The organism is Roseomonas populi (assembly GCF_024594815.1).
Classification (GTDB): domain Bacteria; phylum Pseudomonadota; class Alphaproteobacteria; order Acetobacterales; family Acetobacteraceae; genus Roseomonas; species Roseomonas populi.
Genome location: NZ_JANJOU010000022.1, coordinates 1 through 56740 on the forward strand (window position 1 = coordinate 1; position 56740 = coordinate 56740).

Here is a 56740-nt window from a genome sequence, read left to right on the forward strand (position 1 = left end):
TCGTGCCAGGCGCGGGCGAGGTGGTCCGAGCCCGCCTTGCTGGCGGAGTAGGGGGAGCGCGGGTCGTAGGGCGTCTCCTCCGTGAAGGCGCCGGTAGGGCCGAGGGAGCCGAAGACCTCGTCGGTCGAGACGTGGAGGAAGCGGAATGCCTCGCGCCGGGCGGCGTCGTAGCCGGCCACGAGGGCGCGGGCGGCCTCCAGCAGGGCGAAGGTGCCCATCACGTTGGTCTGGATGAAGGGGGCGGCGGAGGCGATGGAGCGGTCCACGTGGCTCTCGGCCGCCAGGTGCATCACCGCGTCCGGCGCGTACTCGGCGAAGGTCGCGCGCATCTGCCCGGCGTCGCAGATGTCGGCCTGGAGGAAGGCGAGGCCGGGCCGCCCCTCGCAGGGGGCCAGCGTCCGGCGGTCTCCGGCATAGGTGAGCTTGTCGATCACCAGCACCTCGTGCCCGAGGTCGAGGATCAGGTGCCGGACGAGGGCGGAGCCGATGAAGCCGGCGCCGCCGGTGACGATCACGCGCATGGTCGGGGTGTTGGTCCTCGTCGGGCGGTGCTGCGGCCTGGGGTGGGGGATATTAGGCGATTGCGGCCCTGCCAGGGCAGGGGGCGGGGCGCCGTGGGTGCTTCGTTGCGGCTATAGGGCGGGAACGGGCCGTGTGGGAACCTCCGGGGGCCGGGCAGGCGGGCGGGTTTTCGCGCGTCACGGCGCCCGGATGTGCCGTTCCGTCCTTCCCGGGGCCGCGTCGGTCCTCATGCCCGCCGGTATGAAGGCGGCATCGGCGCCGGGTGAAAACAAGGATGCGTGGGCGCGGCCTTCGCCCGCGTGCGGCGCTGCGCTATGGGAGGGCCGCGCCGGCCCCGCCTCTCGGGCTCCCCTCTGGGGCCGGGCGGGCAGGAGGCGCGGCGCGATGGATCAGGTGCACCCCAGGCTGACGCTCCTCACCCACCCGCTGGTGCAGCACAAGCTGACGATCATGCGGCGGCGGGAGACCTCCACGGGCGAGTTCCGGGCGCTGGCGCGCGAGATCAGCCTGCTGATGGCCTATGAGCTGACGCGGGACCTGCCGGTGCGGGACGTGCCGATCGACACGCCGCTGGAGCCGATGATGGCGCCGGCCATCGCGGGCAAGAAGCTCTGCATCGTCTCCATCCTGCGGGCGGGGGACGGGATCGCATCGGGGATGCTGGATCTCGTTCCCTCAGCCCGGGTGGGGCATATCGGGATGTACCGCGACCCCATCTCGAAGCGCCCGGTGGAATACCTGCTGAAGCTGCCGGAGGACGTGGCGGAGCGGCTGGTCATCGTGGTTGATCCCATGCTGGCCACCGGCTACTCGGCCGCGGCCGCGCTGGAGCGGCTGAAGGCGGCGGGCTGCGCCAACCTGCGCTTCGCCTGCCTGCTGGCGGCGCCGGAAGGGGTTTCCGTGCTGGCGCAGGCGCACCCGGACGTGCCGGTCTATGCCTGCGCGGTGGACCGGGCGCTGGACGACCACGCCTATATCCGCCCCGGGCTGGGCGATGCGGGGGACCGGCTTTTCGGGACGAAGTAGCGCCGGGCCACGATCGGCCCGAACGATTGTTCCGATCAGATTCATCTGTTTGTTGAGTGACTTCCGCCGGCGCACACCCCGCCGCGGAGGTTGCCATTCCATGACACTGCCCGACCGCGTGGCCCGGCTTCTGCCGGGCGTCACCCTCTGCTCCACCGTCTCGCTCGCCGCGCTGGGGTTGGCGCGGATAGAGGAGGCCGCGTTCGGGCGGGCTTGGCTGGAGACGCTGGTGCTCGCCATCCTGCTCGGCGTTGCCATCCGCACCGCGTGGCGGCCGGGGGCGCGCTGGAAGCCGGGGATCGACTTCTCGGCCAAGATGCTGCTGGAGGTGGCGGTGGTGCTGCTCGGCGCCTCGCTGAGCGCGGCGACGATCCTGGCGGTGGGCTGGGAGTTGCTGCTGGGTATCGCGGTGGTGGTGGTGGTGGCGATCCTGGCGAGCTACGCGTTGGGGCGCGCCTTCGGGCTGTCGCCGCGCCTGGCGGTGCTGGTGGCCTGCGGCAACTCCATCTGCGGCAATTCCGCCATCGCTGCGGTGGCGCCGGTGGTGGGGGCGGAGGGCGAGGACGTGGCGGCCTCCATCGCCTTCACCGCCGTGCTGGGGGTGGGGGTGGTGCTGGCCCTGCCGCTGCTGGCGCCGCTGCTGGGGCTGAGCGCCGGGCAGTACGGGGTCCTGGCCGGGCTGACCGTCTATGCCGTGCCGCAGGTGCTGGCGGCCACGGCGCCGATCGGGGTGCTGAGCGTGCAGGTGGGCACGCTGGTGAAGCTGGTGCGGGTGCTGATGCTGGGGCCGGTCGTCCTGGCGCTCTCCCTGGTCGCGCCGCGGCAGGGCGGGGCGCGGCCGCCGCTCTCCCGGTTGGTGCCCTGGTTCATCCTCGGCTTTCTCGGGCTCGCGGCGCTGCGGTCGCTGGGCTTGGTGCCGGCGGCATTGCTGGGGCCGATGGCGGCAGCGGCCACGGCGCTTACCGTGCTCGCCATGGCGGCGCTCGGGCTGGGTGTGGACGTGCGGATGGTCGCGCGCTCGGGCGGGCGGGTGGTGGGGGCGGCGGTGGCGTCGCTGCTGCTGCTGGGGGCGGTGAGCCTGGGGCTGATCCGGGCGCTGGGGGTGGCCTGAGGGTTTGTCGGCCCGCTGTGCGGCGGATTAGCCGCGTTCCGGCGGATCGGTTCCCTGGCCCAGCGATACGGCTTGCCGCACCAGCCCTCGCAGCCAGCGGTGCCCGGCGTCGCGGTCGTCCCGCCGGTGCCACACCTGCAGGAAGCGAAGCGGCGGCAGCGGCACCGGGATGGGAGGCGGGAAGAGGAGCAGCCTCTCGTGGCTGGCGTGGATGGAGACCAGCCGCTGCCGGATGTGCCCCACCAGGTCCGTGCCCACGACCACCGCGGGCACGGCGACGTAGTGCGGCAGCACGGCCACCACGCGGCGCCGCATCCCGAGCTTGGCGAGGATGTCGTCCAGCTCGATGCCGAGGTGCCGCTGGCTTGCCACGGTGACGTGCGAAGCGGCGAGGTAGTCCTCCAGGGTCAGCCGCCCGTCGCGGAGCAGCGGGTGCTGCCGGTCCACGACGCAGGCGAGGGTGTCGGCGTAGAGCTCCTCCGTCAGCAGGCCTTCCGGCAGGTCGGGTAGCACGCCCATGCCGAGCTCCGCACCGCCCGCGGCGACGACGTCCGCCGCCTCCCCCGCGCCGCTGCCCACGACGATGAGGTCCACGCCCGGCGCCTCGCGCCGCAGGAGGGGGATGAGGCGCGGCAGGAGCTCCACCGTCATCACCTCCGTCATCGCCAGGCGGAAGCCCCGCCGCGCCGTCGCGGGGTCGAAAGCCTCCTGCCCGCCGAGGGCGGAGAGGACATGGCCGATTGCGGCGCGGATCGGCACGTGCAGGTCCAGCGCCCGGGCAGTGGGCTGCATCCCACCCGCGCCGCGGATGAAGAGCTCGTCCCCGAAGAGCAGGCGCAGGCGGCGCAGCGCGTGGCTGACGGCGGGCTGGGTCAACCGGACGCGCGCGGCAGCAGCCGTGACCTTCCGCTCGGTCATTAGCGCGTCGAAGATCACGAGCAGGTTCAGGTCCACGCGGGACAGGTCGATCATGGGCGCGCCTCCCTGGCCCGATTATGCGCCAAATTCATGTTTTCATGAAAAGCTAATCGTTGATTAATGGCGGGGCTGGCGCCCATGCTTTCCCTCAAGACGGCCCATCCGCGGGCCGCAACGGGAGGACGGGATGACCACCATCGGACACCGGCGCTATGTCGCGCTGCTGCTGCCCTTCGACGAGCGCATGAAGGTCGATGAGGGGGCCTTCCGCCGCTACGTCCGCTACTACGCGGACGACCCGCGCTTCGCCGCCGAGGGCGGGCTCTGCGTGAACCCGGAGGCGGGCGAGATCTTCTACCTGACGCGGGAGGAGAAGCGCCGCGTGCTGGAGATCGCCATGGAGGAGGCCCATGGCAAGCTTCCGGTCATCGCCGGCACCTGGGCCCTGACCACGGATGAGATGGTGGAGACGGCGCGCGACGCGAAGGCGCTGGGGGCGGACGGCATCTTCGTGACGCCCCCCGGCGGGGCGCAGGACGTCACCTCCTGCTGGGACGCCGACGCCTATCCCGAGATCTGGCTGGACACGATCATCGCGCAGGACCGCGCGGTGGATCTGCCGATCATCACGCATCCCGTCAGCGGCAGCGACTTCCCCTTCTACCCCGGCCTGCCGGTCAAGGCGACGCTGGCGATCTGCCGCGCCGTGCCGAACATCGTCGGGTGGAAGATGACCTACACCTATGACGGGTTCCGCATGGTGGCGAAGGGACTGCGCTCCCTCGACCGGCCCGTGGCGGTGATGGGCGCGCTCGCCTCGCGCTTCCACGAGTACCGGCTGACCGACATGTTCGACGGCACGCTCAGCGGCTTCTGGACCTTCGCCAAGGAGCCGATGCTGGACCACCTGGAGGCCTGGGACCGGCGCGACCTGGAGGGCGCCTGCAAGGTCTGGAACAGCGGCCTGGTGGACCTGCACGAGTACATCGCCGACATGGGCCGGCTGCACATCCGCTACAAGACGGCGGCCTGGCTGCGCGGGCTGATCCCCAGCCCCTTCATGCGCGCGCCCATGCCGAAGCCGAAGCAGGAGGAGATCGACACGATCTACCGCCTGCTGACGAACCTCAATCTTTCCGTCATCGACCGCAGCGACCTGAAGCGCGCGGCCTGAGGCGGCGCGCAGCCCCGGCGTGCCGGGGAGGGATGGCGCCGGGCGGCCCCTGCCGGCCGGCGCCGATGAAGGGTGAACGAGAAAAGCATTGGGAGGATCGGTCCGATGGATCGAGGGATGCGCCGCGCTTGGCCCGCGCTGCTGCTGGCCGGGCTGCTCTCCTGCCACGGCACGCCGCCGGCGCGCGCGGCGGACACCTACCCGGACCACCCGATCCAGATGATCATGCCGCTGCCGCCGGGCTCGGGCACGGATCTCATGGCCCGTGTCTTCGCGACGGAGATGGGGCGCGTCCTCGGGCAGCGCGTGGTGGTGATGAACCGCACCGGCGCCTCGCTCACCATCGGCATGGGCGTTGTCGCCACCACCCCGGCGGACGGCTACACCCTGGCCTTCTCGCCCGTCACGCCGATCGTCGTGCAGACGCACCGGGTGCGGAACCTGCCCTACGGCGCGGAGAGCTTCGTCCCGGTCTGCCAGACCTTCGACAACGTCTTCCACGTCGCCGTGCCACAATCCTCGCGCTTCCACTCGCTGCGCGAGGTGCTGGAGGAGGCGAAGGCGCGGCCGGGATCGCTGCGCTATGGCCATACCGGCCCGGCCTCCGGCCCGCACTTGGCAGGCGCCGAGCTGTGGCGCCAGGCCGGCGTGCAGCTGGTGGACGTGCCCTATCGCGGGGAGGCGGACTTCACGACGAACCTCCTTTCGGGCTCCCTGGACATGGGGATGAGCACCACCTTCCTCGTGCAGTCGCAGAACCTGCGCTCCCTGGCCGTGATCGCGCGGGAGCGGCTGCCCTCCATGCCCGAGGTGCCGACGGTGCACGAGCTGGGGCTGGACGTGGTCTCCGTGACCTATGGCGGGCTGTTCCTGCGCGCCGGCACGCCGGGGGCGGTGGTGGAGCGGCTGGAGGCCGCGTGCCGCGAGGTGCTGGGCACGCCCGCCTACCGGGAGGTGGCGCGCCAGCAGGCGGTGGCCGCGACCTATCTTGATACACGTGCCTTCAGGGCCCGGATGGCGGCGGATGATCCGCGCGTGGCGGCGCTGATCCAGGCGCTCGACCTGGGAGAGTAGCGCCTTCGCTCGCCGGCCGCCCCGGGATCGGGCGCCGCGCTCACTTCCCTGGCAGGAGGGCGAGCAGGGCTTCCGCCGCGCGGCTGGGCGGCCTGTCGCGGTGGTGCAGGACCTGGAAGGCGCGCTGGAGCGCCGGGGCGGGCAGGTCCAGCGCAACGCGGTGGAGCAGCCCGGCCTCGATGGAGGGGGCGGCGACGGAGGCGGAGAGGGCGGTGGCGCCGAGGCCCGCTTCCACGGCGCCGCGGACGGATTCGTTGGAGGGGAGGTCGAGCGCGACCCGCAGGGCCCGGGGATCGAGGCCGGCGGCGCGGAGGGCCTCCTCGAAGGCGGAGCGGGTGCCGGAGCCGGCTTCGCGCAGCACCCATTCGCTCTCCGCCAGTTCGGGCAGCCCGGCGGGAGGGTGCCGGGCCCAGGGGTGGGTGGGCGCGACGACAATGACGAGCTGGTCCGTGGCGACAGTGCGGGCGAGCAGGAGAGGATCATCCACCGCGCCCTCCACGAAGCCCAGTTCGGCGGTGCCGGCGCGGATGGCGGCCGCGACCTGCGCGGTGTTGCCGACGGCGAGGGGCACGGCGATGCCGGGATGGGCGCGGCGGAAGGCGACGAGGTGGCGGGGCAGCCAGTAGCTCGCGATGGTCTGGCTGGCGTGGACGGGGAGGGTGCCGCGGCCGAGGCCGGCGAGGTCGGCCAGCGCCGTCTCGGCCGCCTCCGCCCGGGCCAGCACGGCGCGGGCCTCGGGCAGGAACTCGCGGCCGGCGGCGGTGAGGGCGATGCCGCGGCCAATGCGGTCGAAGAGGCGGAGGCCGTTGCGGGATTCCAGGGCCGCGATCGCGGCGCTGGTGGCGGATTGGGTGAGGTGCAGCGCCTCCGCCGCGCGGGTGACGTGCTGGCGCTCCGCGACCGCGACGAAGACGCGGAGCTGTTCCAGCGTGAGGCGCATCAGGGGAAGTTGGGGCGGATCATCTCGAACATCTCGCCGATCTCGGCGTAGTCGCCGCGGTAGCCGCAGCGGCCGATGGGGCGTGCGGCCTTGGTGTCGAAGAGGCCGTCCTTCAGGTAGGCGCGGTTGATGTGCACGCCGACGACCTGGCCGAGGACGATGTGCGTGCCGATCTCGTTCCCGTCCAGATCCTTCGGGGAGACCACCTGCAGCACGCGGCACTCCAGCGCGGCGGGGGAGGCGGCGACGCGCGGGGGGCGCACGAGGCGGCAGGGCGCGGCTTCCAGCCCGGCGTGCTCGAACTCCGACATGCCGTGGGGAAGGGGGGCGCAGCTCTGGTTCATCGCCTCCGCCAGCTCGCGGGTGACGAAGTTGCAGACGAACTCGCCGGTCGCCTCGATGTTCCGCACGCTGTCCTTGCGGCCCTCGCTGCCGAAGGCGACGACGGGGGGCGCGGAGCCGAAGCCGTTGAAGTAGCTGTAGGGGGCGAGGTTCACGCGGCCGTCCGGGTCCACGCTGCTGATCCAGCCGATGGGGCGGGGCGCGATGATGGCCTTGAAGGGATCGTGCGGCAGGCCATGGCCGAGCCGGGGTTCGTAGAAGTGCTGGTCCATGGAGTGTCCCTGGGTGTGTGCAGGAAATGGTCACCTGTCCTGCAGCGTGCATGCAAGATAGGCGGATTGGGCTTGTGGGCACGCGGGATGTTGCGCCGCAAGGCGGAATTCCGCTTCCACGCGCTTCGGACATAACTGTACGCTCAGTTAGTTTCAGCGGGAAGGCAGAGCCGATGGCGATCAGCGATGCGGACATGGTCGAGGCCTGGAAGAAGGTCCTCACGCTGTCGAAGCTGAAGCAGGGGGAGGTGGTGACAGTGCTGACGGGGGCGGCGACGCACCCGCAGACGCTCTCCACCGCCATGATCGCGGCGCGCGGCATGGGCGCGATCGTCAACCGGCTGGACCTGCCGCCGATGAACGGCGAGGCCTCCCTCTCGCGCGATGCGCTGGCCTTCGTGGGCGACACGCCGCTGACGGGCAACCCGGCGGGGATGGCCGCGCTGAAGGCGAGCGATCTGGTGCTGGACCTGATGCTGCTGCTCTTCTCTCCCGAGCAGGGGGAGATCCTGGAGAGCGGGACGCGGATGCTGCTGGCGGTGGAGCCGCCGGAGGTGCTGGCGCGGCTGGTGCCGACGATGGAGGACAAGCTGCGGGTGAAGGCGGCGGCGGAGAAGCTGAAGGCCGCGAAGGAGATGCACGTCACCTCCGCCGCCGGCACCGATATCCGCTTCGCCATCGGCGAGTACCCGCTGCTGGAGGAGTACGGCTTCGTGGACGCGCCGGGGCGGTGGGACCACTGGCCCTCCGGCTTCCTGGCGACCTGGCCGAACGAGGGGAAGTCGAACGGGACGATCGTGATTGACCGGGGCGACATCCTGCTGCCGCAGAAGTCCTACACGCAGGACAAGATCGTCCTGACGGTGAAGGACGGCTACGCCGTGAAGGTCGAGGGCGGGCTCGATGCCGAGCTGCTGCGCGACTACATGGACAGCTTCAACGATCCCGAGGCCTACGCCATTTCCCATATCGGCTGGGGGTTGCAGGACCGGGCGCGGTGGTCCGTGCTGTCGCTCTACGACCGCGAGCAGACGATCGGGATGGATGCGCGGGCCTTCGCGGGCAACTTCCTCTTCTCGCTGGGGCCGAACACCGAGGCGGGCGGGACGCGCAACACGCCCTGCCACATCGACATCCCGCTGCGGCGCTGCTCGGTGGAACTCGACGGCGTGCCGGTGACGAGGGACGGCAAGGTTCTTGATGAGGCCCCGCTGGCGGCCGAATAACCGGCCCCGTCCCGCTTCCCAATTCGACCAGGAGTAGCACCATGCTCGTTTCGCGGCGCCTGATCCTCGGCGCGTCCGGTACGCTCGCCCTGCCCGGCATCCTGCGCGCCCAGGGGACCGCGCCGATCCGCATCGGCGAGATCAACTCCTACACCTCCAACCCCGCCTTCACCCTGCCCTACCGCAACGCCATGCAACTGGCGGTGGAGCAGATCAACGCCAAGGGCGGCGTGCTGGGGCGGCAGCTGGAGCTGATCACGCGCGACGATGCGGGGCGGCCGCAGGACGCGGTGCGGCTGGCGGGCGAGCTGGTGAACGACCAGAAGGTGGACGTGCTGGCCGGCGCCTATCTCTCCAACGTCGGGCTGGCGCTGGGCGAGTACGCCGCGCAGAACAAGAAGCTCTATGTCGGCGGGGAGCCGCTGACCGACTCCATGGTTTGGGAGAAGGGCAACCGCTACACCTTCCGCCTGCGCCCCAGCACCTACATGCAGGCCGCGATCCTGGCGGAGGAGGCGGCGAAGCTGCCGGCGAAGCGCTGGGCGACAGTTTCCCCGAACTACGAGTTCGGCCAGTCCGGCGTGCGGTGGTTCAAGCAGCTTCTGAGCGCCAAGCGCCCCGACGTGACCTATGTGGGCGAGCAGTGGCCGGCGCTGGGCCGCGTGGATGCGGGCGCCACGGTGCAGGCGCTGGAGGCGATGAAGCCGGACGGCATCTTCAACGTGCTGTTCGGGCCGGACCTGACGAACTTCGTGCGCCAGGGCAACACGCGCGGGCTGTTCGAGCGCCGCTCTGTCGTCTCCCTGCTGACGGGCGAGCCGGAATACCTGGACCCGCTGGGCGACGAGGCGCCGGAGGGCTGGATCGTGACGGGCTATCCCGGCGAGCAGATCGATACCGCCGCGCACAAGGCCTATGCGGCCGACTACCGACGGCGTTTCAACGCGAAGCCGATGTGCGGTTCGCTGGTGGGCTACGCGCTGATCCAGTCCATCGCGGCCGGTGTGGCGAAGGCCGGTTCCACCGATGTGGAGAAGCTGGTGGAGGGCTTCCGCGGCGCCCGCTTCGACACGCCGGTGGGCAATTGCGAGTACCGCGCCGTGGATCACCAGGGCACGCTGGGCGTCTTCGTCGGCAAGACCGCGCTGAAGGGCAATGCGGGCGTGATGACGGACTGGCGCTACATCGACGGCAAGGACCTGCTGCCGGGCGACGACTTCGTGCGCGGGCTGCGGCCGGCCAGCGCGAACTGACGGGAACCCTCGGCGAGTCCATGGACAGCATCCTTCCGCAACTGCTGACCGGGCTCGCCGGGGCCTCGTCGCTGTTCCTTGTCGCGTCCGGGCTGACGATCATCTTCGGCGTCACCCGGATCGTGAACTTCTCCCACGGCTCCCTGATGATGCTCGGCGCCTATATCGGCTGGAGCATCCTGACGCGTCTGCCGCGCGAGCCGGAGTGGTTTGTGCTGGGGGTCCTGGCTACCGTTCTCGCCACCGCGCTGATCGGCGTGGTGCTGGAGGTGGTGGTGCTCAGGCGCGTGTACCGGGCGCCGGAGCTGTTCCAGCTGCTGGCAACCTTCGGCGTGGTGCTGGTGCTGCAGGACGTGACGCTGTGGCTGTGGGGGCCGGTGGAGCTGCCGCTGCCGCGCGGGCGCTGGCTGCGGCAGTTCGTGGAGATCGGGGGGAGCCGCTTCCCGATGTACGACCTGATCCTGATCCTCGTCGGGCCGGTGGTGCTGGGGCTGCTCTGGCTGCTGATGAACCGGACGCGCTGGGGCACGCTGGTGCGGGCCGCCACGCTGGACCGGGAGATGGTGGCGGCGCTGGGGGTGAACCAGCGGACGCTGTTCACCGCGGTGTTCGCGCTGGGCGCGGGGCTGGCGGGGCTGGGCGGGGCGCTCTCGCTACCGAACTCCTCGGCCAATCTGAACATCGATCTTGCGATCATCACCGATGCCTTCGTGGTGGTGGTGGTGGGCGGGCTGGGGAGCCTGACGGGGGCCTTCGTGGCGAGCCTTCTCATCGGCATCCTCCAGGCCTTCGGGATCGTGCTGGTGCCGAAGATCACGCTGGTGCTGGTGTTCCTGGTGATGGCCGTGGTGCTGGTGTTCCGGCCGAACGGGCTGCTGGGGCGGCCGCAGGCGGAGGCGCGGGAGGCGACGGTGGCCGCACCCGTGATCCGTGCGGCCCCGCCGGAGCTGCGGGCGCTGGGGGTTGCGGCGCTGCTGCTGGCGATCGCGGCGCCCTTCATCGTGGGCGAGTACTACCTGACCGTGCTGACGGATGCCTGCGTGGCGATCCTGTTCGCCGTGTCCCTGCACTTCATGATGGGGCCGGGCGGGATGGCGAGCTTCGGGCACGCGGCCTGGTTCGGGATCGGCGCCTATGCGGCGGGGCTGCTGATGCAGTGGATCGGCGCGCCGATGCCGGTGGGGCTGCTGGCGGCGCCGGTGGCGGCGGGGATCGTGGCGGCGCTGTTCGGCTGGTTCGTGGTGCGGCTCTCCGGCGTGTACCTTTCCATGCTGACGCTCGCCTTCGCGCAGATCGTCTGGGCCATCTGCTTCCAGTGGGTGGATGTGACGGGCGGTGACAACGGGCTGCTGGGGCTGGTGCGGCCGGCATGGGCGCATGATGCGCGGGTGTTCTACTGGCTGGCGCTGGCGCTTTCCGTCGGCGGGGCGCTGCTGCTGCGGCGGATGCTCTACGCGCCCTATGGCTACGCGCTGCGGGCGGCGCGGGATTCGGCGGCGCGGGCGCGGGCCATCGGGCTGGACGTGCAGTCCCTGCGGATCGTGGCGATCGTGATCGCGGGGGCGGCCTGCGGGCTCTCCGGCGCGATCTTCTCCTACGGCAAGGGCAGCATCTTCCCGACCTACATCACCATCTCCCACTCGGTGGAGGCGCTGCTGATGGTGCTGCTGGGCGGGCTGCAGACGGTGGCCGGGCCGATCATCGGGGCGCTGGTCTATACGGGGCTGGCGGATATCCTCGTGCGCTCCACCGACCTGTGGCGGCTGGTGCTGGGCGCGGTGATCGTGCTGCTGGTGGTGGCCTTTCCCGAGGGCATCGCGGGCGCCGCGCGGCGCCTGTGGCTGCGGGGGCGCGAGGCATGAGCGTTCTGGTGGTGCAGGGGCTTAGCAAGTCCTTCGGCGGCGTGCAGGCGGTGGGGGATGTCTCCTTCGCCGTGTCGCCCGGGGAGATGCTGGCGCTGATCGGGCCGAACGGGGCGGGCAAGTCCACTTGCTTCAACATGGTGGGCGGGCAGTTGAACCCGGATAAGGGCTCGGTGCTGCTGGAGGGGAAGGCGATCACGGGGCTTTCGCCGCGCGCCATTTCCCGCGCGGGGGTGGGGCGGACCTTCCAGATCACCGCCACCTTCGGGTCCATGACGGTGCGGGAGAACGTGCAGATGGCGCTGCTCTCCCACCACCGGGAGATCTGGCAGTTCTGGCGGCCGGTGGCGGGGCGGCACTTGACGGAAGCGGATGCGCTGCTGGCCCAGGTGGGGCTGGAGGCGCAGGCGGAGCGGGCGACGGGCGTGCTGGCCTATGGCGACCTGAAGCGGCTGGAGCTGGCCATCGCGCTGGCGAACCGGCCCCGGCTGCTGCTGATGGACGAGCCGACGGCGGGCATGGCGCCAGTGGAGCGCGTGGGGTTGATGAAGCTGACGCGGCGGCTGGCGACGGAGCGGGGCGTGGCGGTGCTGTTCACCGAGCACGACATGGACGTGGTGTTCGACGTGTCGGACCGCATCCTCGTGCTGAACCGCGGGGTGCTGATCGCGGAGGGGGATGGGGATTCCATCCGGGCCAACCCGGCGGTGCGGGAGATCTATCTCGGCACCGGCGCGACGAGCGGGGGGCACTGACGATGCTGCTCTCGGTGCAAGGGCTGAACACGCATTACGGGCGGGCGCACATTCTGCAGGACATGGCGTTGACCATCGCCGCCGGCGAGGTGCGCGTGCTGCTGGGGCGCAACGGTGCGGGCAAGAGCACGACGATGAAGTCGGTGATCGGGCTGGTGCGGCCGAGCGCGGGGCGGATCGCCTTTGACGGGGTGGAGATCGCGGGAGAGGAGCCGCACCGGATCGCGCGGCGCGGGCTGGGCTACGTGCCGGAGGACCGGCGGGTGTTTGCCGATCTGACCGTGATGGAGAACCTGGAGGTCGGGCGCCAGGGGGCGCGGGGCGGGATGCGGGCCTGGACGCCGGAGCGGCTGTTCGAGCTGTTCCCCAATCTCGGGCGGATGCGGGACCGGCCGGGTGGGCGGATGAGCGGAGGGGAGCAGCAGATGCTGACCATCGCGCGGACGCTGATGGGCAATCCTCGGCTGGTGCTGCTGGATGAGCCAAGCGAGGGGTTGGCGCCTGTCATCGTCGAGCAGATGGCGAATGCCATCCTGGCGCTAAAGGGCGAGGGGCTGACGATTCTTCTCGCGGAGCAGAACCTGCACTTCGCCGGCGGCGTGGCCGACAGCGCGACGGTGGTGGAGAAGGGCCGTGTGGTGTGGTCCGGCACCATGGAGGCGCTGCGGGCGGATGAAGCGGCCCGCACCAAGTACCTCGCCGTCTGAGGTGGCGGTGTGATGGCAGCGCCCCGGGACGTCTCGCTGGAGGTGAACGGGCGGCCGGTGGTGCTGCACCTGGACCCGGACGCGCCCCTGCTGATGGTGCTGCGGAACGACCTGGAGCTGAACGGGCCGAAATACGGTTGCGGGCTGGGGGAGTGCGGGGCCTGCACGGTGCTGCTGGACGGGCGGGCGGTGCGGTCCTGCGTTCTGCCGCTCTCCCGTGCCGAGGGGCGGCGGGTGGTGACGCTGGAGGGGCTAGGCACGGTGGAGGCGCCGCATCCCGTGCAGGCGGCCTTCATCGCGGAGCAGGGCGCGCAGTGCGGCTACTGCCTGAACGGGATGATCATGACGACGGTGGCGCTGCTGGCGCGCAGGCCCGATCCGAGCGAGGCGGAGATCCGGGACGCGCTGGCGCATAACCTGTGCCGCTGCGGGACGCATGTGGAAATCCTGGCCTCGGTGCGCCGTGCGGTGGCGGAGGGCGCGGCGTGACGCGAGCGCGGCAGGACCTTCCCCGGCAGGAGGTGCTGGAGCAGGAAGGGGTGCTGGCCATCACTCGCCGCCGCGCGCCGACGCCGGGGACTGAGCCGGGGGCGAATGCGCGGGACGAGGAGGATGTCTTCGTCGCCGTCTTCGACGATGGCAGCGTGGCGGCCTTCAACGGGCATGTGGACCTGGGCACGGGCATTCGCACGGCGCTGGCGCAGATCGTGGCGGAGGAGCTGGACGTTCCTCTGGACGCCGTGACGATGGTTCTCGGGCATACCGCGCGGGCGCCGGACCAGGGGCCGACCATCGCGAGCGAGACGATCCAGATCTCCGCCGTGCCGCTGCGGCAGGCGGCGGCGGAGGCGCGGCGGGCGCTGCTGGCCGTGGCTGCGGCGCGGTTGGGGACGGAGGCGCTTTCCGTGCGGGACGGGGTGGTCCTCGCGCCGGATGGGCGGGAGCTTTCCTATGCGGAGCTGCTGCGGGGCGCGCGGGAGGTGGTGCCGCTGAGCGGGACGGCGCCGCTGAAGGCGGTGGAGGATTATCGGATCGTCGGGAAGCCGGTGCCGCGGGTGGACATCCCCGTTAAGGCGACGGGCGGGCTGACCTTCGTGCACGACGTGCGGGTGCCGGGGATGCTGCACGGGCGCGTGGTGCGGCCGCCATATTCGGGGCTGGATGTGGGGGCCTTCGTCGGGTCCAGCCTGCTCTCGGTGGATCGGGATTCGGTGGCGCACATCCCCGGGCTGGTGGATGTGGTGGCAATCGGCGACTTCGTCGGCGTGGTGGCGGAGCGGGAGGAGGAGGCGGCGCGGGCGGCGCGCGACCTGCGGGTGGCGTGGAAGGCGTTCTCCGCGCCGGCGGGGCTGGAGGATGTGGAGCGGGCGCTGCGGGAGAATCCCTCCACGAAGCGCGTTCTGAAGGACACGGGGGAGGTAGACGCGGCGCTGGAGGGTGCTGCGAAGCGGATGCCGCGGACCTATTCCTGGCCCTATCACATGCACGGCTCCATCGGGCCGTCCTGCGCGGTGGCCGACCTCGCGGAAGGTGTGCTGCGGGTTTGGTCGGGGTCGCAGAACCCGCACATGCTGCGGGCGGCGCTGGCGCGGCTGATGGCGCTGCCAGAGACGCGGGTGGAGATCACGCGGCTGGAGGCGGCGGGGTGCTACGGGCGCAACTGCGCGGATGATGTGTGCGGCGACGCGGCGCTGCTCTCCCGCGCCGTGGGGCGGCCGGTGCGGGTGCAGCTGACGCGGGAGCAGGAGCATCTTTGGGAGCCGAAGGGCGCGGCGCAGCTCATCGACGTGGATGGCGGGCTGGATGGCGCCGGAGGCGTGGCGGCGTATGACTTCGTCTCGCGTTACCCGTCCAATGATGCGCCGCTGCTGGGGCTGCTGCTGACGGGGGTGGTGAAGCCGGAGCCGGCGGTGCTGCAGATGGGGGATCGCACGGCGATCCCGCCCTACGACTATCCCTCCATGCGGATCGCGGTGGAGGACATGCCGCCGATCGTGCGGGCTTCCTGGATGCGGGGTGTTTCCTCCCTGCCCAGCACCTTCGCGCATGAGTCCTGGATCGACGAGTGCGCGGCGGAGGCGGGCGTCGATCCGGTGGAGTACCGGCTGCGCTACCTGCGCGATCCGCGCGCCGTCGATCTGGTAAAGGCGGTGGCGGAGCGGGCGGGGTGGGAGAAGCGGACCGGGCCGCGGATGAAAGCGGAGGGCGACGTGCTGCGCGGGCAGGGCTTCGCCTACGCGCTCTATGTCCACAGCGCCTTCCCGGGCTACGGCGCGGCCTGGGCCGCCTGGGTGGCGGAGGTGGAGGTGAACCGCCGCACGGGCGTGGTGACGGCGACGCGGATCGTCACGGGGCATGATGCCGGGCTGATGATCAACCCGGCGGGGGTGAAGCATCAGGTCCACGGCAACGTCATCCAGGCCACCAGCCGCGCGCTGAAGGAGCGGGTGCCGTTCGAGAATGGGCTGGTGGCCGCACAGGAATGGGGCGGGTACCCCATCCTCGATTTCCGGGAGGTGCCGGAGATCGAGGTGGTGATGATGGACCGGCCGGACCAGCCTCCGCTGGGTTCGGGGGAGTCCGCATCGGTTCCCAGTGCGGCGGCCATCGCGAACGCGATCTTCGACGCGACGGGCGTGCGCTTCCGGAAGGTGCCCTTCACCCCGGAGGTAATCCGCGAAGGGCTGCAGCCCGTGGTACAGGCGGAGGCGAAGCGGAAGCGCCGCCGCTGGTTCGCGGGGCTGGGCGGGCTGGCGGGCGGTTTGCTGGTGGCGGCGGGCGCGGCGGTGGGCTGGGCATCCGCCATGGCGCCGGTGAGGCCGCCGGGGGCGGATGTGTTCTCGGCGGCGCAGATCGAGCGCGGGCGGCTGCTGGCGGCGGTGGGGAACTGCACGGGCTGCCACACGGTGCCGGGCGGGGCGGCAAATGCGGGCGGACTGGGGCTGGAGACGGGCTTCGGGACGATCTACGCGACCAACATCACGCCAGATGTGGAGACGGGGATCGGCGCCTACTCCTTCGCGGCCTTCGAGCGCGCCATGCGGCAGGGGATCGCGCGGGATGGGCGGCATCTCTATCCGGCCTTTCCCTACACGGCCTATTCCGGGATGACGGATGAGGATCTGCTGGCGCTCTACGCCTATCTAATGGCGCAGGCGCCGGTGCGGCAGGCGGCGCCAGAGACGAGGCTGGCCTTTCCCTACAACATCCGGCCGCTGATGGCGGGCTGGAACCTGCTGTTCCACCGGCCGGGGGTGATGCAGGCGGATCCGGCGCGCTCGGCGGAGTGGAACCGGGGGAACTACCTCGTCAACGCGCTCGGGCATTGCGGGGCGTGCCATACGCCGCGCAACGCGCTGGGGGCGGAGAAGCGGAGTGCGACCTTCGCGGGCGCGGTGGTGGAGGGGTGGGAGGCGCCGGCGCTGAACGCGCTCTCCCGCTCGCCCGTGCCGTGGAGCGAGGCGGAATTCTTTGACTATCTGCGGACCGGGCATTCGGCGAACCACGGCGTGGCGGCGGGGTCCATGGCGCCTGTCGTGGCGGAGCTTCAGGCGCTGCCGGACGCGGATATCCGGGCCATGGCGCATTACCTTGCCTCGCTGAACCCGGCGCCGGCCGCGGTCGATCCCGTGGCGCTGGTGGCGGCGGCTTCGGTGGCGCCCCGGCATGGGCTGAGCGAGGGCGCGCGGCTGTTCCAGGGGGCCTGCGCGGCCTGCCACGGCGGCGGGGTGCAGGAAGGGCCGGAGGTGGCGTTGGCGCTGAACAGCAACGTCCATTCCGACCGGCCGGACAACCTGGTCCGCACCATCCTGGACGGCATCCGCCCGGCCATCCCCGGCCATGGCGAGATGCCGGGGTTCCGGGACAGCCTGAGCGACCGGCAGGTGGCGGAGCTGGCTGGCTTCATCCGCGGGAACTTCGCGCCGGGGCGGCCGGGCTGGGGGGACCTCTCCGGCACCGTGGCGCGGCTGCGGAATGCGGCGGGGCACTGAAGATAGCGCTTTCTTCTAACTGAACGTGCAGTTAAATAATCCGAGCTGGCGAGGAGACCGGGATATGAGCAAGCCGCGCATCGCGATTGTCGGGGCAGGCCTGGGCGGGATCGCCGCCGCCCTGCTGCTTCGGAAGGAGGGCTTCGAGGCCACCCTCTACGAACAGGCGCCGGCCTTCTCGCGCCTGGGCGCGGGCATCCATGTCGGGCCGAACGTGATGAAGATCATGCGCCGCATCGGGCTGGAGGGTGCGATGGAGGCGATGGGGTCGCACCCCGACTTCTGGTACAGCCGCAACGGGGCGGATGCCGCGATCCTGTCCCAGATCCCGCTGGGCGACTTCGCCCGCAAGCACTACGGCGCCTCCTACCTCACCGTGCATCGCGGCGATTTCCACCAGCTGATGGTGGATGCCGTGCCGTCCGGCTCCCTGCACTACGACAAGCGCCTGACGGGGATCGAGGATCGCGGGCGGGACGTGGTGCTGCGCTTCGAGGATGGTTCTGTGGCGGAAGCGGACATCGTGATCGGCGCGGACGGGGTGAACTCCGTGATCCGCGAGCACATGCTGGGGGCGGAGGCGCCGCGCTACACGGGCTGGGTGGCGCACCGCGCCGTGTTCTCCGCCGACCGGCTGGCAAAGTACGGGTTCAAGTTCGACCAGTGCGTGAAGTGGTGGTCCGAGGACCGGCACATGATGGTCTATTACGTGACCGAGAAGCAGGACGAGTACTACTACGTCACCGGCGTGCCGCAGGCCGAGTGGGACATGAGCAAGGCCTGGGTGCAGAGCAGTCAGGAGGAGATGCGCGAGGCCTTCGCCGGCTACCACCCGATGGTGCAGGCGCTGATCGATGCCTGCGACGACATCACCAAGTGGCCGCTGCTGGAGCGCGACCCGCTGCCGCTGTGGAGCCGCGGGCGGCTGGTGATGCTGGGCGATGCCTGCCACCCGATGAAGCCGCACATGGCCCAGGGCGCGGCCATGGCGATCGAGGACGCGGCCATGCTGGCGCGCTGCTTCAGCCAGGTGGGCGTGGAGGATTACGAGACGGCCTTCGCGCTGTACCGCGCCAACCGGATCGAGCGGGCGTCCCGCGTGCAGAAGGTGAGCCATGACAACACCTGGCTGCGGACGAACGAGGATCCGGCCTGGGTCTTCGGCTACGACGTGTTCGAGGTGCCGCTGGTCGAGCCCGCCCGCGTGGCGGCCTGAGGGTGCCGGCATCGGCCACGCCGAAGCGGAGGATCGGCCGCCGCCCGGCCGATCCCGAGGGCGTTTCCACCCCGGACAACATCCTGGCCGTGGCCGAGCAGGTGTTCGCCGATCACGGCTACGTCGCTGCATCCCTGCGCGAGATCGCGGAGCGGGCGGATGTGACGCAGGCGCTGATCATCTACTACTTCGGCAGCAAGCAGGGTCTGTTCGAGACGCTGTTCAAGCGGCGCGGCCTGGAGGTCTCGAACGAGCGGCAGGCCTTGCTGGACGCGCTGCTGGCCCGGCCGGAGCCGCCGACGGTGCGGGAACTGATCACCGCCTATCTCACCCCGCAGTTCAAGCTGCGGGGGCAGGGTTCGGATGCGGTGGCCTTCGTGCGGATGCAGGCCCGGCTGCACCATGAGCCGGACGAGCTGGCGCTGCGGCTGCGGCGGGAGGTCTATGATGCCTCCACCCGCAACTACATCGCGGCGCTGGAGCGCGCGGCGCCGGGGATCGATGCGGCGGACGCGCACTGGCGCATGATGTTCGCGGTGGGCACCTACCTCTACATGCTCTCGGGCTTCGACCGCCTCGCGGAGGTGTCGCAGGGGCGGTACAGCACGGAGGACACGGAGGAGGTGGTGCGGCGGCTGACGGACTTCCTCGTCGGCGGGTTCACGGCGCCGTCCGGTCCGTAGGGATGCCCGGGGCCGTGGGGTCGGCCAGGTGTCCTCCCGTCCTCCAGCGCAGCCCTTCCCGCCCCAGCTCGCCGATGGATGCGCAGCCCATCAGGCGCATGCCGCGCACCACCTCGTGCCGCATCAGCTCCAGCGCCTGCTCCACCCCCGCCTGCCCGGCGGCAGCCAGGGGGAACAGATAGGCCCGGCCCATCCCCACGGCCTTGGCGCCCATGGCCAGGGCCTTCAGCACGTGGGTGCCCCGCTGCACGCCCCCATCCATCAGCACGTCCAGACGATCACCCGCCGCGTCCAGCACCTCGGCCAGCCCGTCGAAGCCGGCCCGGGAGCCGTCCAGCTGCCGGCCGCCGTGGTTGGAGACCACCACCCCGGCGCAGCCGATCTCCGCCGCCCGCTTGGCATCGGCCCCGGTCATCACGCCCTTGAGGCAGAACGGGCCGCCCCACTCCGCGACCATGGCGGCCACGTCGTCCCAGTTCATCGCGGGGTCGAGCATCTCCGTGAAGTAGTGGCTGATCGACATGGCGCCCCGGCCCATGTCCACATGGGTCTCCAGCTGCGGCAGGCGGAACGCCCCGGCGCGAAGGTAGTCCAGCCCCCAGCGGGGCCGCAGGGCGAATCCCGCGGCCCCCGCCGCGTTCAGGCGGAAGGGGATGGTGAAGCCCGTCCGCTTGTCGCGCTCCCGGTTGCCGCCGGTGATGCTGTCCACGGTCAGCATCATCACCTGCACGCCCGCCGCCTTGGCCCGCGCCATCATCTCGCGGTTCAGGCCGCGATCCTTGTGGAAGTAGAACTGATAGACCTGCGGCGCATCGCCCCCGATCCGCCGCGCCTCCTCCAGGCTCGTCGTGCCGAGGGAGGAGACGCCGAACATGGTGCCGAAGCGCGCGGCAGCGGCGGCCACCGCGCGCTCCCCCTCATGGTGGAACAGGCGCTGCAGGGCGGTGGGGGAACAGTAGAAGGGCAGGGCGAGCCGCTGACCGAGCACCGTCACGGAGAGGTCCACCTCGGACACGCCGCGCAGCACGCTCGGCACGAGGTCGCACTCCTCGAAGGCGGCCGTGTTCCGGCGGTAGGTGACCTCGTCATCCGCCGCGCCGTCGATGTAGTTGAAGATCGGCGCGGGCAGGCGCGCCCGCGCCATGCGCCGGAAATCGTGGAAGTTGTGGCAGTCCTTCAGCCGCACGGCGCTTCTCCGCTGCTCTCGTTGCTTTGGTGGTGGCGTTCCCGGCCTACTCTACCCCAGCCATTCGTCCACGCAGCGGCGCAGGAAGGCGGTGTCCTCCGCGTTACCCTGGGGGTTGCCGGCGCGGTGGCCCCAGATGCTGGGGATGGGGCGCAGCTCGGCATGGCGCAGGTGGGGCAGCTCCGCCTCGTTGTCGGCCACGCGGAAGTAGAGGTCGGTGGCGCCGGGGATGAGCAGGACGCGGGCCTGGACCGCCTGAAGGGCGGCTTGCAGGTCGCCGTTGTAGGTGGGGTTGTCGCTGATGTCGCCGGCGTTCCAGCAGCGCATCTGCGCCAGCAGGTTGGCGGCGTGCTTGTGATCGTAACGGGTTTCCCAGCCCTTCAGGTAGGTCTCCAGATCCGGCGCGGCGGGGGAGAGGTGAAGGCCGGCGCGGTAGAAATCCTGGCTCATCGCGTAGCCCGCGTAGTTGCGGCCGAAGGCGCGCAGGGCGGCCTTCGGCTGGGCGGAGAAGAGGGCGCAGCCGTCATACTCCGGCGCGGCCTCCAGGATCGCCATCTGGGCGCGGGTGAAGACCTGGTTGTGCACGGCGGTGCGGGCGCTGCCGCAGTTGATGAACACCGCCTCCACCGCCTCGGGGAAGAGGGCGGCCCAGTGGTAGGCCTGCTGCGCGCCCATGGACCAGCCATAGACGGCTCGCAGGCGATCAATCCCCAGCACCTCGCGCAAAAGGCGGCGCTGGGCGTGGACGTTGTCGTAGGCGGTGACGAGGAGGGGGTAGTCCGGCGTGTCCTGGGGGGAGGAGGAGACGCCGTTGCCGAACATGTCGATCTGCACGACGAACCAGCGCCCGGGGTCCAGCACGCCGTCGGGGCCGATCAGCCATTCCAGCTCCGCCGCGGTGGCGCCATAGCTGGTCGGGTAGAGGACCGCGTTGTCCCGCGCGGGGGAGAGCGTGCCGTGGGTCTTCCAGTTCAGGGTGGCGCCACGGATGGTGCCGCCCTTCAGCACGGGCAGGTCGCCGAGCGCGAAGCGCCCCGTCTCGGTGGCCCAGTCGGTCATACGATCCCCTCCGGCGGCGGTGCGCCCATCCTGCCGATGGGGCGCGCCGCCGCAAGGGCGGGGGCTATTCGAGCTTCAGCCCGATCCGCTGGACGATGTTCTTGTAGAGCGCGAACTCGCGGTCTAGGAAGGCGCGGGTGGAGGCCGGGGTGCTGTCCAGCACCGGGGTGGTGCCCGTGCTCTCCAGCCGCTCGCGCACGCGGGGCTCGGCGAGGGCGGTGTTGGCGGCCTTGCTGAGGGCCGCGGCCACCTCGTCCGGCAGGTCCTTGGGGCCGGCCATCACGGTCCAGGTGGTCAGCTCGTAGTCGGGCAGCACGGCCTCTGCCACCGTGGGCACGTCCGGGAAGTTCGTGTCACGCGTGCGGGTGGTGACGGCCAGCAGGCGCAGGGCGCCGTCCCGCACCTGGCCGACGACGGAGCCGAGCTGGTCCACGGCGTAGAGGGTCTCGCCCTTGATGAGGGATTCCGCGGTCTGGGAGCCGCCGCGGTAGGGGACGTGCTGCGCGGTGGTGCCGGCCAGGACGGCCAGGTAGTCCGCGCCGAGATGCGAGACGCCGCCGACGCCGGAGCTGGCATAGCCCACGCGCCCAGGCTCCGCCCGCAGCCTGTCCACCAGTTGCTTGACCGTGGTGATGCCGGAGTTGGTGGGCACCACCACGCCGAGCGGGCTGGTGCCGACGATCGTGATCGGCGTGAAGTCCTGCGTGGGATGGTAGCGCGCCGCGCTGGCGCCGGAGGCGGGGGCGACGGCGAGGGTGGAGGCGGAGCCGACGAGAAGGGTGTAGCCGTCCGGCCGGGATCGGCGGACGAACTCGGCGCCGATGGCGCTGCCGCCGCCGGGGCGGTTCTCGACCAGGGCGCGGCCCTCGGGCGAGAGGATGGGGCCGATGCGGTCCGCGAGCAGGCGCCCGGCGAGATCGTTCGCGCCGCCGGGGGCGAAGGGGACGATGACGGTGATCGGCCGGTCCGGGAAGGCGGCCAGGGCAGGGCGGGCCAGGACGGCACCGGACAGCGCCAGGGCGCCGAGTTGGCGTCGGGTGGGCATGGACGTTCTCCTTGCCGGCCTCGTTCCGGGCCGGTGCAGTGTCCATGATGGCGCGGCGGGCGGGTGGCGTCACCCGCCGGAGGGGATCAGGCGTCGCCGACCGTGACGGTGACGGTGCCCGTGCCCTCGCAGCCCGGGCAGGGCTTGCCCTGGAGGGTGCCGGTGCCGCCGCATTCCGGGCAGGTGTTCTCCGCGGTCTGGGTGGCGTCCGGGGTGGTCTCGTCGCCGGGCGCCGGCATTCCCTCGGCGGCGGGAACGCTGACGCCGGACTTTCCGGATGATTGGGACATCGGGACTCCTCCGCGGGCTGACGGAGGGGGGAACGCCGCCGGGGGAGGCGGCGTTGCCGATCAGGCGCCGAAGCCTTCCAGCACCACCTTGCCGCGGGCGGTGCCGCTCTCGATCAGCGCGTGGGCGCGGCGGAGGTTAGCGGCGTTGATGGTGCCGAAGGTTTCCGTGAGGGTGGTGCGAAGGGTTCCGGCATCCACCAGGCGGGAGACCTCGTCCAGCAGCGCGCCCTGCTCGCCCATGTCGGGGGTGCCGAACATGGAGCGGGTGTACATCAGCTCCCAGTGCAGGGAGATGCTCTTCCGCTTCAGAACGCTCACGTCCAGCGTCGCCGGGTCGTCGATGAGGGCGAAGCGGCCCTGGGGGGCGATCAGCTCGGCGATCTCGGCCAAGTGCTTGTCGGTCTGGGTGGTGGAGAAGACGAAACCGGGGGCGCCGAGGCCGAGGGCGGCGACCTCCGCGGCCAGGGGCTTGGAGTGGTCGACCACGTGGTGCGCGCCGAGCTCCAGCGCCCAGTCCCGCGTCTCCGGGCGGGAGGCGGTGGCGATGACGGTGAGGTCCGTCAGCTTGCGGGCGAGCTGGATGGCGATGGAGCCGACGCCGCCCGCGCCGCCGACGATCAGCAGGGCGCGCGCGGCGCCGGGAACGGTGTGGGCCTTTACCTGAAGCCGGTCGAACAGGGCTTCCCAGGCGGTGATGGCGGTCAGCGGCATGGCGGCGGCTTCCGCGAAGCCGAGGGAGGCGGGCTTGGTGCCGACGATCCGCTCATCCACCAGGTGCAGCTCGGCATTCGTGCCGGGGCGGGTGATGTCGCCGGCGTAGAACACGGCATCGCCGGGGCGGAAGCGGGTGGCGCCGGGGCCGACCGCCTTCACGATGCCGGCGGCGTCCCAGCCCAGCACCTTGTAGCCGCCGGGCTCGGCGGCGGCGCGCATCCGTACCTTCGTGTCCACGGGGTTCACCGAGACGGCGCGGACCTCCACCAGCAGGTCGCGGCCGCGCGGCTCGGGGGCGGGGAGGTCGATGTCGAGGAGGGAATCCTCGCGCTCGATGGGCAGGGAGGCCTGGTAGCCGATGGCACGCATGGTGCTTCTCCGGGGCAATGTTGACCCGGAGATGCGCGATACCATGTGCCGCCGCAAGAACGCACATGAACCGCCCATAGTGTCGAAAAGGATACCGTGATGGCCCGGACCCGCCACGCCTCCCTGGATTGCAGCCCCGGCTGCGCGGTGGAGGCGACGCTCGCCCTGATCGACGGCAAGTGGAAGGGGGTGATCCTGCATCACCTCGGAGAGGGGACGATGCGGTTCAATGAGATCCGCCGCCGCCTGCCGAGCGTGACGCAGCGGATGCTGACGAACCAGTTGCGGGAGCTGGAAGCAGATGGGTTGATCACGCGCCGCGTCTATGCGGAGGTGCCGCCCCGCGTGGAGTACAGCCTTTCCGAGCGCGGGCGGAGTCTGGCACCGGTGATCCGGGCGCTGAAGGAGTGGGGAGACGAGCACGTGATGGCGGCGTTGCAGAAGGCGGCGTGACGGCAGGTTCCCCGCAACACCAGAGGGCGGATGGCGGCGCCGAGATCGTCTTCGGCCTATCCGGCGGGCGCACGGCGCTGCGCCACCTCTACCAGTCCTCGCCGATGCGCGTGTTGTTCCCGGATGCGGAGCCGGGCACGGCAATCATGGGCGCGCTGGTGAACACGGCGGGCGGGCTCGCCGGCGGCGACGTGGTGCGCGTGCAGGCGCGGGTGGAGGAGGGGGCCACGGCCACCCTTTGCACGCCGGCGGCGGAGAAGCTGTACCGCTCCCTCGGGCCGGAGACGCGGGTCGGGACGGCGCTGCATGTCGGGCCGGGCGCCGTGCTGGAATGGTTGCCGCAGGAGACGATCCTGTTCGACCGCGCGCGGCTGCGGCGCCGGCTGGAAGTGGACCTGGCCCCCGGCGCGCGGCTGCTGGCGACGGAGATGCTGGTCTTCGGCCGCGCGGCGCGGGGGGAGCGGTTCCGCGAGGGGTTCCTGCACGATTCCTGGCGCCTGCGGATGGATGGGCGGCTGCGCTGGGCCGATGCGCTGCGGATCGAGGCGCCGGAGGAGGCGCTGGAGGACCGCTTCGGCTTCGCGGGGGCGGGGGGCTTCGCCACGCTGCTCTACGCGGGGGCGGATGCGGCATCGCATTTGCCGGTGATGCGCGATCTGGCCGGGCCGCTCGGTGCCGCCACGATCCCGCGCGAGGGGGTGGTGCTGATGCGCTGGCTGGGCCCGGCCATGCCGGTGCGGGCGGCGCTGGCTTCCGCCATTCCCGCCCTGCGCGCGGCGCTGTTCGGGCTGCCGCCGGTGCTGCCGCGGCTCTGGACCACCTGAGCCACCCGCCGCCATACTTCGCCATCCCTTCGGAGCCCGCCCATGCACCTGACCCCGCGCGAGAAGGACAAGCTGCTGATCGCCATGGCCGCCAACGTGGCGCGGCGGCGGCTGGAACGGGGCGTGCGGCTGAACCACCCGGAGGCGGTGGCGCTGGTGACGGATTTCGTGGTGGAGGGCGCGCGGGACGGGCGCAGCGTGGCGGAGCTGATGCGCGATGGCGCCACGGTGATCACGCGGGACCAGGTGATGGAGGGCGTGGCCGAGATGATCCACGAGATCCAGGTGGAGGCGACCTTCCCGGATGGGACGAAGCTCGTCACCGTCCATCAGCCGATCCGCTAGCATGCGATCGCGCAGGCCGCCGCGAAGCGAGGATCGAAGCGTGAATCACATGCCCAGGAGTGACGCGCGATGATCCCTGGAGAGGTTTTCCCGGCCGAGGGCGAGATCGAGCTGAACGCGGGGCGCCCTGCCATCGAGATGGAGGTGGCCAATACGGGCGACCGCCCCGTGCAGGTGGGCAGCCACTACCACTTCGCCGAGACGAACCCGGAGCTGGCCTTCGACCGCGCGGCGGCGCGCGGGATGCGGCTGGACATCGCGGCGGGCACCGCGGTGCGGTTTGAGCCCGGGCAGACGCGGGTGGTGCGGCTGATCCCCTTCGCCGGGGCGCGAATCGTGCATGGGTTCCGCGGCGACGTGGAAGGGAAGCTGTAGCCGATGCCCGCGAGGATATCCCGCTCGGCCTATGCCGGCATGTACGGGCCGACCACGGGCGACCGCGTGCGGCTGGCCGATACCGATCTTATCATCGAGGTGGAGCGCGACCTTACCACCTATGGCGAGGAGGTGAAGTTCGGCGGCGGCAAGGTGATCCGCGACGGGATGGGGCAATCCCAGCTGGGGCGCGACGAGGGCGCCATGGACACCGTGATCACCAACGCGCTGATCCTCGACCATACCGGCATCTACAAGGCGGATGTGGGGCTGCGGGACGGGCGGATCGCGGCCATCGGCAAGGCGGGGAACCCCGACACCCAGCCGGGCGTGGACATCATCATCGGCCCGACGACGGAGATCATCGCCTGCGAGGGGCGGATCCTGACCTCCGGCGGGATCGATGTGCACATCCACTTCATCTGCCCGCAGCAGATCGAGGAGGCCCTGGCCTCCGGCGTGACGACGATGTTCGGCGGTGGCACCGGGCCGGCGCACGGGACGCTGGCGACGACGGCGACGCCGGGCGCCTTCCATCTGGCGCGCATGCTGCAGGCGGCGGAAGGGTTCCCGATGAACCTGGGCTTTCTCGGCAAGGGCAACGCCGCCCTGCCGAAGGGGCTGGAGGAGCAGATCCTGGCCGGCGCGGCGGGGATGAAGCTGCACGAGGACTGGGGCACGACGCCGAAGGCGATCGACACCTGCCTGGCGGTGGCGGACGCGCTGGACGTGCAGGTGGCCATCCATACGGACACGCTGAACGAGAGCGGCTTCGTCGAGAGCACCATCAAGGCGATTGGTGGCCGCACCATCCAGGCCTTCCACACGGAGGGCGCGGGCGGCGGCCACGCGCCGGACATCCTGCGGCTGGTGGGGGAGGCGAACGTGCTGCCTTCCTCCACCAACCCCACCATGCCCTATACGGTGAACACGCTGGACGAGCATCTGGACATGCTCATGGTGTGCCATCACCTCGATCCGCGCATTCCTGAGGACGTGGCCTTCGCCGAGAGCCGCATCCGGCGCGAGACCATCGCGGCGGAGGACATCCTGCACGACCTCGGCGCCATCTCCATGATGTCGTCCGACAGCCAGGCGATGGGGCGGGTGGGCGAGGTGATCATCCGTACCTGGCAGACCGCGCACAAGATGAAGCAACAGCGCGGGCGCCTGCCGGGCGAGGTGGGCGACAACGACAACCTGCGCGCGCGGCGCTACATCGCGAAGTACACGATCAACCCCGCCATCTCCCAGGGCATCGCCGATCATGTCGGCAGCGTGGAGGTGGGGAAGCTGGCGGATCTGGTGATGTGGAGCCCGGCCTTCTTCGGCGTGAAGCCGGAGATGGTGCTGAAATGCGGCACCATCGCCATGGCGCCGATGGGCGACCCCAATGCCTCCATCCCCACGCCGCAGCCCGTGCATTACCGGCCGATGTTCGGCGCCTTTGGGCGGGCCCTGCCGGCGGTGGGGGTGACGTTCACGTCTCAGGCTGCGATGGAGGCGGGGATCGGGGAGCGGTTGCGGCTGGAGCGGCCCCTGGTGGCCGTGCGGAACACGCGCGGGGGGATCTCCAAGCGCGACATGGTGCTGAACGACCTCTGCCCGCGCATCGAGGTGGATGCCGAGACCTATGAGGTGCGCGCGGACGGCGAATTGCTGGTCTGCGAGCCCGCGAAGGTGCTGCCGATGGCGCAGCGCTATTTCCTGTTCTGAGAGCCGCGATGACCGAAGACAGCCTGCCCCGCGCCACGAAGGTCCTGCCCGCCGGGGAATGGAACGCCGCCGAGGCGCGCGACACGATCACGCTGGACTTCGACGACCGGCACCGGCGGCGGCGGCGCTACACGGGGGAGGGTGGCTTCGCCTTCCTGCTCGACTTGCCGGAGGCGGTGGTGCTGTACGACGGCGACGGGCTGGCGCTGGAGGGTGGCGGCGCGGTGGCCGTGCGCGCGGCGCCGGAGCCGCTGGTGGAGATCACGGCGGGGGACCGGGCGCATTTCGCGCGGCTGGCCTGGCACCTCGGCAACCGGCACCTGCCGGCGGAGATCGGGGCGGACCGCATCCTGATCCGGGACGACCACGTGATCACCGCCATGCTGCGCGGGCTGGGCGCCACGCTTCGGACGGTGCAGGCGCCGTTCAATCCGGAAGGCGGCGCCTATGGCGAGCACAACCGGCAGACCGGGCACCACCACGGGCCGCAGCACGGGCACCATCACCACGACCATGGGCATGATCACGATCATTCCCATGAGCACGGCCACGATCACGGGCATGGCCACCATCACCACTGAGGGCGACGCCGCCCTCTACCGCCTTCTGGCCTGGACATCGCCTGCCTATCCGGTCGGCGCCTACACCTACAGCCATGGGCTGGAGGCAGCGGTGGAGGAAGGGGCGGTGAAGGATCGGGCCGGGCTGGTCGCCTATGTGCAGGCGGCGCTGGGGCGCGGGGCGGGGGCGGTGGACGGGCCGCTTCTGGCCGCCGCATGGCGCGCGGCCGAGGCGGATGACGAGGCCGCGCTGGACGAAGTGGCGGAGCTGGCCTCCGCCTGGCGCGGCACGGCGGAGACGGCGTTGGAGAGCGGCGCGCAGGGCGCGGCCTTCGCCTCCGTCACCGCCGCGGCCTGGCCGGAGCCGCGCTTCGCCGCGCTGGTCGCACGCCATCCCCGGCGGCTGGTGCATCCCGTGGCCTTCGGGGCGGCGGCGGCCTGGAATGGCATCCCCCTGCGTTCCGCGCTGTTCAGCTGGTTGGGCGCCTTCGCGGCCAATCTGGTTTCCGCGGGCGTCAGGCTGGTGCCGCTGGGGCAGACGGATGGGCAGGTGGCCACCGCCACGCTCATGCCCGCGGTGCAGGCGGCAACGGAGGCGGCATTGGCCGCTGACCTTGATGAGATCGGCACCTCCGCGCCGATGCTCGACCTTTTCTCCATGCGCCACGAGACGCAGTACACGAGGCTCTTCAGATCATGAGCAATGCAGTTCGTGCCGCGTCCGGCAACGGACCCTTCCGCGTCGGCATCGGCGGACCCGTCGGTTCCGGCAAGACGGCACTGACCGACCGGCTGTGCAAATACCTCCGCGACACGCACGACATCGCGGTGATCACCAACGACATCTACACGCGCGAGGATGCCGAGTTCCTGACCCGCAGCGGCGCGCTGGTGCCGGAGCGGATCACAGGGGTAGAGACGGGCGGCTGCCCGCACACGGCGATCCGCGAGGACGCCTCCATCAACCTCGCCGCCGTGCAGGACATGAACGAGCGCTTCCCGGGGCTGGAGATCCTGTTTATCGAGAGCGGGGGCGACAACCTGGCCGCCACCTTCTCCCCGGAGCTGGCGGACCTGACGATCTACGTCATCGACGTCTCTGCGGGGGACAAGATCCCGCGCAAGGGCGGGCCGGGCATCACGCGCTCGGACCTGCTGGTGATCAACAAGATCGACCTCGCGCCCCTGGTGGGCGCCGACCTTGGCGTGATGGACCGGGACTCAAAGAAGATGCGGGGGCAACGCCCCTTTCTCTTCACCAACCTGAAGGAGAACCTCGGCGTCGCCGAGATCGCCGAGTTCATCCTGCAATCCGGCGGCATCGATCGCCGCACCCTGCCCCCCGTCCAGCCCCGGAGTGCCGCGTGATGCGCCGCCTTCTGCCTGTTGCTCTCGCCCTGCTGCCGCTGCCTGCCCTGGCCCATACGGGGCTGGGCCATGTGGCGGGCTTCACCGCCGGCTTCGCGCACCCGCTGGGCGGGGCGGACCACCTGATGGCGATGGTGGCGGTCGGGCTCTGGGCGGGGCTGATCGGCGGGCGCGCCACCTGGGCGCTGCCTCTGGCCTTCCTGGCGGCGATGACGGCGGGCGGCGCGCTCGGCATGGCCGGGATCGGGTTGCCGATGGTGGAGGCGGGGATCGCCGGCTCCGTCATCGTGCTCGGCGCGCTGGTGGCGCTGGCGGTGCGGCCGCCGCTTGCCGTCGCGCTGGGGCTGGCGGCGCTGTTCGGGCTGTTCCACGGCCATGCCCACGGGGCGGAGATGGCGCCGGGCGCCGGGGCCGCGGGTTACGCGGCCGGGTTCCTGCTGGCCACGGCGGCGCTGCACGCGCTGGGGCTGGCCGTGGGGGCGGCGGGGCGGCCGGGCTTCCGCGCGGCGGCCCGGGTGGCCGGTGCGGGGAGCGTGGCGGCGATGGTGGCCTTGCTCGTTCTGGGCTGAGGCTGGGTACTGAGGCTGGCGGGGCGGGCGGGAAGGGCCTAGCCTTCCCGCCCGCGACGCGGGGGAACGGGCGGGATGGCGCGAGCTCTGTTCTGGGGCTGTCTGCTCCTCGGTCTGGCCCTGCAGGTGCCGGGCCTGGTGCGGGCGGAATCGCCTCCGGGCACGATCACCATCGCGGTGGAGAGCCCCTTCGGGATTGACCCGCACTTCCTCTTCGTCGGCCCCAACATGGCGGCGGCGCGCCAGATCTACGACAGCATCATCAACCGGGATTCCGAGAGCCGCTTCATCCCGGGCATCGTCCAGTCCTGGGAGGCGCCGGATGACAGGACCTGGCTGCTGCACGTGCGGCCGGGCGTCACCTTCCAGGATGGCAGCCCGCTGACGGCGGAGGACATCGCCTTCTCCATCGCCCGCGTGCCGGCGGTGCCGAACAATCCGGGGCCCTACACCTCCAACCTGCGGACCATCGAGGGCGTGGAGGTGGTGAACGCGCTGACGCTGCGGATCCGCACGGACCGGCCGAACCCGACGCTGATGGGGCAGCTGACGAACATCTTCGTCGTCTCCCGCAACGCCGCGCGCGGGGACGGCACGGCGGCCGGTGCCAGCACGGCGGAGTTCAACAGTGGCCGCGCGGCGATCGGTACAGGGCCCTACCGGCTGGCTGCGATGCACGGCTCCGAGGGCATGTCGCTGGCGCGCAACCCGACCTATTGGGGGCCCGCGCCAGCCTACGAGAAAGCCGAGATCCGCGTCATCGGCAACGACGCCTCCCGCCTGGCGGCGCTGGTGGCGGGCGACGTGGACCTGATCGAGAGCGTGCCGCCCGGCGACGTGGCGCGGTTGGAGCGGGAGCCGCGCGTGACGCTGTTCCGCCGCAACTCCGACCGCATCATGTACCTGATCCCGAATGTGGGGGCGGAGCGGCTGGGGCTGCTGGTGGACGCGGACGGCAAGCCGCTGGATCGCAACCCGCTGCGCGACGTGCGGGTGCGCCGCGCCCTTTCCATGGCGCTGGACCGGGCGGCGCTGGCCTCCCGCGCGCTGGACGGGCAGGCGGTGCCCACCGGGCAGATGGTGCCGCAGCAGTTCGGCGCCTACGACCCCTCCTACCCCGTGCCCCGCCCCGATCCGGAGGGGGCGCGCAGGCTGCTGGCGGAGGCGGGCTATCCCCGCGGCTTCGGGCTCTCCATCGGCTGCTCCAACAACCGCTTCGTCAACGATGCGCGGGTCTGCCAGGCCGTGGGGCAGATGTTCACCCGAGCCGGGTTCCAGACGAAGGTGGAGACGATGCCGGGCAGCGTCTTCTTCCCGCGTACGGTGGAGGGGAAGAACGAGTTTCCCGTGATCCTCTACGGCCTCTCGCTCTCCTCCTCGCGCGATGCCAGCTACATCCTCTCCACCGCCGTGCACACGCGGAACGTCGGGCAGGCCTATGGCCAGGGCAATCGCGGCAGCTTCTCGGAGCCGGAGATGGACGCGGCGGTCCAGGCCGCGATCACCCGCAGCGATCCCGGGCGGGAGGAGGCGCTGCGCGCCGTGATGCGCGCCGCCATCGACCGCGTGCCGATCATCCCGATGTACAACCAGGTGACCCTCGTCGCCGCGCGGAAGGGCGTGCTCTACGAGCCGCGCATGGACGAGCAGTTGCTGGCCCAGCAGGCGAGGCCCGCGCCATGACATCAAGCCCGCGCGCCTCCGGCGCGACGACGACACGTCCCCTCGTTTCCGGCCCGCGCCACGCGATCAGCGCCGGGCACTACCTTGCCAGCGCGGCGGGTCTCGCCATCCTGGAGGCGGGCGGCAACGCGATCGACGCCGGCGTGGCGGCCGGCCTCGTGCTCGGCGTGGTGCAGCCGGACATCGTGAACTTCGGCGGCGTCGCGCCCATCCTGATCCGCCGCGCCGATGGGCGGGTGGAGAGCATCGCGGGGCTGGGGCACTGGCCCATGTCCCTGCCGCCCGACATCTTCATGCGCGAGCACGGCGGCAAGATGCCGCGCGGCGTGCTGCGGACCGTGGTGCCCGCCGCGCCCGATGCCTGGATCACCGCGCTGGAGCGGCACGGCACCATGGGCTTCGCCGATGTGGCCGGGGCCGCCATCCGCTTCGCGGAGGAGGGCTTTCCCGTCTATCCGATGTTCGCGGAGAGCATCGCCCTTCACGCGAAGGACTATGCGGGGTTCCCGACCAACGCGGCGATCTTCCTGCCCGGCGGGAAGCCGCACGCGGTGGGGGAGCTGTTCATCCAGAAGGACTTGGCCGCGACCATCCGCTTCATGGCAGATGAGGACCGGCGTGCCGCCGGGAAGGGCGGGCGGGAGGCCGGGCTGCGGGCGGCGCATGACGCCTTCTACCGCGGCGACATCGCGCGGCAGGTCGTTGCCTTCATGAAGGCGGAAGGCGGGTATCTCTCCGCCGAGGATCTGGCCAGTTTTCGCTCCCGCATCGAGCCGGCCGTCACGCGCGACTGGCGCGGGCACCAGGTGACGACCTCCGGCCCCTGGTGCCAGGGCCCGGCATTGCTGGAGGCGCTGCTGCTGATGGAGCGCGCCGGCTTCAGCGGCATGGCGCACAACAGCCCGGACTACCTGCACCTGCTGGCGGAATGCCTGAAGGTGGCGATGGCCGACCGCGAGTACCATTTCGGCGATCCCGCTTTCCGCGAGGTGCCGCTGGAGGCCCTGCTGGGCGAGGCGCACCTGTCCGCGCGCGCCGCGGCGATCGACCCGGCGCGCGCCCATCCCGGGATGCCATCCCCGCGGCTGAATGACGGCACGGGCAAGCACGAGCGGAGCGAGCGTCTGGTTGCGGCGATCGAGCCGGACACCTCCTATGTCGCAGTGGTGGACCGGGAGGGGAACGCCTTCTCCGCCACGCCTTCCGACGGGACGTGGAACGTGCCGGTTATTCCCGGCCTCGGTTTCGTCGCCTCGCCGCGCGGCACGCAGTCCCGACCCGACCCGGCGCATCCCTGCGGCGTGCGGCCCGGGGCGCGGCCGCGGCTGACGCCGAACCCCGCGCTCTGCGTGACGCGGGAGGGGGCGGTGATCCCCTTCGGCACGCCGGGCGGGGACGTGCAGATCCAGGCCATGCTGCAGGTGCTGCTGAACCACCTGCATTTCGGCATGGACCTGCAGGAGGCGATCGAGGCGCCGCGCGTGGCGACCTATTCCTTCCCCTCCTCCTTCGCGCCCTATGACTATTTCCCGGGGCGCCTGGCGGTGGAGGCGCGCATCCCCGGCGCCACGCGGGATGCGCTGCGGGCGCGCGGGCACGATATCCAGGACTGGCCGGACTGGACCTGGCTGGCGGGCAGCGTGGAGGCGGTGCGCTACGATCCCGTCACGGGCGTGAAGGCGGGCGCGGCCGATCCGCGGCGCCCGGCCTACGCGCTGGCGATGTAGGTCAGGCCGGAGCCATCTCGGCCGCCAGCAGGGCGGCGATCTCCGGGCGGCAGGAGCCGCAACTCGTGCCAGCGCGCGTCACCTCGCCCACGGCGGCCACGCTGCCATGGCCCGCGCGAATGGCGCGGCACACGCTCTCCTTCGTCACGCTGTTGCAGACGCAGAGCGTGGGCGAGGGCGGCGGGCCATCCGCCGGGCGGCCGGCGAGGAGGGCGGCGGCGCCCGCCACGCCTTCCCCGGCCAACAGGCCGGCCAGCCAGTCGCGCGGGGGCAGGCGGTGGTCAGGGCCGATGAAGAGGACGGCCTCGGGACGGCCCTGCCGCATCAGGGCGCCGCGGTGCAGCCCGGCGGCGGGGTCGTCCAGCCGGACCCATTCGGTGCCCGGCTCCTCCAGCAGGGCGGCGAGGCGGGTGAAGGCCTCTTCCGGAGGTTCGGCGCCTGCGAGTTCGTGCCGGAACACGCCGGGGCCGGCGAGGGCCAGCGCCACCCAGTCCGCAACTCTCGGGCCGAGGCTGCGGCGGGCGATGAGGAAGCCGTGCCAGGCCGGGGTGAAGGCGGAGAGCGCGACGCGGGCGGATTTCAATGCGGGCTGGGCGGAGACGGGATCGACGGCGGGCGGGATGGTGCCGTTGATGCGGGCGGCGGGGGCGCGCTCGGCCGTCCAGTGCATGGGCGCGAAGGCGGTGCCGCGGCGCTGGCCCGTGTCGTGGCGCAGGCGGAGGACGGCGGAGGCGCCCGCGTGGCTGGCGATGCGGGCGAGGCTGCCGTCGGGCAGGTCCGCCGCGTCGGCGGGGTGAACCACCAACTCCGGTTCCGGCTTGTGGGCCATCAGCCGGGGCACGCCCCCCGTGCGGGTCATGGTGTGCCACTGGTCGCGCAGCCGGCCGGTGAGGAGGGTGAGGTGGCCATCCCCCTCCGGGCGCGGCTTGTGAGCGACGGGGACGAAGCGGGCGCGGCCGGCGGGAAAGGCGCCGTCGGCGAAGAAGCGGGGCGTGGTGGCGCCCTCGGCGGGCACGGGCCAGCGGGTGGGGGGCAGGGCGGCGTAGTCGGCGTCGGAGAGACCGGCGAGGCCGGAGATGTCGAAAGCGCGGGTGCCGTTGTTACCGAGGCCTGTGAGGGCCGCGTGCTCCCGGAAGATCGCGGCGGGGTCGGGCCAGGCGAAATTGGCGCCCCAGCCCAGGCGGGCGGCGACCCCGGCGATGATCCACCAGTCCGGCCTTGCCTCTCCGGGCGGTGGCAGGAAGGCGCGCTGGCGGGAGATGACGCGCTCCGAATTGGTGACGGTGCCGTCCTTCTCCGCCCAGCCCAGCGCGGGCAGGCGGACATGGGCGAAGGCGGCGGTGTCTGTGTCCCGCATGACCTCGGAGACGACGAGGAAGGGGGCGCGGCGCATGGCGTCCCGCGCGACTTCGGCTTCCGGCAGGGAGACGGCAGGGTTGGTGGCCATGACCCAGAGGGCGCCGATTCTGCCAGCGCCGAGGGCGCGGAACAGGTCCACCGCCTTCAGCCCGGGGCTGGTGGCGAGGTTGGGGGCGTTCCAGTGCTGGCGCACCAGGTCAGCCTCACCGGGCACGGACCAATCGAGGTGGCCCGCGAGGACGTGGCCGAGCGCGCCCACCTCCCGCCCGCCCATGGCGTTGGGCTGGCCGGTGATGGAGAAGGGGCCGGCGCCGGGCTTGCCGATGCGGCCCGTCAGCAGGTGGCAGTTGATGATGGCGTTGGCGCCGTCCGTGCCCGTCTCAGACTGGTTGATGCCCTGGGACCAGAGGGTGACGGTGCGCGGGGTTTCCGCGAACAGGCGCAGGAAGGTGGCGAGGTCGGCGGGGTTCAGGCCCGTGCGCTCCGCAGCGTTGGCGGCATCGGCGTGGGCGGCGGTGAGGGTGGCGTCCAGGCCCTGGGTGTGGGCGTAGACATAGGCGTGGTCGGTCAGGCCGTGGTCGTGCAGATGGGCGAGGAGGGCGTTGAAGAGGGCGACGTCGGAGCCCGGCTTGATGCCGAGGTGCAGGTCCGCACCCTCCGCGCTTGGCGTGCGGCGAGGATCGACGATGACGAGGCGCATGGAGGGCCGCACGGCCCGCGCCGCCGCGATGCGCTGGAACAGGACGGGGTGGCACCAAGCGAGGTTGCTGCCGACGAGGACGACCAGGTCGGCCTCCTCCAGGTCCTCGTAGAGGCCGGGCACCACGTCCTCGCCGAAGGCGCGCTTGTGGGCGGCAACGGCGCTGGCCATGCAGAGGCGGGAGTTGCTGTCGATGTTGGAGGTGCCGAGGAAGCCCTTCGCCAGCTTGTTGGCGGCGTAGTAGTCCTCCGTGAGAAGCTGGCCGGAGACGTAGAGGGCGACGCCATCGCGGCCGAGTTCGGATTGGGCGCGGCGGAAGCCTTCCGCCACGGCGTCCAGCGCGGCGTCCCAGGACGCGCGCTTGCCGCCGACTTCCGGGTGCAGCAGGCGTCCCGGCAGGTCCAGCGTCTCGCCCAGCGCGGTGCCCTTGCTGCAGAGGCGGCCCTTGTTGGCGGGGTGCTCCGTGTCGCCCGCGATGCGCCCGTCCGGCGCGGCGAGCACGCCGCAGCCGACGCCGCAATAGGGGCAGGTCGTGCGCGTCAGGCCGGAGGGCGGGGGCAGCGCGTCCATGGCTCAGTACACGTCGCGCTGGTAGCGGTTCTGGCGGGCCAGGGCGACGATCCAGTCGCGCGCGGCGTCGGCGTCCATGCGGCCCTCGCTCATCGCGATCTCGCGCAGGGTGGTGTCCACGTCCTTCGCCATGCGGGCGGCGTCGCCGCAGATGTAGAAGCGTGCGCCGTCCTGGAACCAGCGCCACAGGTCGGCGGCGCTCTCCTTCATACGGTTCTGGACGTAGACTTTCGGCGCGCCGGGATCGCGGGACCAGGCCAGCGACAGGCGCTCCAGCGTGCCGTCGGCCCTCCAGCCCTCGATCTCCTCGCGGAAGAGGTAGTCGGTGGCGGATTTCTGGTCGCCGAAGAAGAGCCAGGTGCGGCCCTTGATGCCCTGCGCGGCGCGGTGTTGCAGGAAGGCGCGGAAGGGCGCGATGCCCGTGCCGGGGCCGCACATGATGACGGGGGTGTTCGGATCCTCCGGCAGGCGGAAGTGGGAGACTTGCATGTAGGCGGGCATGATCTCGGTGATCGCGCGCTCGCGGTCTCCCGGCGCAGCGTGGCCTTCGCCTTCCACGAGGTCGGGGAGGGCGCGGAAGCCGAGATGGGAGGAGGCGACGCCCTGCCGCACGCGGCCCCGGCGTTCGGCCTTCACCACGGAAACGCAGAGCTCGACCTTCCCCGGTACGGCGAGAGGGGAAGAGGCAATGGAGTAGAGGCGCGGCTTGAGGCCGGGAAGGGAGGCAGCGAGGTCGGCCAGCGGAGGACGCGCGGAGGGGAAGTGCTCCAGCAGGTCCAGCAGGTCGGCGTCCTGCGGCTGCGCGTCGTCGTCGCCGTCCGTCAGCTTGCGGAGCATGGCCGCTTCCTTCGCGTCGCGCGCGGCGCCGGCGAGGAGGTCCGTGGTGCGGTCCAGCGGGCGGGCGATGGCGAGATGCGTCAGGAAGGCCTCGCGCGCGGGGCGGGTGATGCCGTCGGGGCAGGGCACCGGCTCCTCGCCCGTGGCGCCGAGGGCGACGAGGCAGGCTTCCACCAGTTCCGGGTCGTTCGGCGCCAGCAGGCCGAGGCTGTCGCCGGGATCGTAGCGCAACCCGCTGCCTTCGAGGTCCAGCACGACGTTGCGGACATCCTTGGCGGAGGCCTCGCCGGAGAGCTTGTGCGCGGCCAGGACGCGGATGGGCACCAGTTCCGGCCCGGTGGACTTCAGCGGCGCGGCGGGCGCGGGGGCGGCGGGCGCCTCGGCCTGCAAGGCCTTCAGCGCCTTCTGGGTCGCCTTGCCGCCGGGGACGCAGAGGGAGAGGGAGCCTTCCGCACCGGAGGCGATTGCTTCCGCGTAGCTCTTGCAGACATAGCCGCACTGGCCGCAATCCAGCTGCGCCATGGCGGCCATGTAGCGGCGCGACTGCGGCTTGCCGGCGGCCATCGCTAGCCGCTCGTCCAGCGAGAGCGCGGGGTCGTGCCAGGGGAAGTCCTCTTCCGGTTCCGGCGCGGGGGCGGCGGATACACCGGGGGCCGAGGCGCCGCCGTAGAGGCCGGCGAGGAAGCCGTTGAGCCAGGCACGCTGCTCCGGCGTGAAGGGTGCGCTTTCCGGGATCATCGGGGTGGGGACGGGGCCGGGGAAGGCGGCCGCGACGGGGGAGATGGCGTTCACGCGTCGATCTCCGCGGGGCTGCGCCCGGCCATGGCGAGGAGTTCGGCCTCGCTGTGGCGATCCGTGAAGGCCTGGAAGGTGAGGTCGGGGGCTTCGTGCTGCCAGGCGCGCAGCAGGGCCAGCACGGGCGGGCCCAACTCGTCATGCGCCACCTTCGGAAGGATCAGGCGGCCGATGCGCTGCTCCAAGCCCGTGCCGCCGCCGACATGGAGGTAGTAGCCCTCCACCTCCTCCTCGCCGCGCTCCACCTTGGCGCCGATCAGGCCGATATCGCCGATGTAGTGCTGGGCGCAGGAGTTGTGGCAGCCGGTGAGGTGGATGTTGATCGGGCGCGTGACGGCGATGCGGGCGTCCAGGTAGTCCGCCAGCGCCGCCGCGTGCTGCTTCGTGTGGGCGGCGGCGAACTTGCAGCCGGCGGCGCCGGTGCAGGCGACGAGGCCGCCGCGGACGTGGCTGGCGGTGGTGCCGAAGCCGATCGCCTCGATCTTGCGGCAGGCTTCCGCCATGCGGTCGCGCGGGATGTCGGAGATCAGGAGGTTCTGCCAGACCGTCAGGCGCAGGGTGCCGCTGCCATAAGTGTCGGCGATGCGGGCGAGGGCGCGGAACTCGCCGGCCGTGATGCGGCCGACGGGCAGGACGACGCCGACATATTGAAGGCCTTCCTGCTTCTGGTCGTGCACGCCGAGATGGCCGTGCTTGTCGGCGGGCGGGGCGGTCTCGCCGCCATCCACCTCGCGCAGCGGTGCGCCGAGCTGCGCCTCCACCGCCTCGATGAAGCGGGGCAGGCCCCAGGAGTCGAGGAGATACTTCAGGCGGGCCTTGCGGCGGTCTGTGCGATCGCCGTGTGCGAGGAAGACGCGGAGGATGGCGTCGCAGACCTTCACCACGTCATCGGGGGCCACCACGCGGCCGGTGCGGCGCGCGAAGTCGCGGTGGCCGGTGATGCCGCCCAGCGCCAGGCGGAACAGCACCTCGTCGCCGACCTTCACGGCGGTGAAGGCGATGTCGTTCGTGTCCTCCACCACGGCCACGCGGCTGCCGCCGTCGATGGAGATGTTGAACTTGCGTGGCAGGCCGAAGAGGTCGCGTGTGTTCAGGATGTGATGGTGCAGCTTGCGGACGATGGAGCGGGTGTCGATCAGCTCGTGCGGATCGATGCCGGAGGTGGGGGAGGCGGTGATGTTGCGGATGTTGTCCGCGCCGGTGCCCTTGGGGATGATGCCGAGATCGGCCAGCCGCTCCAGCAGCTCCACGCCCTTGTTCGCGGGGATCTCGCGGATCTGCAGGTTGTTGCGGGTGGTGGCGTCCACGTAGCCGCCGCCGCACTCCTCCGCGATGGCGGCGATGCCGCGCGCCTGGTGGGTGGGGAGGATGCCGCCGGGAATTCGCAGGCGGCACATGAAGGAATCCTGCGTCGGGCCGACGTAGAACAGCCCGTGCCAGCGGGTGGCGAGGTTCTCCAGCCCGTGGGGGAACTTGCCCGCCTTGGCGCGGGCCTCCACCTCGTCCCAGCGGTCCAGCGGGTGGCGCTCCCGCTTCATCTTCTCCTCGGGGTTCAGCTTGCCGCCGGCGGCCACCGCCGCGTCCTGCGCGGCGCGCATCGCGTCGGGCGGGGCGCTGCCCTCGGAGGAGCCGCCGGGGGAGAGGGTGCCGCGGCGGGCCTCGACGCCCGCCATGAAGCCCTGGAGGTAGTTCTGCTGCTCGGGGGTGAAGTTGCCGTCCATCACGCCGCGTCCTGGAAGTAGGCCTGACCGAGCGCGGCCTCCGCACGGGAGGCGACGGCTTGGCCGCTTGAGATGAGGGTCTGGTAGAAGCCGGCCTCGGCCGTGTCGCCGTAGAGCACGGCGCCGACGAGGCGGCCTTCGCGCCACCACAGGCGGCGGTAGGATTCGCCGGCGCGCAGCGTCACCGCCTCCGCATCGGCTGGCGCCACCTCGCCGCCGGACCAGACATGGGTGCCGGAGACCTTGAGGGCGGCGGATTCCGAGCGAGGCGCCCAGATGGCGGCCTCTCCGGCGATGGTGGCGGCGGCGATCTCCGCTTGCTCCAGCGCAGGGGCGACGAGGCCGATCAGGCGGCCCTCCACCTCCGCGCACTCGCCGATGGCGAGGACGTGCGGGTCGCTGGTGTGCATGGCGGCGTCGGCCACGATGCCGCGCGCCACCTCCAACCCGCTGGCCCTCGCCAGATCGGTGTTCGGGCGCACGCCGACGCACATGACGACGAGGCGGGCGAGGATGCGCTCGCCGGTCTTCAGCAGCACGGCCTCCGCGCGCTCCCGGCCCTCGATGGCAACCGTGGCGGCGGGCATGTGGATGGTCAGGCCGCGGGCGCGCAGGCGGTTCGCCAGCAGCGTGCCCGCGTCATAGTCCAACTGCCGTTCCATGGGCCAGCCTACGGCGTGGAGCACCGTGACCTTCATGCCGCGCGCGGCGAGGCCGACGGCGGCTTCCAGGCCCAGAAGCCCGCCGCCGATGACCACGGCGGGGCCGCCATCGCGCGCGGCCTGGAGCATCTGGCGGCTCTCGGCCAGGTCGCGCCAGGCGATGACGCCGGGCAGGTCCGCGCCGGGCAGGGGCAGGCGGAAGGAGCGGCTGCCTGTGGCGATGACGCAGCGGTCGTATGGGATGCACTCGCCTCGGGCGGTGATGGCCTCGCGCGCTGGGAGGTCCAGGCGCTCGATGCGGGTGCCGGGGCGGTAAAGGACGCCCGCCGCGCGCAGGTCGGCGAGGGAGTGGGTGATCAGCGCCTCCTGGGTCATGTCGCCCACGAGGTGCTTGGAGAGCGCGACCCGGTCGTAGGGCAGGGCGGGCTCAGCACCCGCCAGCACCACCGTGGCGCCGGGCACGCGCCCCGCAATCCGCAGGGCGCAGCGCGTGCCGGCCGGGCCGGCGCCGACGACCAGGACCTTCATGCCGCCTTCAGCCCAGGGGCCGCGTGGCGGTGGTGCAGGAACTCCAGCACGGCCGCGCGGGCCGAGATGAAGCGGGCGTCGGTGGCCAGGGCCAGCCGGTCGCGCGGGCGGGGCAGGTCCACCTCCAGGATCTCGCCGATCCGGGCGTTGGGGCCGTTGGTGAGCATCACGATGCGGTCGGAGAGCAGCACGGCCTCGTCCACGTCGTGGGTGATCATCATCACCGTGGTGCCGAGCTCGGCATGGATCTGCATCACCTGGTCCTGCAGGTGGGCGCGGGTCAGGGCATCCAGCGCGCCGAAGGGCTCGTCCAGCAGCAGGACCTTCGGCTTCATCGACAAGGCGCGGGCGATGCCGATGCGCTGCTTCATGCCGCCGGAGATCTCGCCCGGGCGCTTGTCCTTCGCGTGGGTCATGCGGACGAGGGCGATGTTCGCCAGCGTCCACTCGTGCCGTTCGGCCCGGGACATCTGCTTCGAGAGCGTCTGGTCCACGGCGAGGCGGACGTTCTCGTAGCAGGTGAGCCAGGGGAGGAGGGAGTGGTTCTGGAACACCACGGCGCGGTCCGGACCGGGGCCGGAGATCTCCCGCCCATCCAGCACCACGCCGCCGCGCGTGGCGTCCAGCAGGCCCGCCACCACGTTCAGCAGCGTGGACTTGCCGCAGCCGGAATGGCCGATGACGGAGATGTACTCGCCGCGGCTGATCTTCAGGTCCACGCCGTTCAGCACCGGCACGCGGGAGCCGTTGAAGGCGATGGTGACGTCGGAGATGTCGAGGAAGCTCATGGTCGTGTCCTCAGGCCGTCGCGGTGCCGCGGGTGACGAGGTGGCCGACCAGCGCCATCAGCCGGTCCAGCAGGAAGCCGACGATGCCGACGTAGAACAGGGCCACGATGATGTCGGACAGGTTGGAGGAGTTCCACGCGTCCCAGATGAAGAAGCCGATGCCGACGCCCCCGATCAGCATCTCCGCCGCGATGATGGCGAGCCAGGAGAGGCCGACGCCGATCCGTAGCCCCGTGAAGATGTAGGGCGCGGCCGCGGGCAGGATGATGCGGGAGAAGTAGCCGAAGCCGCGCAGGCGAATCACCGCGGCGACGTTGCGGTAGTCCTGCGGCACGTTCCGCACGCCGACGGCCGTGTTGATGATGATCGGCCAGATGGAGGTGATGAAGATCACGAAGATGGCCGAGGGCTGGGCCTCGCGGAAGGCGGCGAGGGACAGCGGCAGCCAGGCGAGCGGGGGCACGGTGCGGAGGACCTGGAAGATCGGGTCCAGGCCGCGCATGGCGAGCTTGGAGGTGCCGATCAGCAGGCCGATGGCGATGCCGACGATGGCGGAGAGGGTGAAGCCTACCGCCACCCGTTGCAGGCTGGCGAGGAGGTGCCAGAACAGGCCCTTGTCCAGCCCGCCGCGGTCGAAGAAGGGATCGGTGATCAGCTCGCCCGCGTCCTCCCACACCTTGGTGGGGGGCGGCAGGGTGGCGTTGGGGCCGCTGGCGAGGAACTGCCAGATCAGCAGCAGTGCGAGTACCACTGCCAGCGGCGGCAGCACGCTCTGCGCGTAAGGGCGCAGGCGCTCCGTCAGGGTGAGTGCCGGCATGGCTGCCGGCTCCTGCAGGGTGACGGCGGCCGGCGCCGCCACGGGGGGCTGGACGGAAGCGTTCATGGTCAGGCCGCCACGGTCTTCTTGATGGAGAGGGAAGCGAGGTAGGCCGCCGGGCTCTCGGGGTCGAAGACCTTGCCGTCGAAGAAGGTCTCGCGGCCGCGCGACGTGCCGCCCGGCATCTCGCCGGCCGGCACGCCCGCGCGGGCGGCGGCGGCGCGCCAGATGTCCTCGCGGTTCACCTCGCCGATCAGCTTCCTGGTGTCCGTGCCCTCGGGCAGCACGCCCCAGCGGATGTCCTCGGTCAGGAACCACAGGTCGTGGCTGCGGAAGGGGTAGGAGGCGTGGTCGCGCCAGAACTTCATCAGCAGGGGCGACTTCTCCACCTTGCGGCCGTCGCCGTAGTCGATGTTGCCGAGGGAGCGGTCGAGGATGTCCGTGACCGGCACGTTGAACCAGGCACGCTTGCCGATGATGCTGCACATCTCCGGCTTGTTCGCCTCGGCGTCGCACCAGCGCTGCGCCTCGATCACGGCGGCGGTCAGGGCCTCGGCGGCGCGCGGGTTCGCATTCACCCAGTCCGCGCGCATGCCGAGCGACTTCTCCGGGTGGTCCTTCCACAGCTCGCCCGTCACGGCGGCGGTGAAGCCGATCTTCTGGTTCACCGTCTGGTCCGGCCAGGGCTCGCCCACGCAGAAGGCGTCCATGGTGCCGACCTTCAGGTTCGCCACCATCTGCGGCGGCGGCACCACGATGGTCTGCAGGTCCTTGTCCGGGTCGATGCCGGCGGCGGCCAGCCAGTAGCGGATCCACAGGTCGTGGGTGCCGCCGCGGAAGGTCATGGCGACCTTGCTCTCCGGCGTTATCGCGCGCTTGAGGCCGGAGGCGTCGATGGTGGCGCCCGTGGCTTTGTGCTTGTTGGCCACCGAGAGGCCCTGGCCATTGGTGTTCAGCCGCGCCAGGATCGCCATCGGCACGGGCTGGGCGTTCTGCGTCACCTTTCCCGTGTGCATCAGGTAGGGCATGGGCGTGAGGATGTGCGCGCCGTCGATGCCGCCTGCACCGCCGCCGAGCACGAGGTTGTCGCGCGTGGCCCCCCAGCTTGCCTGCTTGGAGACCTCGACGTCCGGCATGCCGTGCTTGGCGAAGAGACCCTTCTCCTTCGCGATGATCAGCGGCGCGGAATCGGTGAGCGCGATGTAGCCCAGCACCGCCCTCTTCACCTCGGGCGTGGTGGAGCCCTGCGCGAAGGCGCCGCGCGGGGCAGCAGCGCGGGCGGCCGCGAAGAGGGCTGCGGTGGCGGCGATGGCCTGGCGACGGTTCATGGTCACGCGGCTTTCTCCTCGGGAAGGGTCACGGTCTGCGGTTCGGCCTCGCCCAGGGGGGCGGCGGCGGCGCGCCAGGTGGCATCGCCGAAGGCGGAGAGGGCGCTCTCATCCGGCACGCCTTCCGGCACGTGGCCCCAGCGGCGCATCTGCCGCAGGTACCAGGCGGCCGCTTCAGGCCGGGCCAGCGTCGCCTCGCGGAAGCGCATCGGGGCGGGCAGGGCGCGGGTGCCGCGCGGGGTAGGCGTCAGCCCGTCCAGCGCCAGCCGCACCGTCTCCAGCGCCATGGAGGGGAAGACGCGCGCCTGCATCAGCCGAGCCGCGTCCTCTCGGTTCGCGGGGTCGTCCAGCCAGCGGGCGGCGGCGATCACGGCGGCGGTCACGGCCACGCCCCGTTCGAAGGGCAGGCCCTCGCGAAAGGCGAGCACCTTCTCCGGGTGGTCCGGCCAGATGTCGCCGCCCGTCAGCGCCACGCGGCCGAGGCCGAGGGCGGCAGCGTGGCTGCCCCAGGGCTCGCCGGAGCAGAAGCCGTCCACCTCGCCCGCCTCCAGGGCGCGGGCGGTGCGCGGCGGCGGCACGACGACGAGGCGCAGGTCGTGGTCCGGGTCCAGCCCGCCGGAGGCGAGCCAGTGGCGCAACAGGTAGTGGTGGGAGGAGAAGGGAAACACGGCCGCCAGCCGCACCGGCGGGCGCCCGGCGGCGGCGCGGGCGCGGATGGCGGCGGCAAAGGCCTGGGCCGGGAGCGGCGTGCCATCCAGGGCCAGCCCCGCCTCGTCCGCCATGGCGTTGGAGAGGGTCAGGGTATTGCCGTTGCGGCCGATGCCGGCGCCGACGGTGAGCCGCGCGCGCACCCCACCCAGGCCGCAGGCGAGGGCGATGGGCATGGGGGCGAGCAGGTGGGCGCCGTCCAGGATTCCGTGGGCCAGCCGGTCCCGCACCGCCGACCAGGCGGACTCCTCGGAGAGCGCCACGCGGGCCCCGTGCTGGCGAAACAGCCCCAGCTCCTCGGCGACGAGGAGTGGGGCGGAGTCGGTCAGAGGCACATAGCCGATGCGCAGGATCCGGTCTGGCACGCGCGCTCCGGGCTTCCCCCTCGCGGAAAAATCCTGGGGAAGCGGGAGGCGGGCCGCCATTGGACCGCCGGATGGTCGATCGGGGCACCCGAGGGCCTGCATCGTTGCAGGCCGGCCCCTTGGGCCTCATTCATCATGCTGCGGTGCAGCCATGCAAGCCGAAAATGCAACTGGTTCGGGCAGATCCCGGATGGTTCGCCGGAATGAGTTCAGTAATGCGGCAGGGTGCCCGTTATTTATCCAGAATGGCCTGTGCCACATCAACCATTCGGCGCCCCTGGTCCATCGCAGTCCGGCGCAGGCGGCGATAGGCCTCCTCCTCGCTCAGACGGCCGCGCTCCATCAGCCGCGCCTTGGCCCGGTCGATCACGGCGCGGGCGGCGAGGGTGGCGCGAGTCTGCTCCAGTTCCAGCCGCATGGCGTGGTGGGCGCGGAAGCGGCGGATCGCCACCTCGATCACCGGGCGCACGCGGGTGGGGGCCAGGCCCTCCACCACATAGGCGGCCACGCCCGCCTCCAGCGCGGCCTCGATCTGCTCGGGTTCTCCACGCTCCGCGAAGAGGACCACGGGGCGCGGCTCGTCGCGGTTCAGGGCGCGCATGCTCTCCAGCGCGTCGCGGCCGGGGTCGTCCAGGTCGCAGACGATCACCTCTGCCCCCGATTCGCGGACCCGACGGGTTAGGTCGGCGGCGTCGGGGGCCAGGGCCACAACATCGTAGCCGGCGGCCCGCAGCCCGGCCGAGACCAGGGCGGCACGCTCGGCATCCGCATCCACGAGAAGGACCCGCAGCTCCTTCACTCCCTGAGTTCCGCCCGGCCCGTTCCAGTGCGCGGCATCGCTTAGGCAAGGGCTTTGCCAACCTTGCCGCACCGCAGCATGGACGATCTCGGTTGCGGCCCCCCTTTCGCGGTTGCAGCATCGCGCTGGCAGAAGGAATGGAGGGAAGCATGGCCGGGACCGGCAAGGAGGCGGCGGCACCGCCCGACCTGATGGCCCTGGCCGCGGCGGCCCGCGCGCAGGGAAGGGGCGATCCCTTCGCCACCCCTGCCCTGGCCATGGCCCTGGCCCTCAGCCGCCGCCTGGACGACGGGGAGCTGAACCTGCCGGCGCTGCGGGTGGCGCTGCGCCGGATCGGCGACCTGGCCTTCGCGGACCGGGCGGCGCACCTCTCCGCGCAGGTGGGCGGCACGGACGCGGCGGAGACGGATGCCGCGCTGATCGCGGTGGCGCAGCGCGCCGCCCGCCCGGACCCGGCGGACAGCCCCGTGCCCTTCGCCGCCTTCCGCCTGGCCTGCGAGCGGCCGCGGGCGGCGGCGGTGTTCACCGCCCACCCCACCTTCTCGCTGCCACGGGCCACGAACCGGGCGCTGGCCGAGGCCGCCTGCGGAGCGCCGGTCCCCGAAGGGCTTCCCCTGCGCCCCGTGCCGCCGGACCTGGAGGAGGAGTTTTCCCAGGCCGCCTTCGCCATCGCCAATGGACGTGACGCGCTGGACCGGCTCTCCGCCGCCTTCCTGGGCGTGGCGCGGGAGACCTGGCCGGACCGCTGGCGCGGGCTGGTGCCCACGCCCGTCATCCTCTCCTCCTGGGTGGGCTACGACACGGACGGGCGCACCGATATCGGCTGGCAGGACACGCTGCGGCTGCGGCTGCGGATGAAGGAACTGGGGCTGGCGCGGCTGGAGGCGCAGATCGGCGCCCTGCCGCCGGACGGTGCGGAGCCGCTGCGCGAGCGCCTGGCCCTGGCGCTGGAGGCGGTGCGCGCGCAGATCGCGGCCTGTCCGCCTTCCGGCCAGCCGGAGCCGGAGGCGGCGCGCCGCTTCGCCCTCGCCCTGGTGGACCGGCGGGAGGATGCGCTGACCACGCCGGAGCCGCTGCTGGAGCTGTTCGGCGGCGCCATCGCCGCCGCGCCGGATGACAGCGCGCGGCTGGCGCTGCTCGTCGCGCGGGCGGGGCTTGTGGGGCACGGGCTTTCGCTGGCGCATACCCATGTCCGGCTGAATTCCAGCCAGCTGCACAACGCCGCGCGGCTGCGGGCGCCGGCGCTGGGCGGCGGGCCGGACGACGTGGCGCGCCGCCGCGCCCTGTTCGGCGCCATCAACGCCGCGCTGGACGAGGCGAAGCCGGAGCCGGTGGACACGGGCGGCCTGCTGGCGGAATCGGCAAGCGCCATGCGGCTGATGATGACGGTGGCGCAGATGGCGAAGCACATCGACGCATCCCAGCCCGTGCGCTTCCTGGTGGCGGAGACGGAGAGCGGCTTCACCCTGCTCTGCGCGCTGCTGCTGGCCCGGCTCTGCGGGGCGGAGCGGCACGTGGAGATCAGCCCGCTCTTCGAGACCGCCGAGGCGCTGGAGATGCGCGGGGAGCGGGTGATCGAGGAGGCGCTGCGCTCGCCGCACTGGCGCGCCTATCTCAAGGGCATCGGGCGCCTCTGCCTGCAGTTCGGCTACTCGGATTCCGGGCGCTACGTCGGGCAGCCCGCCGCCTCGCACCTGATCGAGCGGCTGAAGCTGCGCGTGGCGGGGCTGCTGGAGCGGCACGGGCTGTCCGACCTGGAAGTAGTGATGTTCGACACGCACGGCGAAGGGCTGGGGCGCGGCGGGCACCCGGACGGGCTGGCGGCTCGTTTCGAGTACCTGGACCCGCCCGCCGTGCGCTCCGCCCTCGCGGCCGCCCGCATCCCGCTGCGGCTGGAGACGAGCTTCCAGGGCGGCGACGGCTACCAGCTCTTCGGCACGCCCGCGCTGGCCCATGCCACTGTGGCGCGCATCGCCGAGCACGCCTTCGCCGCGCCGCCGGCGGAGGTGTCCGACCCCGTTTACGTGGAGGCCGGGTTCGCGGCCGATCTCTTCGCGGGGATGCGCGGCGCCATGGCGGCGCTGGTGGAGGACCCGGGCTATGCGGGGCTGCTCGGCGGCTTCGGCCCGGCGCTGCTGGACCGCACGGGATCGCGCCCCGCCGCGAGGCAGAGCGACACGGGCGGGCCCGCCACCATCCGCCACCCGCGCGAGCTGCGCGCCATCCCCAACAACGCCGTGCTGCAGCAGCTGGGCTTCCTGGCGAACCTGACGCAGGGGCTTGGCGCCGGCGCCTCGCGCGAGCCGGAGGGCTTCGCGGAGCTGGTGCGGAAATCGCCGCGCTTCGCGGGCGCCATGGCCTTCGCGCGCGCGGGACTCTCGCTCTCGGATCCCGACGTGCTGCGCGCCTATGTCGCTACCCTCGATCCCGGCATGTGGCTGGACCGCGCGGCGAATGCGCGCCGGCCCGCCAATGCCGCGGTGCTGACCGCCGTGGCGGCGGCGCTGGAGGATTTCGGTCTCGGCGATCCCGTGCGCCGCACCTTCCGCCGCCTGCTGGCGGACGACACGGCGCTGCGCGGTGCCTGGCCCACCGAGGCACCGCTGATGTCCGACCGGCTCTTCGCCGTGCACGCCGTGCGGCTGCTGCTGATCCACCGCATCTGGATGCGGGCGGTGAACATGCCGGAATTCTCGCCGCGCCACGGCGTGACGCGGGACGGGCTGCTGCGCCGCCTTCTGCGCCTGGACGTGGAGGAGGCCGCGAAGCTGCTGGACGAGGTCTTCCCCGCCCATGAGCCGCCGAGCGCCGCTCTGGACTATGGCGAGCCCCCCGCGCCGCGCCACGGCGGCTACGGGCGCGAGCACGCGGAGCTGATGGAGCCGCTGCGGGAGATGTTCGCGATGGTGCGGGAGGCGACGGCGGTGGTTTCGCTGGAGTGTGGGGCGTTCGGGTGAGGGGCCCTAGCCCTCATCCCCCGCCGGCACGGGAACGCGACGAAGGGTGAGGGCGAGGAGCGTGCCGGGGCCGCGCTCCGGACCGCCCTCCTGCAGCTCGGCCATGTCCGCGCGCAGCTCCAGCAACTCCGGGGCGCCTGTCCGCCCGGGATCGCGGCCGAGCCAGAGGAGCTCGCCATTCGTCAGCTCTTCCGGGATGCCGTGATCCCGTTCCAACTCCTCGCGCAGGGTCGCTGGGGAGGTGCCAGGCAGGAAGTGCAGCCAGGTCACCTCGGACACGTCGCTCCCAGCATCGCCCGATGCGAAGGCGAGGCAGGCGGCGTAGGAATCCTCCGGCGAGAGCGGGAGGCTGAAGGCGCGGATGTCCGCCACGAGCGCGCGGGAGCATCGGGGCGCGGCGGCATCGCGCCGGCTTTCCGGAGCGCCGTTGAAGAAGCCGGAGACGAGCGCCTGGGGATGGTCCCGCAAGGCGAGGCGCTTCGCCTCCTCCGCGCCCATCCCGACGCGGAGCCCGGCGAGATCGGCCCCTTGCAGCGGCGGGAAGCCCGCCCGCCGCAGCGCGGCCGCGGAGGCGCGGGAGCCGACGGAGGCGAAGCTGTGCAGGGTCCGGCCCTCGCGCGTCTCGATGCGGGCGGAGACGATCTCCGCCAGGACCGGCGTGTCCTTCAGCTCCGGCAGGGCCGGCATGGCGCCGGCAAAGACGAAGTCGATGACGAGGATGCCTGGCCCCGACCAGTTGCCGAGGGAGGCCAGCCCGGCATCCTGCAGCAGCGTTCCGGCGGCGCGCGAGTCCGCGGCGGGGACGGCACGGATGGTTTCGGGATTGCGGAAGCGCAGGGTGAAGCCGCGCTCGCCATCCGTCGCGTCGCGCATGGAAAGGCCGCGGAACACGCCGCTGCGGAGCGGGATGCCGCCGCGTTCCTCGTCGTAGCCCAGCACGTCCGCGGCGACGCGGATGCGGAAGGGGCGGTCGAGGTCGAAGGCGGCGAAGTTCGCGCGCAGCCGGCGCTCGGCGAGGACGAGAAGGTAGCGCCGCTCCCGCTCCGGATCGCGTGCGCGCTGCGGCGCGGGCGGGCGGTTGGCCACCTCCATCTCCGCGAGGGCGCGGAAATCCGGTTCCGTGCCGCGCATCCGGTGATAGGCGAAGAGGATGTCCTGCTCCGACGGCGTCCTCGCTTCCGCCGGCGCCTCGGCGCGCGCTGGCGCCGTGCCGCGCGCGGACGCCTCCGCCATGAGGGCGAGCGCGGCGGGGATCAGCAGGGCGGCGGCGAGGCGGATCAGGCGCAAGCGCGGTGCTTCCACGATGTGGTGGGGGAAGCGGACGCCGCGCGCCCGCGGCCGGAAGGATAACGGCCGTCTCCCGCCCGGCAAGGCGGGGCGGGCGCTTGCGTTTTCTTGAGCGGCGGACTGCGCTATGGAGGATTGACGCTGGCCTGCGCGACACACCCGCGGCGCGCTTTCGATGTCCGCACGTGACAATACGTGTCGGACGGTATTTTTCCCCGACATCTCCTCCCCCGCGCTTCCTGGCGCCGCAACGGGGCGCCATGGTGCGCGCGGTCGCGGTGCACGAGCATGCCCGCGGCGCCGAACCGCCGGGCCGGGGGGCCTGGCGGGGACGAACTGCGCGGCCCGATGCGGAGGCGGCCGCGCCGTTGGGGGATGTTCTGCCATGCCGCTTCTCAGCCGTGCCACGCGGTGGTGCCTGGCGTGCGCCGCGCTGCTCGCCGTTTCCTTCCTTGTCCCGGTCGCGCTCGCCGCGCCGTCGCACGCGCAATCGGGCGACCGGCGCTACGCCGCCTTCGTGCAGGATGCGGGAACGGGCGAGGTGCTGTTCGCCGCAGACGCGGACGCGCTGCGCTACCCGGCATCGCTGACGAAGATGATGACGCTCTATCTCGCCTTCGAGGCGTTGCGGCGCGGCAAGGTGACGGAGGGCACGCGCATCCGCGTCTCGCGCCACGCCGCCAGCCGGCCGCCCTCCAAGCTCTGGCTGCGCGCGGGATCCACGATCACGGTCGGGGATGCGATGATGGCGCTCGTGACCAAGTCGGCAAATGACGCGGCGGCGGCGCTGGGCGAGCATCTCGGCGGCAGCGAGGCCGGCTTCGCGCGGATGATGACGCGCAAGGCCCGCGCGCTGGGCATGAGCCGCACCACCTTCCGCAACGCCTCCGGCCTGCCAGACCGCAAGCAGGTGACGACGGCGCGCGATATCGCGACCCTCAGCCGCAGGCTGATCCGCGATTTCCCGGAGCGCTACGCCTATTTCAGCGCCTCCGGCTTCGACTGGCGGGGGCAGTACATCGGCAACCACAACCGCCTCCTCGCCGCCTATGACGGCGCGGACGGGATCAAGACGGGCTATATCGATGCCAGCGGGTTCAACCTGGCGGCCAGCGCCGTGCGCGACGGAAGGCGGCTGGTGGCGGTGATGTTCGGCGGCGCCACCGGGGCCGCGCGGGACGCGCATGTCATGGCGCTGCTGGATCGCGGTTTCGATCAGGTGGCCCCGCCGCAGGGCGGCACGATGATGGCCTCGCGCGGCGGGCTGCGCTTCGTCGGCACCGCGCAGGCGGCGGCCATCGCGCCGGCACTGCGGCCGATGCCGCGCCCGGTGCCCCGTGCGGAGGCGCCGCGCGCGGCCGCCCGCCCCGCCCCCCACCAGGCCCGGAAGGCGCGCGCGGCGGGGCGCTGGGCGGTGCAGGTTGGCGCCTACGCCGATCGCGGGCCGGCCCGGGCCGCGGCGCAGCGTGTGGCCGCCCGGGGTGGTGCGGTGGAGCTGCGGCGCGTGCGGGTGCGGTCCGGCTGGCTGTGGCGCGCGCGCGTCACCGGGCTCTCGCAGGGCGAGGCCCGCCAGGCTTGCCGCGCCGCGCGCGGGCCCTGCATGGCCGTTGCGCCCGGGCGCTGAGCGGCGGGGCGCTAGGCGCCGTCGAACCGCGCCGCCATCCTCTCGATGAAGGCGGCGGTGTGTGCCACGGCGTTCGGATCGTGCAGAGCCGTGATGCGCGCCGGGTCCAGCGCGCGGGTGGCGGCGATCGCCTCCGGCCACTCGTCCGGCCATTCCTCCCGCACCACGGCCGCGCCGAGGGCGGCGAGGCGGCGGGCCTTGCCCAGCTGCTCGTCGAAGGGGCGCGGCTCCGGCAGGCAGAGGAAGCGCTTGCCGAGGGCCGCCACCTCCGCCACCAGCCCATCCCCGCCGCCGCCGATGACGAGATCGGCATCCGCCAGGATGGTGCTGGCGTCCTCTCGCCAGCCCAGGAGTTCGAGGTTGGGCGGGAGCGCCGTGCTGCCGGAGACGGGGCCGAGGACCCGCCAGCGCCTGTCCGGCACGGCGCGCGCGGCGGCGGCCAGGGCGGCCGCGCTTCCGCCCGCGCCGCCGCGCCCGAAGGCGGCGACGATGCCGCCGCCGGAGGAGGGCACGGCGCCGCCGCCGGAGAGGAAGCCGGCGTGGAAGGTCCTGGCCCGCACCCAGTCGGGCGTGGCGGGGTCCTCCAGCGCGGCGGGGAAGGGGGCGATCAGCGCCTCGGCAGCGCGGAAGGCGGTGACGTGCGGCGGATCGTCGCGCGTGCCGGAGAGGCGGAAGTAGAGGACCGGCGTGGAGAGGAGGCGGGAGAGCACGGCCACCTCCACGGAGACGTCCACCACCATCAGCGCCGGGCGTTCCCGCGCGATCCATTCGGCAATGGCGGCGCCGCGGGCGCGCATGCCCTCGTGGTGGACGGGCGCGTAGTGCAGGCCGGGCACGCCGGCGGGGTCGCCGTGGCGCGGATCGGCGCCGGCATCGTCGGGCAGGGCGAGGACGGGGCAGGGCGCCTCGCGCGGCTCCGCCACGGTGCCGATCAGCGTCACGGGGCGGCGCATATGCCGCGCCAGGGCGGCGGCGCGGGTCCAGTGGCCCATGCCCTGGTGATGGACGTAGTAGCCGACCGGCCTCATCGCGCCATCGCCTCCAGTTCCTGCGTGGCGCGGCTGATCTCGTGCCATTCCGGTTCCAGGGGCGGCAGGAGCGGGTCGGCGCGCTTCACGAAGGCGATCGCGTTCACGCTCTCCCGCGCCGTGCGCGCCAGGAGCTCGGGATCGGCGCCCTCGATCCGCGCGTCGCCGCGCGGCCAGGAAGCGCGCAGGGCGCGGTTGCGGCGGAACAGGGTGCGCCAGAAGGCGGCATCGGGCAGCAGGTGGGGCGCGCCGGTCTCGGCCATCTCGCGCCAGCGCCGCATCTCTCCGGCCATGCCGCCGCTGGCACGCCCGTCCTCGCGCGCGGAGACGGCGATCCAGACATCGGGCGGGTGGCGCAGGCGGCCGCCGTTGCGCTCGATGGCGGTGACCAGCGCGTTGTCCTCGCCGGTGGGGATGGCGGGCACGCCGCCCGCCGCCTCGAAGGCCGCGAGCGTGACGGCGAGGCTGGCCCCGGTGTGGTCGCCGTGGCGCGGCGGCGGGTCGTGCGGCAGCGGGTCGATGGCGTGAGCCAGGGCGCGCACGGCCTCCCAGTAGCGGGCCACGCGGGCCTGCGCGGCGATCAGCCAATCGGGGATCGCCGTGCCGGGTTCCGGCGCGATTCGGATGGCGCCGCCCACCGCCTCCGCCCCGGCCGCAATGGCGGCAAGATTGGCGGAGATCCAGTGCGGCGGCGGCTCGGCGTCGGCATCCGTGCTCAGCAGCACGCCCTTCGCGCCGCCCGCCTCGCGCAGCCACGCCGCGCCGCGCTCCATCGCCAGGCCGCGCGCGCCGCCGGCATGGGCGCGATCGGGCGGCAGCGAGGCCTCCTCGACGCGCAGGTCGAGAGATGGGGCGCCCTCGCGCCGCGCGGCCTCCGCGGTGCCGTCGGTGCAGTTGTTCGCCAGCACCAGCACACGCAGCGGCGCGGATCCTTCCTGCGCGGCCAGGGCGCGCAGCAGGCGGGGGATCCGCTCCGCCTCGTTCCGCGCGGGGATGCAGACGACGCAGGCGGGGCTCAAGCGGTGTTCCTACTTCGCGGCGAGGGCCCCGGCCGCGGCGGCGCGGGCGATCTCCTGATGGTACAGTGCCTCGTAGCGACCGACCATGCGGTGCATGTCGCAGTTCACGGCCGCCCGCGCCCGGCACGCGGCCCGGGAGAGGGCGGCCGCGCGCGGGATGCAGTCCGCCAGCGTCTCCACGTCGTCAGGCGGGGCGAGGCAGCCTGTCTCGGCATCCGTCAGCTCCGGCAGGGCGCCGCGCGCGAAGCCGGCGATGGGCGTGCCGCAGGCCAGGGCCTCCGCCACCACCAGCCCGTAGGGTTCGTCGAAGCGCGGGGTGATGAGGGCGACGGCGGCGCGCGCCACCTCGCCCGCCAGCTCGCGGTGGTTCAGGTGGCCGAGATAGGTCACGTCCTCGCCCAGCAGCGGCACGATCTTCTCGTGCCAGAAGGCGAGATTGCTGATCGGGCCGGCGAAGCGCAGCGGGATGCCGGCGCGGCGCGCGGCGCGGATCGCTAGGTCCGTTCCCTTCTCCGGCACGATGCGGCCGGACCAGACGGCGTGCCGCCCGGCGGGCCGATCAATGGGCGTCTCCGTGCGCGCGGCGAAGAGGTCGAGGTCTATGCCGTTGCAGATCACTTCGTCCGCCACGGCCACGTCCTTCCACATGGCCTTCACGGCCTGGGAGACGGCGATGTAGCGCATGTCCGGCCGCGTGCATTCCAGCACGCCGTTCTCCAGCTCCATGAAGGGCGGCGTGTGGAACACCGTGACCATCGGGGCCTTGATGCGGCTCGCGGCGGTCAGTGGCAGGTAGTGCAGGGCGTTGTTGTGCACGATGTCGAAGTTGCCGGCGGCCACGTCGTCCATCATGGCGTCGTAGGCGCGGTGCTCCGCCAGCGCGACGTCCTCGGCCTCCTTGTCGGTGGTCGGCGTTCCGGTGGGCGCACCGTAGGTGCGCAGGTTCAATGCCGCGTCCGACCCCTCGCTGGCGAAGAGGGTCACGTCGTGGCCACGCGCCTTCAGCAGACGCGCGAGCATGTGCGTGTGCATCTCCAGCCCGCCTGGGAAGGGTTCGGCGATTGGGTATTTCAGGTGCGAGACGACCGCGATCCTCAGCGATGTGCCAGCCGTCACCGTGTGTCTCTCCAATGGGCCGCGGACGGCCGTTTTCGCGGGCTATGTCGCGCTTGAATGTGGCGGGAATAAGCGGACCGGGTGATCCGTGCGCCGGACATGCAAGCGAAGAAGCCGTGCTGCGCGTTGCCGCGCGGTGAATGAATTCGGCGTCACGCGCGCCGCAGCACGTCCAGCCGGTATTGCTCCTCGCGGCGTGCCGTCAGCGGGCGCAGCGCGTCGCCGGCATGCGCGAGGAATCCTTCCACCGCCTCGTCGCCCGCCTGCGGGAAGGGCGGCTCCGCGGGCGGGAGCCAGTGCACCAGTACCACGTCGCCGCCCGGGCGCAGCGCGCGCAGCGCCTGGTCCGTCACCGTGCGGAGATCGGCGGGGTTAAGGAAATAGAGAACCTCGGAGAGCAGGATGAGGTCGAAGCTCTCGCCCTCCGGCCAGTCCGCGGGAACATGCGCGCGGCGGATCTCCACCCAGGGCATGTCCACCACGTTCTGCCGCGCCTCCGCCAGCGGCGCCTCCGCGCCATCGACCGAGAGCAGCCGCGCGCAGCGGGGCGCGAGGATGCGCGTGAGCACGCCGATGGAGCAGCCCAGCTCGAAGGCGCTCTCGTAACGCTCGCGCGGCAGCGCGGCGAGGGTGGCGGCGTACTTGTCGCGCTCGTAGGGCGAGGTCCTGAAGCGCCAGGGATCCGGGTTCTTCGCGTAGAACTGCTCGAAGAACTGCGCGGAGAAGCTCTCGCCAGGCGCCTTCACGCCGCCTCCTCCAGGTACACCTCGAAAGGACGCATCAGCACGGAGAGCACGGCGGGGGAGAGGATGAAGCCCGATGGATCGTCCTTGATCAGTCGCGTCACCTGGCTGCGATGCGCCATCACCGCGCGCCGCTTCGTCTCCATCTGCGCGGAGACGTCCAGCCGCATCCCGCGCGGCGGCGCGGGCAGCTCCACCGGGGCGATCGGCGCCATGGCCGGGTAGAGGTGCCGCCAGCTCCACACGGGGTAGCCCAGCAGGCGCAGCCCCGCGCGGCGCGATGCCTCCTTCGCGATGGCCCAGGTCGCCTCGTGGTCCTTGTGCGGGTCCAGGCCGATGGTGGCGGCGATCGTGCCAAGCCCCTCGGCGGCGGCGATCACGGCGCGCACCGTCTCCTCGAAGCGCGCACCGGATGTGGGCACGTCGCCATCGGGCAGGTCGAGGAAGAGCGGCGCCGGGACGCCCAGTTCCTCCGCCGCCTCGATCGCCTCCTCCCGCCGCAACTCGCGCAGCACGGGGCCGGGATGGGTGCGGGAATTCGGGTGCGATCCCGCGCCGTCCGACATCACCACCACGCGCGCCGGGCGGCCCGCCGCGGCCATGGCGGCCAGCAACCCGCCGCAGCCCAGGGATTCATCGTCGGGGTGCGGGGCCAGCACCAGCACACCGCCTTCCGGCAGCAGCGCGTGCAGCGGCACCAAGGGAAGCGCCTCGGCCTCTCTCAGGAAGTCGCTTGCCCTCACGGCCACATGTCGCCCACGGCCTCTGCGAAGCCCAGGCCGGCCGCCGCGCCGCCCACGAGCGCCCGGTCCGGCGCGGGCTGGCGCAGATAGGTCGCCAGGTCGCGTATCAGGCGCTCCACCGGGTTGGCGCGGGTGAAGGCCTGCAGGCCGATGGAGCGCTGCGCCAACTCCAGCACGTCCAGCGCCGCCCGCTCCACCGCGCCGCGCGCGAGATCGACGTAGGCGATGATGCGCGCGGGCTCTGCCACTTCCTCTTCCGCCATGCGGGCGGCGTTCAGCACCCAGAGCCGCGCTGACTCGGCGGCTGTCAGCACCTGGCCGAAGCGCGCGGCCTGGTGCGGGTCCTCGCCGCGGCCGGTGCGGCGGTGGTGTGCCCGCAAGGCCTCCGCCACTGCCTCCAGGCCGCCGAGATGCACGGCCAGGAAGCGCCAGGCGCCGCCGGAGAAGCCGGGCTGGCGCATGTAGGCGTCGGGCTCGCCGAGCACGACCTCGGGCGTCGCCGCGATCCCCTCCATCATCACCGTGCCGGTGGCGGAGGCGCGCATGCCCGTCACCCGCCACTCGGAACTTTCGGCGCGGTCCGTCCCGCGCTCCAGCGGTACCAGCAGCATCTGCTGCGGGCCCTCTCCGTTGTGGCGGCCCGTCACCAGGGCGCGCTCCACCAGCCCGGCGCCGGAGCAGAGCACCTTGCCGCCCCGCAGGATCCCCTCCGCGTCGATCCGCAGGTCGATCCCCGGCCGCTCCGTGTTCCAGACGCCGAAGAGGAGGCCGTCCCGCGCGGCCGCGGCCGCCGCGGCGCGCTGCGCGGGGGTGCCATGCTCCGTCACCAGCCGGATGGCGTTCACATGGCCCTCGTAGAGCCGGCCCAGGGGCAGGCTGGCGCGGCCGAC

Annotated in this window: 51 protein-coding genes (1 of these 51 cut by a window edge); 26 read left to right on the top strand and 25 right to left on the bottom strand. The window is 72.1% G+C overall.

Annotation, left to right across the window (positions count from 1 at the left end; all coding sequences use genetic code 11):
- On the bottom strand, positions 1-521 hold a 521-nt coding region (locus NRP21_RS20930), incomplete at its 3' end, for a dTDP-glucose 4,6-dehydratase (RefSeq protein ID WP_257718181.1).
- A 385-nt stretch (positions 522-906) separates the two neighbouring features.
- On the opposite strand from NRP21_RS20930, the gene upp reads away from it, so the two are divergent.
- Together upp and NRP21_RS20940 are read left to right on the top strand one after the other, a co-directional pair.
- Positions 907-1548, top strand: a complete 642-nt coding sequence (gene upp / locus NRP21_RS20935) for a uracil phosphoribosyltransferase (protein WP_257718182.1) — start codon at positions 907-909, stop codon at positions 1546-1548.
- A 100-nt stretch (positions 1549-1648) separates the two neighbouring features.
- Entirely contained in the window at positions 1649-2659 is a 1011-nt protein-coding gene (locus tag NRP21_RS20940; RefSeq protein ID WP_257718183.1) for a YeiH family protein, read from the top strand.
- 27 nt (positions 2660-2686) lie between these two features.
- Here NRP21_RS20940 and NRP21_RS20945 read toward each other — a convergent pair whose 3' ends face one another.
- Entirely contained in the window at positions 2687-3631 is a 945-nt protein-coding gene (locus tag NRP21_RS20945; protein ID WP_257718184.1) for a LysR family transcriptional regulator, read from the bottom strand.
- 133 nt (positions 3632-3764) lie between these two features.
- Here NRP21_RS20945 and NRP21_RS20950 point away from each other — a divergent pair, with 133 nt between their 5' ends.
- Together NRP21_RS20950 and NRP21_RS20955 are read left to right on the top strand one after the other, a co-directional pair.
- Positions 3765-4751, top strand: a complete 987-nt coding sequence (locus NRP21_RS20950; RefSeq protein WP_257718185.1) for a dihydrodipicolinate synthase family protein — start codon at positions 3765-3767, stop codon at positions 4749-4751.
- Positions 4752-4856: 105 nt separating this feature from the next.
- Positions 4857-5825: a Bug family tripartite tricarboxylate transporter substrate binding protein gene (locus NRP21_RS20955; protein WP_257718186.1), complete on the top strand. Its 969-nt coding sequence runs from the start codon at positions 4857-4859 to the stop codon at positions 5823-5825.
- A 40-nt stretch (positions 5826-5865) separates the two neighbouring features.
- Here NRP21_RS20955 and NRP21_RS20960 read toward each other — a convergent pair whose 3' ends face one another.
- Entirely contained in the window at positions 5866-6765 is a 900-nt protein-coding gene (locus NRP21_RS20960; RefSeq protein WP_257718187.1) for a LysR family transcriptional regulator, read from the bottom strand.
- The gene (locus NRP21_RS20965; RefSeq protein WP_257718188.1) at positions 6765-7379 is read right to left on the bottom strand and encodes a flavin reductase family protein; all 615 of its coding nucleotides are present in this window, start codon (positions 7377-7379) and stop codon (positions 6765-6767) included. Before NRP21_RS20965 ends, NRP21_RS20960 begins: the two co-directional genes overlap by 1 nt.
- Positions 7380-7552: 173 nt before the next feature.
- Here NRP21_RS20965 and NRP21_RS20970 point away from each other — a divergent pair, with 173 nt between their 5' ends.
- The 9 genes from NRP21_RS20970 to NRP21_RS21010 all read left to right on the top strand — a co-directional run bounded on the left by NRP21_RS20970 (position 7553) and on the right by NRP21_RS21010 (position 19073).
- Complete coding sequence (locus tag NRP21_RS20970) at positions 7553-8605, top strand: M29 family metallopeptidase (protein WP_257718189.1); 1053 nt, start codon at positions 7553-7555, stop codon at positions 8603-8605.
- A gap of 41 nt (positions 8606-8646) precedes the next feature.
- Positions 8647-9858 (top strand): ABC transporter substrate-binding protein, encoded by a 1212-nt coding sequence (locus NRP21_RS20975; protein WP_257718190.1) that lies wholly within the window; start codon positions 8647-8649, stop codon positions 9856-9858.
- 20 nt (positions 9859-9878) lie between these two features.
- Complete coding sequence (locus tag NRP21_RS20980; RefSeq protein ID WP_257718191.1) at positions 9879-11720, top strand: ABC transporter permease; 1842 nt, start codon at positions 9879-9881, stop codon at positions 11718-11720.
- Complete coding sequence (locus NRP21_RS20985) at positions 11717-12475, top strand: ABC transporter ATP-binding protein (RefSeq protein WP_257718192.1); 759 nt, start codon at positions 11717-11719, stop codon at positions 12473-12475. Before NRP21_RS20980 ends, NRP21_RS20985 begins: the two co-directional genes overlap by 4 nt.
- Positions 12476-12477: 2 nt before the next feature.
- Positions 12478-13182: an ABC transporter ATP-binding protein gene (locus tag NRP21_RS20990; RefSeq protein ID WP_408639649.1), complete on the top strand. Its 705-nt coding sequence runs from the start codon at positions 12478-12480 to the stop codon at positions 13180-13182.
- 12 nt (positions 13183-13194) lie between these two features.
- Positions 13195-13671, top strand: coding sequence for a (2Fe-2S)-binding protein (locus NRP21_RS20995; RefSeq protein WP_257718193.1), 477 nt, complete (start codon positions 13195-13197; stop codon positions 13669-13671).
- Positions 13668-17174, top strand: a complete 3507-nt coding sequence (locus NRP21_RS21000) for a molybdopterin-dependent oxidoreductase (RefSeq protein WP_257718194.1) — start codon at positions 13668-13670, stop codon at positions 17172-17174. The genes NRP21_RS20995 and NRP21_RS21000 overlap by 4 nt, the downstream gene beginning before the upstream one ends.
- 64 nt (positions 17175-17238) lie before the next feature.
- Positions 17239-18390: an FAD-dependent monooxygenase gene (locus tag NRP21_RS21005; RefSeq protein ID WP_257718195.1), complete on the top strand. Its 1152-nt coding sequence runs from the start codon at positions 17239-17241 to the stop codon at positions 18388-18390.
- A 2-nt stretch (positions 18391-18392) separates the two neighbouring features.
- The gene (locus NRP21_RS21010; protein ID WP_257718196.1) at positions 18393-19073 is read left to right on the top strand and encodes a TetR/AcrR family transcriptional regulator; all 681 of its coding nucleotides are present in this window, start codon (positions 18393-18395) and stop codon (positions 19071-19073) included.
- Here the strand turns inward: NRP21_RS21010 and NRP21_RS21015 are convergent.
- The 5 genes from NRP21_RS21015 to NRP21_RS21035 all read right to left on the bottom strand — a co-directional run bounded on the left by NRP21_RS21015 (position 19051) and on the right by NRP21_RS21035 (position 23736).
- Entirely contained in the window at positions 19051-20259 is a 1209-nt protein-coding gene (locus NRP21_RS21015; protein WP_257718197.1) for an alpha-hydroxy acid oxidase, read from the bottom strand. The genes NRP21_RS21010 and NRP21_RS21015 overlap by 23 nt on opposite strands.
- A 51-nt stretch (positions 20260-20310) precedes the next feature.
- Positions 20311-21318 (bottom strand): alpha/beta fold hydrolase, encoded by a 1008-nt coding sequence (locus NRP21_RS21020; RefSeq protein WP_257718198.1) that lies wholly within the window; start codon positions 21316-21318, stop codon positions 20311-20313.
- A 64-nt stretch (positions 21319-21382) separates the two neighbouring features.
- A complete protein-coding gene (locus NRP21_RS21025) occupies positions 21383-22363 on the bottom strand; it encodes a Bug family tripartite tricarboxylate transporter substrate binding protein (protein ID WP_257718199.1) in 981 nt (326 codons plus the stop codon).
- A gap of 86 nt (positions 22364-22449) precedes the next feature.
- Positions 22450-22653, bottom strand: coding sequence for a hypothetical protein (locus tag NRP21_RS21030; protein WP_257718200.1), 204 nt, complete (start codon positions 22651-22653; stop codon positions 22450-22452).
- 60 nt (positions 22654-22713) lie between these two features.
- Positions 22714-23736 (bottom strand): zinc-binding alcohol dehydrogenase family protein, encoded by a 1023-nt coding sequence (locus tag NRP21_RS21035; protein WP_257718201.1) that lies wholly within the window; start codon positions 23734-23736, stop codon positions 22714-22716.
- A 99-nt stretch (positions 23737-23835) separates the two neighbouring features.
- Between NRP21_RS21035 and NRP21_RS21040 the strand changes: the two genes are divergently transcribed.
- The 11 genes from NRP21_RS21040 to NRP21_RS21090 all read left to right on the top strand — a co-directional run bounded on the left by NRP21_RS21040 (position 23836) and on the right by NRP21_RS21090 (position 33356).
- Positions 23836-24189: a winged helix-turn-helix transcriptional regulator gene (locus NRP21_RS21040; protein WP_257718202.1), complete on the top strand. Its 354-nt coding sequence runs from the start codon at positions 23836-23838 to the stop codon at positions 24187-24189.
- On the top strand, positions 24186-25013 hold the full coding sequence (locus tag NRP21_RS21045; RefSeq protein WP_257718203.1) for an urease accessory protein UreD: 828 nt from the start codon (positions 24186-24188) through the stop codon (positions 25011-25013). Before NRP21_RS21040 ends, NRP21_RS21045 begins: the two co-directional genes overlap by 4 nt.
- Positions 25014-25055: 42 nt before the next feature.
- Complete coding sequence (locus NRP21_RS21050) at positions 25056-25358, top strand: urease subunit gamma (RefSeq protein ID WP_257718204.1); 303 nt, start codon at positions 25056-25058, stop codon at positions 25356-25358.
- 69 nt (positions 25359-25427) lie between these two features.
- Positions 25428-25733, top strand: coding sequence for an urease subunit beta (locus NRP21_RS21055; RefSeq protein ID WP_257718205.1), 306 nt, complete (start codon positions 25428-25430; stop codon positions 25731-25733).
- Between the two features lie 3 nt (positions 25734-25736).
- Positions 25737-27449 (top strand): urease subunit alpha, encoded by a 1713-nt coding sequence (gene ureC, locus NRP21_RS21060; protein WP_257718206.1) that lies wholly within the window; start codon positions 25737-25739, stop codon positions 27447-27449.
- A gap of 8 nt (positions 27450-27457) precedes the next feature.
- Positions 27458-28030, top strand: coding sequence for an urease accessory protein UreE (locus NRP21_RS21065; protein WP_257718207.1), 573 nt, complete (start codon positions 27458-27460; stop codon positions 28028-28030).
- Positions 27987-28709, top strand: coding sequence for an urease accessory protein UreF (locus NRP21_RS21070; protein ID WP_257718208.1), 723 nt, complete (start codon positions 27987-27989; stop codon positions 28707-28709). Before NRP21_RS21065 ends, NRP21_RS21070 begins: the two co-directional genes overlap by 44 nt.
- Positions 28706-29377 (top strand): urease accessory protein UreG, encoded by a 672-nt coding sequence (ureG, locus tag NRP21_RS21075; RefSeq protein WP_257718209.1) that lies wholly within the window; start codon positions 28706-28708, stop codon positions 29375-29377. The genes NRP21_RS21070 and ureG overlap by 4 nt, the downstream gene beginning before the upstream one ends.
- On the top strand, positions 29377-29946 hold the full coding sequence (locus NRP21_RS21080) for a HupE/UreJ family protein (RefSeq protein ID WP_257718290.1): 570 nt from the start codon (positions 29377-29379) through the stop codon (positions 29944-29946). Before ureG ends, NRP21_RS21080 begins: the two co-directional genes overlap by 1 nt.
- 75 nt (positions 29947-30021) lie before the next feature.
- The gene (locus NRP21_RS21085) at positions 30022-31629 is read left to right on the top strand and encodes an ABC transporter substrate-binding protein (RefSeq protein ID WP_257718210.1); all 1608 of its coding nucleotides are present in this window, start codon (positions 30022-30024) and stop codon (positions 31627-31629) included.
- On the top strand, positions 31626-33356 hold the full coding sequence (locus NRP21_RS21090) for a gamma-glutamyltransferase family protein (RefSeq protein ID WP_257718211.1): 1731 nt from the start codon (positions 31626-31628) through the stop codon (positions 33354-33356). Before NRP21_RS21085 ends, NRP21_RS21090 begins: the two co-directional genes overlap by 4 nt.
- Before the next feature lies 1 nt (position 33357).
- Here the strand turns inward: NRP21_RS21090 and NRP21_RS21095 are convergent, their stop codons facing one another.
- The 9 genes from NRP21_RS21095 to NRP21_RS21135 form a co-directional block, all read right to left on the bottom strand.
- On the bottom strand, positions 33358-35985 hold the full coding sequence (locus NRP21_RS21095; RefSeq protein ID WP_257718212.1) for a nitrate reductase: 2628 nt from the start codon (positions 35983-35985) through the stop codon (positions 33358-33360).
- 3 nt (positions 35986-35988) lie between these two features.
- On the bottom strand, positions 35989-37614 hold the full coding sequence (locus NRP21_RS21100; RefSeq protein WP_257718213.1) for a sulfite reductase subunit alpha: 1626 nt from the start codon (positions 37612-37614) through the stop codon (positions 35989-35991).
- Complete coding sequence (locus NRP21_RS21105) at positions 37611-39338, bottom strand: NirA family protein (RefSeq protein WP_257718214.1); 1728 nt, start codon at positions 39336-39338, stop codon at positions 37611-37613. The genes NRP21_RS21100 and NRP21_RS21105 overlap by 4 nt, the downstream gene beginning before the upstream one ends.
- On the bottom strand, positions 39338-40528 hold the full coding sequence (locus NRP21_RS21110; protein ID WP_257718215.1) for an NAD(P)/FAD-dependent oxidoreductase: 1191 nt from the start codon (positions 40526-40528) through the stop codon (positions 39338-39340). Before NRP21_RS21110 ends, NRP21_RS21105 begins: the two co-directional genes overlap by 1 nt.
- Entirely contained in the window at positions 40525-41316 is a 792-nt protein-coding gene (locus tag NRP21_RS21115; protein ID WP_257718216.1) for an ABC transporter ATP-binding protein, read from the bottom strand. The genes NRP21_RS21110 and NRP21_RS21115 overlap by 4 nt, the downstream gene beginning before the upstream one ends.
- Before the next feature lie 10 nt (positions 41317-41326).
- On the bottom strand, positions 41327-42199 hold the full coding sequence (ntrB, locus tag NRP21_RS21120; RefSeq protein WP_257718217.1) for a nitrate ABC transporter permease: 873 nt from the start codon (positions 42197-42199) through the stop codon (positions 41327-41329).
- A 2-nt stretch (positions 42200-42201) separates the two neighbouring features.
- Positions 42202-43461 carry a CmpA/NrtA family ABC transporter substrate-binding protein gene (locus tag NRP21_RS21125; RefSeq protein WP_257718291.1) on the bottom strand — a complete coding sequence of 420 codons (1260 nt, stop codon included), beginning with the start codon at positions 43459-43461 and terminating at the stop codon, positions 42202-42204.
- Between the two features lie 2 nt (positions 43462-43463).
- Positions 43464-44534 (bottom strand): CmpA/NrtA family ABC transporter substrate-binding protein, encoded by a 1071-nt coding sequence (locus NRP21_RS21130; RefSeq protein ID WP_257718218.1) that lies wholly within the window; start codon positions 44532-44534, stop codon positions 43464-43466.
- Between the two features lie 232 nt (positions 44535-44766).
- On the bottom strand, positions 44767-45333 hold the full coding sequence (locus tag NRP21_RS21135; RefSeq protein WP_257718219.1) for an ANTAR domain-containing response regulator: 567 nt from the start codon (positions 45331-45333) through the stop codon (positions 44767-44769).
- 149 nt (positions 45334-45482) lie between these two features.
- Here NRP21_RS21135 and NRP21_RS21140 point away from each other — a divergent pair, with 149 nt between their 5' ends.
- Positions 45483-48290, top strand: a complete 2808-nt coding sequence (locus NRP21_RS21140; RefSeq protein ID WP_257718220.1) for a phosphoenolpyruvate carboxylase — start codon at positions 45483-45485, stop codon at positions 48288-48290.
- Between the two features lie 6 nt (positions 48291-48296).
- Here the strand turns inward: NRP21_RS21140 and NRP21_RS21145 are convergent, their stop codons facing one another.
- Positions 48297-49577, bottom strand: a complete 1281-nt coding sequence (locus NRP21_RS21145; protein ID WP_257718221.1) for a hypothetical protein — start codon at positions 49575-49577, stop codon at positions 48297-48299.
- A gap of 385 nt (positions 49578-49962) precedes the next feature.
- Between NRP21_RS21145 and NRP21_RS27950 the strand changes: the two genes are divergently transcribed.
- On the top strand, positions 49963-51201 hold the full coding sequence (locus tag NRP21_RS27950) for a D-alanyl-D-alanine carboxypeptidase family protein (RefSeq protein WP_308219923.1): 1239 nt from the start codon (positions 49963-49965) through the stop codon (positions 51199-51201).
- Positions 51202-51212: 11 nt separating this feature from the next.
- On the opposite strand, the gene NRP21_RS21165 is transcribed toward NRP21_RS27950, so the two are convergent.
- The 6 genes from NRP21_RS21165 to NRP21_RS21190 all read right to left on the bottom strand — a co-directional run.
- Positions 51213-52229 (bottom strand): glycosyltransferase, encoded by a 1017-nt coding sequence (locus tag NRP21_RS21165; protein WP_257718222.1) that lies wholly within the window; start codon positions 52227-52229, stop codon positions 51213-51215.
- Positions 52226-53248 (bottom strand): glycosyltransferase, encoded by a 1023-nt coding sequence (locus NRP21_RS21170; RefSeq protein ID WP_257718223.1) that lies wholly within the window; start codon positions 53246-53248, stop codon positions 52226-52228. Before NRP21_RS21170 ends, NRP21_RS21165 begins: the two co-directional genes overlap by 4 nt.
- Positions 53249-53257: 9 nt before the next feature.
- Positions 53258-54364, bottom strand: a complete 1107-nt coding sequence (locus NRP21_RS21175) for a glycosyltransferase (protein WP_257718224.1) — start codon at positions 54362-54364, stop codon at positions 53258-53260.
- A gap of 152 nt (positions 54365-54516) precedes the next feature.
- Positions 54517-55110, bottom strand: coding sequence for a class I SAM-dependent DNA methyltransferase (locus tag NRP21_RS21180; protein ID WP_257718225.1), 594 nt, complete (start codon positions 55108-55110; stop codon positions 54517-54519).
- On the bottom strand, positions 55107-55850 hold the full coding sequence (locus tag NRP21_RS21185) for a PIG-L deacetylase family protein (RefSeq protein ID WP_257718226.1): 744 nt from the start codon (positions 55848-55850) through the stop codon (positions 55107-55109). The genes NRP21_RS21180 and NRP21_RS21185 overlap by 4 nt, the downstream gene beginning before the upstream one ends.
- Positions 55847-56740, bottom strand: the 3' portion of a protein-coding gene (locus NRP21_RS21190; protein ID WP_257718227.1) for an acyl-CoA dehydrogenase family protein. It continues 261 nt past the right edge of the window; 894 of the gene's 1155 nt are visible here — the last part of the coding sequence; its start codon lies off the right edge, out of view — the gene reads right to left on this strand; its stop codon occupies positions 55847-55849. Before NRP21_RS21190 ends, NRP21_RS21185 begins: the two co-directional genes overlap by 4 nt.

Coding starts and splice junctions, on each gene's coding strand:
- upp (WP_257718182.1), top strand. CDS start 907: ATGGATCAGGTGCACCCCAGGCTGACGCTCCTCACCCACCCGCTGGTG.
- NRP21_RS20940 (WP_257718183.1), top strand. CDS start 1,649: ATGACACTGCCCGACCGCGTGGCCCGGCTTCTGCCGGGCGTCACCCTC.
- NRP21_RS20945 (WP_257718184.1), bottom strand. CDS start 3,631: ATGATCGACCTGTCCCGCGTGGACCTGAACCTGCTCGTGATCTTCGAC.
- NRP21_RS20950 (WP_257718185.1), top strand. CDS start 3,765: ATGACCACCATCGGACACCGGCGCTATGTCGCGCTGCTGCTGCCCTTC.
- NRP21_RS20955 (WP_257718186.1), top strand. CDS start 4,857: ATGGATCGAGGGATGCGCCGCGCTTGGCCCGCGCTGCTGCTGGCCGGG.
- NRP21_RS20960 (WP_257718187.1), bottom strand. CDS start 6,765: ATGCGCCTCACGCTGGAACAGCTCCGCGTCTTCGTCGCGGTCGCGGAG.
- NRP21_RS20965 (WP_257718188.1), bottom strand. CDS start 7,379: ATGGACCAGCACTTCTACGAACCCCGGCTCGGCCATGGCCTGCCGCAC.
- NRP21_RS20970 (WP_257718189.1), top strand. CDS start 7,553: ATGGCGATCAGCGATGCGGACATGGTCGAGGCCTGGAAGAAGGTCCTC.
- NRP21_RS20975 (WP_257718190.1), top strand. CDS start 8,647: ATGCTCGTTTCGCGGCGCCTGATCCTCGGCGCGTCCGGTACGCTCGCC.
- NRP21_RS20980 (WP_257718191.1), top strand. CDS start 9,879: ATGGACAGCATCCTTCCGCAACTGCTGACCGGGCTCGCCGGGGCCTCG.
- NRP21_RS20985 (WP_257718192.1), top strand. CDS start 11,717: ATGAGCGTTCTGGTGGTGCAGGGGCTTAGCAAGTCCTTCGGCGGCGTG.
- NRP21_RS20990 (WP_408639649.1), top strand. CDS start 12,478: ATGCTGCTCTCGGTGCAAGGGCTGAACACGCATTACGGGCGGGCGCAC.
- NRP21_RS20995 (WP_257718193.1), top strand. CDS start 13,195: ATGGCAGCGCCCCGGGACGTCTCGCTGGAGGTGAACGGGCGGCCGGTG.
- NRP21_RS21005 (WP_257718195.1), top strand. CDS start 17,239: ATGAGCAAGCCGCGCATCGCGATTGTCGGGGCAGGCCTGGGCGGGATC.
- NRP21_RS21020 (WP_257718198.1), bottom strand. CDS start 21,318: ATGACCGACTGGGCCACCGAGACGGGGCGCTTCGCGCTCGGCGACCTG.
- NRP21_RS21025 (WP_257718199.1), bottom strand. CDS start 22,363: ATGCCCACCCGACGCCAACTCGGCGCCCTGGCGCTGTCCGGTGCCGTC.
- NRP21_RS21030 (WP_257718200.1), bottom strand. CDS start 22,653: ATGTCCCAATCATCCGGAAAGTCCGGCGTCAGCGTTCCCGCCGCCGAG.
- NRP21_RS21035 (WP_257718201.1), bottom strand. CDS start 23,736: ATGCGTGCCATCGGCTACCAGGCCTCCCTGCCCATCGAGCGCGAGGAT.
- NRP21_RS21040 (WP_257718202.1), top strand. CDS start 23,836: ATGGCCCGGACCCGCCACGCCTCCCTGGATTGCAGCCCCGGCTGCGCG.
- NRP21_RS21050 (WP_257718204.1), top strand. CDS start 25,056: ATGCACCTGACCCCGCGCGAGAAGGACAAGCTGCTGATCGCCATGGCC.
- NRP21_RS21055 (WP_257718205.1), top strand. CDS start 25,428: ATGATCCCTGGAGAGGTTTTCCCGGCCGAGGGCGAGATCGAGCTGAAC.
- ureC (WP_257718206.1), top strand. CDS start 25,737: ATGCCCGCGAGGATATCCCGCTCGGCCTATGCCGGCATGTACGGGCCG.
- NRP21_RS21065 (WP_257718207.1), top strand. CDS start 27,458: ATGACCGAAGACAGCCTGCCCCGCGCCACGAAGGTCCTGCCCGCCGGG.
- NRP21_RS21070 (WP_257718208.1), top strand. CDS start 27,987: ATGAGCACGGCCACGATCACGGGCATGGCCACCATCACCACTGAGGGC.
- ureG (WP_257718209.1), top strand. CDS start 28,706: ATGAGCAATGCAGTTCGTGCCGCGTCCGGCAACGGACCCTTCCGCGTC.
- NRP21_RS21080 (WP_257718290.1), top strand. CDS start 29,377: ATGCGCCGCCTTCTGCCTGTTGCTCTCGCCCTGCTGCCGCTGCCTGCC.
- NRP21_RS21085 (WP_257718210.1), top strand. CDS start 30,022: ATGGCGCGAGCTCTGTTCTGGGGCTGTCTGCTCCTCGGTCTGGCCCTG.
- NRP21_RS21090 (WP_257718211.1), top strand. CDS start 31,626: ATGACATCAAGCCCGCGCGCCTCCGGCGCGACGACGACACGTCCCCTC.
- NRP21_RS21095 (WP_257718212.1), bottom strand. CDS start 35,985: ATGGACGCGCTGCCCCCGCCCTCCGGCCTGACGCGCACGACCTGCCCC.
- NRP21_RS21105 (WP_257718214.1), bottom strand. CDS start 39,338: ATGGACGGCAACTTCACCCCCGAGCAGCAGAACTACCTCCAGGGCTTC.
- NRP21_RS21110 (WP_257718215.1), bottom strand. CDS start 40,528: ATGAAGGTCCTGGTCGTCGGCGCCGGCCCGGCCGGCACGCGCTGCGCC.
- NRP21_RS21115 (WP_257718216.1), bottom strand. CDS start 41,316: ATGAGCTTCCTCGACATCTCCGACGTCACCATCGCCTTCAACGGCTCC.
- ntrB (WP_257718217.1), bottom strand. CDS start 42,199: ATGAACGCTTCCGTCCAGCCCCCCGTGGCGGCGCCGGCCGCCGTCACC.
- NRP21_RS21125 (WP_257718291.1), bottom strand. CDS start 43,461: ATGAACCGTCGCCAGGCCATCGCCGCCACCGCAGCCCTCTTCGCGGCC.
- NRP21_RS21140 (WP_257718220.1), top strand. CDS start 45,483: ATGGCCGGGACCGGCAAGGAGGCGGCGGCACCGCCCGACCTGATGGCC.
- NRP21_RS27950 (WP_308219923.1), top strand. CDS start 49,963: ATGCCGCTTCTCAGCCGTGCCACGCGGTGGTGCCTGGCGTGCGCCGCG.
- NRP21_RS21165 (WP_257718222.1), bottom strand. CDS start 52,229: ATGAGGCCGGTCGGCTACTACGTCCATCACCAGGGCATGGGCCACTGG.